This window comes from Pseudonocardia sp. N23, assembly GCF_002583555.1.
In the GTDB taxonomy this organism is placed as follows: domain Bacteria; phylum Actinomycetota; class Actinomycetes; order Mycobacteriales; family Pseudonocardiaceae; genus Pseudonocardia.
This window is the reverse complement of the sequence record NZ_BEGX01000061.1, coordinates 47,620-104,064: the sequence shown is the minus strand read 5'-3', so window position 1 is coordinate 104,064 and position 56,445 is coordinate 47,620. Positions and strand designations below refer to the sequence as shown.

The following is a 56,445-nucleotide window of genomic DNA, read 5'->3' as shown; positions in this document are numbered from 1 at the left end:
CCGCGGGGTCATCAGGTCCTCGGCGACGCGGTCGGTGAACCGCAGCGACCGGTCCATCAGGGTGGCGGTGCCCTCGTCGAGGGTGCCGTGCGCGGCGGAGGCGCGGACCAGCGAGCTGAGCTCGTTGGGGGCGCGCGCCGAGCGGAGCTCCTCCGCGGGCTCCACGCCGAGCTTGCGGACGACGCCGTTCGCGGCCCGGTTGAGCCCGACGATGAGCCAGCGGAACGCGCCGGAGAACCCGGCCAGCAGCCACACCACGGCGCGGGCGGTGGCCAGCGGGCGGGCGATCGCGATGTTCTTGGGCACCAGCTCCCCGAACACCATCGACAGCGTCGTGGCCAGGACCAGTGACAACGCCGTCGCGCCGCCCGCGGCCCAGCCCTCGGACATGCCGGTGGCCGCCAGGCCAGGGCGGATCAGCTCGGCGATCGCGGGTTCGGCGATGTACCCGGTGGCCAGTGTCGTCACGGTGATGAGCAGCTGGGCGCCCGACAGCTGGAACGACAGGCCGCGGTGCGCGCTCTGCAGGACGGTGGCGCGACGGTCCCCGGTCGCGGCGACGTGCCCCTCGACCTGGCTGCGTTCGAGCGCGGTGAGGGAGAACTCCGACGCGACCGCCACGGCGGTGCCGAAGGTCAGGGCGAGCACGGCGACGAGGCCGAGCACCGACAACAGGACGGTCACCACGGCCCGCCGGGGCGGCGTGCGGGGGAGGGGAGCCGGTCGGCGGGCACTGCAGCTCCTGGGCGTTCGTTCGTCGGGCGCCCCGAGAGCGGAGCCGGACCGGTGCGGGCTGACCGAGTGTAGGGCGTCGGAGCAGGTCCGGCCCGGCCCGGCGAGCACCGTGACGTGCGGCGGTCAGCCGACGGTCACGACCGCCTCGGCGGTGCCGCGGACCGTGGCCAGCCGGGCCGAGAGGGCCGCGCGCAGCGCGCCCGGTGGAGTGTCCTGCACCCCGAGGCCGCACACCGAGAGGTCGGCGACGCCGCCGGCGCGCGGTCGGGGAGGCCGTGCGCGGCGACGCGGTGGGCGAGGACGGCCCGGGGGTCGAGCTCGGCGACGGTCATCGGGCCATCGTGCCGGGCACCACCGAGATCCGCCCGCCTCCCGGGCGGTGCGACCGATCTCACGACGCCCATCGCAGGTCTCGGCGTCTAGGTTTGACCACCATGTCGAGCTGTACGAGCCGACGGCAGCCGATGGTGGCGCCGCGGTGACCCGCTCAGCGGGGGTCCGCGACGGACTCGCGTCGTCGCCGTTCGTCGACTTCGACCGGGATGCGTGGGCGCGCCTGGGTACCGCCACACCGCTGCCGTTGACGGCGCACGAGCTGGAACAGGTCCGGAGCCTCGGCGACTTCGTCGACCTCGACGAGGTCCGCCAGGTGTACCTGCCGCTGTCGCGGCTGCTGACCCTGCACGTGCAGGAGGGTGGGCGGCTCTACCGGGCCTACCGCAACTTCCTCGGCGGCACGACGGAGCGCACCCCGTTCGTGATCGGGATCGCCGGGTCGGTGTCGGTGGGCAAGTCGACGACGGCGCGGCTGCTGCGCCTGCTGCTCGCGCGCTGGCCCCAGCACCCCCGCGTCGAGCTCATCACCACCGACGGCTTCCTGTACCCCAACGCCGAGCTCGAACGCCGCGACCTGATGCAGCGCAAGGGGTTTCCCGAGTCCTACGACCGGCGGGCGCTGCTGCGGTTCATCACCGAGATCAAGGCGGGCCGCCCGGAGGTCCATGCCCCGGTCTACTCGCACCTCGTCTACGACATCGTCGAGGGCGAGCGGACGGTGGTGCACAAGCCCGACATCCTCATCGTCGAGGGTCTCAACGTGCTGCAGCCCGCGCAGCCGAGCCTGACGATGGGCGGGGCGCTCGCGGTCAGCGACTTCATCGACTTCTCCGTCTACGTCGACGCCGCGACCGAGGACATCCGGCAGTGGTACGTCAACCGCTTCCTGCGCCTGCGGGAGACGGCGTTCCGCGATCCCGCGTCGTACTTCCGCCGCTACGCCGCCCTGGACGAGCCCGCCGCCATCGAGCGGGCGCAGTCGATCTGGGCGGAGATCAACGGCCCGAACCTGGAGGAGAACATCCTGCCGACGCGGGGCCGGGCCAGCCTGGTGCTGCGCAAGGGCCGCAACCACGCCGTCACCGGGATCCGGCTCCGCAAGGTCTGACCCGGTGCCGGCCGCCGGGCCGCGGTCGTCTCCCCGAGCCCGGTCCTCGCACGTCCACGCGGTGCGGCAGCGAGCCGCCGTCGTCGGATGTGGACGGTGCTGGCACCATGAACGCCATGCGAGGCGGTGCCGACGTGGCGAGCCCGGAGGTGGCGGGCGGCATGGACGAGACGAGACCGGCGGACGGCGACCCGGCCGACGAGGACCCGACGCCCCTGGCCGCCCGGCTCGGGCTGGTCGTGGGACGGCTGAACCGGCGCATCCGCATCGACGGGCGGCAGTCCGTTCCCCCGCTGCAGCTCTCGACGCTCGTCACCGTCGAGCAGAAAGGGCCGCTGCGGCTCTCCGACCTCGCGCGCCGCGAGGCCGTCACCGCGCCGACGATGAGCCGGGTGCTCACCGCGCTCGACGAGCAGGGTCTCGTGGTGCGCACGGTCGACCCCGACGATGCCCGCGGCGTACTGATCACGCTGTCCGACAAGGGCGCCGAGGTGCTCTCCGAGGTGCGCAACCACCGCACCGCGCTGCTCGCGCGCCGGTTGCGCCGGCTCGACCCGGCACAGGTCGCCGCGCTGACCGAGGCGCTGCCGGCCCTCGAGGCGCTGCTCGTCGACGACTCGGACGGCAACGCGACGGGCTGACCCCGCCGCCCGACCGGCATCGGGACCGCCTACGGGTCGACGACGACCGTGAGCTCGTCGTGGGCGAACGACAGCAGGCCCGCGATCCGCGCCGACTCCGGCAGCGGGTCCGGGTAGGTCCAGGCCGCGTCGGCGAGCAGACGGCCGTCGGGCAGCCGCACCCCGCGGTAGCCGGCCTCGCCCTTGTAGGGACAGCGGGTACGGGTCACGCTCGGCTCCAGCGGTGCCACGACGTCCTGCTCACGCAGGTACCAGCGCCACGGCAGGCCGGTCTCGCACAGCAGCGTCGCGCTGCGGGACTCGGCCACGACGACGTCGCCGTGGCGGACCTGCACGTGCCGGCTCGTCGGGCGGATGTCGACGCGTGTGTACGGGTCGGTGAGGTGGGCGTGGACCTGCTCGTCCTCGTCGAACCAGGCGTCGGCCGCCGTCCAGTACACGGCGGCGCGCCCGGCCAGCCACGGGGTCGCGGGCCGCGGCTGAGGGTAGGACCACACCGCGTTCTCGACGACGCGGTCACCGGCGCGCAGCGAGTGGTATGCGGCGTCGCCCTTGAACGGGCAGTGCGTCGTGTGTTCCGACTCGACGAGAAGGTCGCCGTCGATGTCGGCGAACGGCACGTACAGCACCGGCAGCAGCGCGGTCTCGTGCAGGAGCAGCCCGTCGCGGGTGTCGAGCAGGGTGCGCCCGGCGAACTCGGCCCGCACGCGCCGCTCGAACGGGTGAGCGAGCAGCTTGTGCGGCGGACCGTCGATCGCGTAGTTCACCGTGTCCGGCGCGGTCGGCGACAGTGGTCCGCAGGTGCGGGTCAGGCCCACGGGAGGCTCCTTCGGAGGTGGTTCGCAGGTGGGGGTGGACCCAGCCTGCACCTCCTGGGGGCGCATGGCGCGGGGAGGCCGGACGGCGAGGACCCGCCTCCCGCTTCGACGCCGACCTCGACCCGCACGGCCGGAGCGGTCCCCGCAGCTCACAGGACTACTGACGGGTGCGTGGGCCCCCGCGTCGGCGTGCGGTGCGCCGCGCCCCACCCCGCGCCTGACATAGTGGACGGGACGGACCGGGGGAGGGCGGGGAGCCGTGGACACGCTGGCCGCGCTTCTGGCCGGGTTGCTCGACAACCTGCGCAGCATCGGTCCCGACGTCTGCCCAGGCCCCTGGGCGTGGGCCACCACCGTCCTCGGCATCGCCGTCGGCCTGCTGCCGACCGTCGGAACCGTCGGCGTCGCTCTGTGGCGCAAGCGCATCGGCTCCCGCTACAACGCCGCGCAGGGCACCGCCCTCGCCGCCATCGGCGTCGTCACCTGCGGGCTGCTGCCGCTGCTCGCGTTCTCCGCGGTCGGGCAGGTGTTCTCCGCCGCCGCGGCGGGCGGAGCCGTCCCCGGCCTCAGCACCGCCGCCGTCCGCAACCTCGGCACCCAGGTGTGCGTGGCCGGCGCCCAGTCGCAGTACCTCGGCGCCGGATCGGTCGGCGACGCGTTCGACCCGTCCGAGCCCGTCGGGCTGGGCCTCGCGGTGCTGCTGCTCGTCGTCGTCCCCATCGTGTCGACTCTGTTCGTGCTCATCCAGATACGCACCGCCCTGCGCCGAGGACCGGCCTGGCCGTCCCGCTTCTTCTGGCTCCCCGTCCTCGCCCTCGCCCTGGTGACCGTCGGCAGCCCCGCCGGCTCGTCGGAGCACCTGTGGATCGGAGTCGGCGTCGGCACGTTCCTCGGCATCGTGCTCACAGCGATGGTCGGCGCCCCGCGCCACGAGGTCGTGGCCCGCTCGCTCAACCCCGGGACCGCCGCCGACCGCGGCAGCCGGTGGCGCCAGGACCCGCCCGCCCCGTCGTCGCCGGTCCCCGCGCAGCGCTACGACGCCCCGCCGCCCCGGCCCGTGCCACCGCCGGTCCGGCCGCCGTCGACGCAGACCAGGGTCCCGCCACCGCGCACCCTCGTCGCGCCCACCGCCGCCGCAGGCGCGCCCGTACCGCCCCCGGCGTTCCCCGCGGCCGCCGTGCACCGTCCCGTCCGTGGCAACCGGTTCGCCCCGATCCGGCGCATCGGCGCCGGCGGGTTCGGCCGGGTCGTCCTCGCGCACGACGCGAAGCTCGGCACGACCGTCGCGCTCAAGGCCGCGCACGCCCCCGACGACGAGACGGAGGAGCGCATCCGCCGCGAGGCCGCGGCGCTCGCGGCCGTGCGCCACCCCAACTGCGTGCGCATCCTCGACCTCGTCCACGCCCGCAGCGACCCCGGCCTGGCCGGGCTCGACGGCATGGTCATCGTCATGGAGTACGTGCAGGGCATGTCGCTGGGCGAGCTCGTGCAGCAGCGCGGCCCCCTCGACGACGTCGCCGCCGCCCGCGTCTGGGCCGGCGTCGCCGGGGCCCTGCATGCCGCCCACACTCGCGGCGTCCTGCACCGCGACGTCAAGCCCGGCAACGTCATCGTCGACCCGGCGGGCGTCGCCCATCTCATCGACTTCGGCATCGCCCGCCGCACCGGCGACGCCACCCTCACGATGGCCGGCTACGTCCTCGGCACCCCCGACTACCTCGCACCCGAGGTCGCGGGCGGGAAGAAGGCCAGCCCGTCGTCGGACTGCTGGCAGCTGGCCGCGACGGTGTCCTACGCCCTCGCCGGGTTCCCGCCCCGCGGCGGGCACCCCGACGTCGTGTCCGGCCTGCGCGCGGCCGCCGCGGGTGCCAAGCTCAGCCACCTGCCCCGGCGCAGCGCCCACCTGTCGCTGCTCAAGTCGGCGATGCGCAACGAACCCACCAAGCGCCCCGACCTGCCGACGATCCAGCGCGGCCTCGACGACTGGCTGCGCCGCCACGGCGGCGCCACCACCGGCGCACTCACCGCGGGTACGGGCCGGCGCTGAGCCGCACCCGGACGGGTCAGAACGCGTCGAGCCCCAGCTTCACCGCCAGCCCGATGCCGGCCAGCGCGATCACGACCCGCAGCAGCGTCCCCGGCAGGCGCCGGGCGATCGCCGGGCCCAGCCACGCCCCCACCAGGACACCGGCGGCCAGCGGCGCCACCGCGGCCCACCGCACGTCACCGAGGAACGCGAACGCGATCGCCGCCGTACCGTTCGCGAGGCCCAGCAGGACGTTCTTCAGGCCGTTGGCCTGCAGCAGCGACACCGGCAGCCCGATCAGCAGCAACGCGAGGATCAGCACACCTGCCGCGGCCCCGAAGTAGCCTCCGTAGACACCGACGAGGCCGATCCCCGCGAGCACCAGGAACCGCGAACGTCGCGACGGTCCGTCCTCGGACCTCGTCGCCGCGGCCCTGATGCGCGGCTGCAGCAGCAACACCACCGACGCCCCGCCGACCAGGAACGGCACCACCTTCTCGAACCCGCCCGCCGGGGTGAGGAACAGCAGCGCCGCCCCGAGCGCGCCCCCGCCGACGGCGAGGGGTGCCATCGTCCGCACCCGGTGACCCTGACCGGCGAGCTCGGGACGCGACCCGGCGACCGATCCCACCGTGCTCGCGATGAGCGCCACCGTGTTCGTCATGTTCGCGGTCGTCGGTGGCAGCCCGACGGCGAGCAGCGCCGGGTAGGAGAACAGCGACGCCAGCCCCGCCATCGACCCCGAGAGCCCCGCCCCGAACCCGGCGACGAGCAACAGCAGCAGGTCGCCGACGCTCAAGGAGCGACCGCACGACATCGGGGGAGCGGCATCCGCCGACACTACGACGCCGGCCGCGCCGGGGACCCGCGCCGCGGCCGACACCACATCGGGTACTCGTGCGGTGCCGGGGCCGGTCGGACGATCATGTACTGCGATGATCGGCGCAACCGTTCGACGTTCCGGAGCAACCTTTCGTCGCTTCAGACGTCGTTGTCGGTGAAGGACGATCAGACGGGGGTGATCGACATGGGTGTGCGCACCACACGCATGCGGATCGGGGCGGTCGTGGCGGCGTGTGCGGCCGCGGCCGTGCTGGCGGGCTGCTCCGGCGGTACCGACGAGGTCAACGGCGGCACGCCTGCGGCCACCACGACACCGGCGACGACGCCGGCCGCAACGGCCGGCACGACACCGGCGGCCGACTCCGGCGCCGGGACCGGCAGCCGGACGAACGGTGGCGGCGGCTCCGGGGTGCCGCGCTGCACGTCGGCGGAGCTCACGCTCACGCTCGGACAGGGCGACGCGGGCGCAGGCTCGGTCCACCGGCCGCTCGTGTTCACCAACAAGGGCACCCGCACCTGCGAGCTGACGGGGTTCCCCGGCGTCTCCTACGTCGCGGGCGCCGACGGGCACCAGGTCGGCCCGGCCGCGGTGATGTCGGGGGCGCACGGGCCCGAGATCTCGATGGCGCCCGGCCGGTCGTCGCAGGCACAGGTGCAGTTCGTGCAGGTCGCGAACTTCGATGCGGCGGTCTGTCAGCCGACACCGGTGCGGGGGCTGCGCGTCTACCCGCCGGGGGAGACCGCGTCGATGTTCGTGGCGGTCGACGGCGCCACCGGCTGTGCGGGCACACCGCCCGGACCGCAGCTGTCGGTGCAGACGATGACGGCCGCCTGACCACACCACGAACCACGCCGCCCTCGGCGGGGGACCGCGTCGACGACGACCCGGCCTCCGTCGAACCCGGGTCGTCGTCGGCGGCCCACCGATGAGTTCGGGCCCCGCCCGTCGTCCTACCCGATGACACCGGCGACGAGGGAGCTTCGACCATGAGCGACGACCACGGCACGGGCGCGACGTTCGTGCTGGTACCCGGGGCGGGCGGCGAATCGTGGTTCTGGCACCTGCTGGTGCCGGAGCTGCGCAGGCTGGGGCACGACACCGTCACCATGGACCTCCCCACCGGTGACGAGCAGGCAGGCCTCGACGCGTACGCCGACGTCGTGCTCGCCGCGATGGCTGATCACCGTGGGCGCACCGGGGACGGCGGGCGGACGGTCGTCGTCGGACAGTCGATGGGGTCGCTCACGGCGACGCTCGTCTGCTCGCGGGTGCCCGTCGACCTGCTGGTCCTGCTCAACGCGATGGTGCCGCGGCCGGGGGAGACCCCCGGGCAGTGGTGGGAGAACACCGGGTTCGGGCCGGCCCGGGAGCAGGAGGCCCGGCGCCACGGCGACGACCCCGAGGACGTCATGGTCGCGTTCTTCCACGACGTCCCCGCCGACGTGCGCACCGCGGCGGAGGAGCGTGGTGAGCCCCGGCAGACGGACACCCCGTTCGCGCTGCCATGGCCGTTGGACGCGTGGCCGGACGTGCCGACGCGCTTCCTGCAGGGCCGTGACGACCGTTTCTTCCCGCTGGCGTTCCAGCAGGCCCAGGTCGCCGACCGGCTCGGCATCCCGGTCGACGAGATGGCGGGGGGTCATCTCGTCGCGCTCAGCCGTCCGGCCGAGCTCGCCGCCCGGCTCGACGCGTACGAGAGGTACCTCACAGGGCCGCGGCCGGCCGCTGTGACACGGCCCTGACCTGGGACGTCGACACCGGCGGCGGCCGCTGTCACGGTGCTAGCGTAGGAAGCGACATGGCCGACCAACCGGGCACCGCCGCCGCGCAGGCTGCAGCGGCCGTCGCCGAACCCGTCGCACACGCGGCCTGCGTGCGCGCCGACGCCGCGCTCGGCCGGGCGTTCGCGTTCCTGGGCAAGCGCTGGAACGCGGTCCTGCTACGGGCCCTGCACGGCGGGCCCGCGGGGTTCCGCGAGCTCGCGCGCGAGGTGTACGGGATCAGCGACTCGGTGCTCTCCGACCGGCTCGGCGACCTCGTCGGCGCCGGGCTGATCGCCCGCACGGTGAGCGAGGGACCGCCGGTGTCGGTGTCCTACGCCCTCACCGCGCGCGGTGAGGCCTTGATGCCCGCTCTCGCCGAGATCTCGCGGTGGGCGGCGGAGCACCTGCCCGCGGACCCCGACTCGCCCTGCTGAGCGGGCTGTGCTGGGACCGGGCCGGATCAGGCCCAGCTGACGACGTCGCTGTGCGGGAGCCGCGGCAGCCGGTCGAACCACGGGTTCTCCCCGGGCAGGCCCAGATTCACCACGAGCAGCGTGCGGTGGCGCTCACCGGGGAAGAACTCGGCGGTGACGGCGTCGGCGTCGAAGCCCGCCATCGGGCCGGTGGCCAGGCCGTGGGCGCGGGCGGCGAGCAGGAAGTACGCGGCCTGCAGGGCACCGTTGAAGCGGGCCATCGACTCGCGGCCCGCGGTGCCGGCAGCCTCCATGTTGTCCTTGAGCTCCGGGCGGATCGGGAAGGTCTGTTCGGTGAACTCGTGGAAGTCGACGTCGGTGGCGAGCAGGGCGACGACGGGCGCGGCTTCGGTCTTGGCGCGGTTGCCCTCGTTCATCAGCGGCAGCAGGCGGGCCTTGCCCTCCGGGCTGCGGACGAACGTCACGCGCAGCGGCTGGGTGTTGGCCGCGGTCGGCGGCCACTTCGCGAGCTCCCAGACCGCGGCGAGGGTCTCGTCGGGGACCGGGTCGGGCGCGAACGAGTTGGCCGTGCGGGCCTCGGTGAACAGCAGCGCGCGGGCGTCGTCGTCGAGGACGGGGAGCGCGCCGGGCAGGGCGGAGTCCTGAAGAGCGGTCATGACCGCTGCAAGCTCAATCACCGCTTCGAAATTCCTAGTGACTAGTGTGCTGTGAGCCACGCCTGCCCGGAGACGGGCGTCAGCCCGCGACGGCGTCGAGGTCCGTCAGACCGGCGGGCCGGCCGTCGACGAGCGGCACCACCGGAGGACCCTGCGAGGTCCTGGGCCTCGGGTTCGTCCTCCTGGTCAACGGGCCGTTGCGGCTGGCGGTCGGGCCCGATGTGCGGTAGTCCGGACGCCTGCACGTTCACCGGGAGGCGCCCGTGGGCAACGAGATCATCGACCACATCCGCCGTTCCGTGGCGGTCGGCGTCGACGGCTCACCGGCCGCGCTGCGCGCCACGCGATGGGCGGCCGCGGAGGCGGTGCGGCGCGGGGGAGCGCTGCGCCTCGTCGCCGCGGCGATCTCGCCCGTCCTGCAGCCCATCGGCGTCGAACAGGCTTCGTCGGCCCGTTGCCGCGACGCGATCACGGGTGCCGCCCACGAGGCGCTCGCCGACGCCGCTGAGGCCGCCGCGGAGGCCGCACCCGGACTCGAGATCCTCACCGAGATCCGCGGCGGGCCGGCACCGCTCGTGCTGATGGCCGAGTCCGAATGGGCCGGTGTGCTCGTCATCGGGACCCGGGGGAGGAGCCGCCTCTGCTCCACGCTGGCCGGGTCCGTCGCGGCCGTGACCGCAGCCATCGCGCTGTCCCCGGTCGTCGTCGTCCGCGGTGACCCCGACACCGCCGGACGGCCCGGCGCGCCCGTGGTCGTCGCCGCCGACGGATCGGCGGCCGGCAGCGCCGCCCGCAGGTTCGCCGCCGCCGCTGCCGCGACCCGCGAGGCGCCGCTGGTCGTCGTCCACTCCGGGACGGCGCAGGTGCCGCCCGACGAGACCCTCGGCCGCGACGACCCGCCCGTCGAGCGCCCCGTCCAGCACGTCGCCCGGGCCGGGGACGCCCGCGACGTGCTGCGGGAGCTCTCGTCCGGTCCCGCGCTGGTCGTCGTCGGGGTCGGCACCCGTGGCCGCCGCTTCGACGGGCCCGCCGCCCCCGTGGTTCGCGACCTGCTGCGCACCGCCGCCTGCCCGGTCGCCGTCGTCCGGGACCTCCCCGGCCGCTGAGCCGGGCCGGCAGCGAGGGACACCGCACCCGGCCCGTGGGAGTGGATCGACGAACAGCAGCCGTTCAGGACGGGCTCGTCGTCAGCCGGTCGAGCACGACCCGCAGCGGCTTCGGATCGCCGTCGTTCGCCGCGCGTGAGGCGGCGGTGTTCTCGTCGGCGTCGAGCAGCGCCCAGTCGAGCTTGTACCCGGCGTCCCGGGCCAGCTGTCCGAGCAGCGCCCGCTGGGCGCGGCCGTTGCCCTCCCGGAACGGGTGGAGGTGGGTCAGCGCGGCAAGGAGCTCGGTGAGCTCGTCGAGGAACGACTCCCGGCCGAGTCCTCGCAGGTGGTCGCGGGCGGAGAGGGCGAGGAACACCCGCCCGGCCCGCGGAGTGATGTCACCGGGCGCGCAGAACATCTGCCCGTTCCTGCCCAACGTGACGGTGCGCAGCTCACCGGCCCAGGGATAGATGTCTCCGAAGACGAACCGGTGGACGGCCTGCAGGTGCGCGAGGTCGTAGCGTCCGGGCAGGGGAGTGCGCGAGAGCTCGGCCAACGCGTTGGTCGCGAGGTCGGCCTCCGCCTGGCTCAGCAAGGCCGGATCGGTGATCCCGAGCCGGTTGCGCAGGACCCCGGACCCGAGATCCAGACACGGGTCCCACGCGGCCACGACCGTCGACGATCAGCGCTGGTAGTGGGCGAGCAGGCGGGTTCGGGCCTCGGTGTAGGTGAGGTTGCCGTCGGCGACGTCGCGCATGACGGCGTCGCCGAGCTCGCTCAGGCCGAGCCCCTCGGCACGGGTCGACCCGATCGCACCGGCGACCGCGGAACGCCGCTCGTCGGCCAACAGCTGGGCGTAGCGGTCGGCCGAGAGGAGGACGACCTCGGCGCGGCGGTGCCGCCCGGCGTACACGGGCGACCCGGAAGGGCCGCGTACCTGGGTCATCGCGTCAGCCAGGTGCTCGCGCAGCTCGCTGATCGAGAGGACCTCGGGGATGCTCACGCCCGGAAGCGTACTGGAACCTGTACATCTTTGCGTACATCCGCGGACGTCGTGGCCGAAGGCGAGTGGGCAGGTCTGACATAATGTCATAACGTCGATTATCGGATCGTGGGGAACGTGCTGCGAGAGGGGTTGTGCAAGCCCCGGTCGAGTTCGATCCAGAACCACCTCTCCGGCCTCCGCGCCGGTCCGGTGTCGCGCTCGGCGGACCAGAGTTCTCCGCCACGTGCGTCGGACGGCGCTGTGTGCGCCCGATCGAGCCCTCAGCCCCTGTGGGGCAACGACAACCACCCTCTTCCGGGGCCGCGGTCCACCCACCCGGACTGTCATAACATCTACCGACCATGGGGGACGTCACGCCTTCAACGCGGGTTGAAGTCGGATTGGCCGAGGACTGACGACATGCGGCAGAAGCTCCGGAGGTGAGCCGATGCCGTCCCCTCGGTAGGACCGGACCGGTGTCGAGCGCGGCGAAGGCGGAGTCAGGCGCCGACGTAGTCCGCGAGGTGCTCGCCGGTGAGCGTCGACCGTGCCGCCACCAGGTCGGCCGGGGTGCCCTCGAAGACGATCCTGCCGCCGTCGTGCCCGGCGCCCGGGCCGAGGTCGACGATCCAGTCGGCGTGAGCCATCACGGCCTGGTGGTGCTCGATGACGATGACCGTCTTGCCGTCGTCGACGAGCCGGTCGAGCAGGCCGAGCAGCTGCTCGACGTCGGCGAGGTGCAGGCCCGTCGTGGGCTCGTCGAGGACGTAGACGCCGCCCTTCTCCCCCATGTGCGTCGCGAGCTTGAGCCGCTGGCGCTCGCCTCCGGACAGCGTGGTGAGGGGCTGGCCGATGGTGAGATAGCCGAGACCGACGTCGACCAGGCGCTCGAGAATCTTGTGGGCGGCGGGAACCTTGCCCTCACCCGCGGCGAAGAACTCGGCCGCCTCGGCGACGGGCATCGTCAGGACCTCGCTGATGTCCTTGCCCCCCAGGTGGTAGTCCAGCACCGCCGAGTCGAACCGCTTGCCCTCGCACACCTCGCAGGTGGTGGCGACGCCGGCCATCATGGCGAGGTCGGTGTAGATGACGCCGTTGCCGTTGCAGTTGGGGCAGGCGCCTTCGGAGTTGGCGCTGAACAGGGCGGGCTTGACGCCGTTGGCCTTGGCGAACGCCTTGCGGATCGGTTCCAGCAGTCCGGTGTAGGTGGCGGGGTTGCTGCGCCGGGAGCCGCGGATGGCGCCCTGGTCGATGGCGACGACACCGTCGCGGCCTGCGACCGAGCCGTGGATCAGGGAGCTCTTGCCCGAGCCCGCCACCCCGGTGACGACGACGAGCACCCCGGTCGGGATGTCGACGTCGACACCCTGCAGGTTGTGCGTGGCCGCGCCGCGGATCTCGATCGCGCCGGTGGACTCGCGGACGGTCTCCTTGAGGGTGGAGCGGTCGTCGAGGTGGCGGCCGGTGAGGGTCCCGCTGGCGCGCAGTCCCTCGACGGTGCCCTCGAAGACGATCTCGCCACCGGCGCTGCCTGCCCGCGGGCCGATGTCGACGACGTGGTCGGCGATCGCGATGGCCTCGGGCTTGTGCTCGACGACGAGGACGGTGTTGCCCTTGTCGCGCAGCTGCCGCAGCAGGGCGTTCATGCGCGCGATGTCGTGCGGGTGCAGGCCGATCGTGGGCTCGTCGAAGACGTAGGTGACGTCGGTGAGCGACGACCCGAGGTGGCGGATCATCTTGGTGCGCTGGGCCTCGCCGCCGGACAGGGTGCCGGACGGGCGCTCCAGCGACAGGTAGCCGAGCCCGATGTCGACGAACGAGTCGAGGGTGTGGCGCAGCGTGGTGAGCAACGGGGCGACCGACGGCTCGTCGAGGTCGCGGGCCCACTGCGCGAGGTCGCTGATCTGCATGCGGCAGGCGTCGGCGATCGAGATGCCCTTGATCTTCGATGACCGCGCGGCCTCCGACAACCGGGTGCCGTCGCACTCCGGGCACGTCGTGAAGGTGGCGACGCGCTCGACGAACGCGCGGATGTGCGGCTGCAGCGCGTCGATGTCCTTGGACAGGTAGGACTTCTGGATCGACGGGATCAGCCCGGAGAAGGTGAGGTTGATGCCCTCGACCTTGATCTTGGTGGGCTCCTTGTACAGCAGGTCGTTCAGCTCACGCTTGGTGTACTTCGCGATCGGCTTGTCGGGGTCGAAGAAGCCGCAGCCCCGGAAGATGCGCCCGTACCAGCCGTCCATGCTGTAGCCGGGGATCATGACGGCGCTCTCGTTGAGCGACTTCGTCTCGTCGTAGAGGGCGGCAAGGTTGATGTCGTTGACCGAGCCGCGGCCCTCGCAGCGCGGGCACATGCCGCCGGTGATGCTGAACTCGCGGCGCTCCTTGACCTTCTGGCCGGCCTTCTCGATGGTGACGGCGCCGGCGCCGCTGATCGAGGCCACGTTGAAGGAGAAGGCCTGCGCCGAACCGACGTGCGGGTGCCCGAGGCGGCTGAACAGGATGCGCAGCATGGCGTTGGCGTCGGTGGCGGTGCCGACGGTGGAGCGCGGGTCGGTGCCCATCCGCTGCTGGTCGACGATGATCGCGGTGGTGAGGCCGTCGAGCACGTCGACGTCGGGGCGGCCGAGGTTGGGCATGAAGCCCTGGACGAACGCGCTGTAGGTCTCGTTGATCAGGCGCTGGGACTCGGCGGCGATGGTGTGGAAGACGAGCGAGCTCTTGCCGGAGCCGGACACGCCGGTGAACACGGTGAGCCGACGCTTCGGGAGGTCGACGCTGACATCCTTGAGGTTGTTGACGCGCGCGCCGTGTACGCGGATGAGGTCGTGGTTGTCCGCGGGGTGCTCGGCACCCGCCGCGGGCGGGGCTTCGGTCCTCGTGGCCGTGCTCATCGTCTCTCCTCGTCTCGGGGTGGAGCGGTCGACACCGTTCGGGGTGGGTGACGACGTGGGCGGCCGGGCTCCGACGTCACGGAGGCCGGCCGCCGCACCGCAACGGTCGGCGTGTCAGCGCAGTTCCTGGATTCTGACCATGTTGCCAGCGGGGTCGCGGAACGCGCAGTCGCGCACGCCGTAGGGCTGCTCGGTGGGCTCCTGCACGACCTCGGCGTCGGTGGCCTGGACCTTGTCGAACGTCCCGTCGAGGTCCTTGGTGGCGAGCAGGACGCTGGCGTAGGTGCCCTTGGCCATCATCTCCTCGATGGCGCGCTTCTCCTCGTCGGTCAGGCCCGGGCTGGCCTGCGGCGGGTAGAGCACGATCGAGGTCGACTGGCCGACGGGCCCGACGGTGATCCAGCGCATGCCTTCGTAGCCGACGTCGAGGCGCACCTCGAAGCCGAGGGCGTCGCGGTAGAACGCGAGCGCGGCCTCCGGGTCGTTCTGCGGGAGGAAGCTGGAGTGGATGCTGATGTCCATGGCGGTCACGCTAGGGCCGCCCCGGCCGCCGGTGCTTCTCGATTCCTGACCGGTCTGGTGACCTGCTTGGACACGCACGGCACCATCCCGGCCGTCGCGTCGCCCTGTTCACGGCGGTAGACGCTCGGCGGCATGCCGACCAGCTCGGTGAACCGGGTGCTGAACGTGCCCAGCGAGGCGCAGCCGACGGCGAAGCACACCTCGGTGACGGTCATGTCGTCGCGGCGCAGCAACGACATGGCGCGCTCGATGCGCCGCGTCATGAGATAGCTGTACGGCGACTCGCCGTAGGCGCGGCGGAACTCGCGGCTGAGATGGCCCGCCGACATGTGCACGCCGCGGGCGAGGGCCTCTACGTCGAGCGGCTGGGCGTAGTCACGGTCGATCCGGTCGCGGACGCGACGCAGCCGTGCGAGGTCTCGAAGGCGGTCCGGGGACGATCCGGTATGCACCGTTGGTTCGGCCACGCGCCGATCGTGCCACGTCACGACGGTGGGTGTCGCCGCCTCGAACACTTCTTCGAACAGTGGGGCCCGCCCGCTGAGGCGACCCAGCGGGCGGGCCCGGTGTGGTGGAACCGCGCGGTCGCGGATCAGCCCGGGTTCGGCGGCTGGTCGACGAGCTGGGCGAGGTAGAGCTGCTCGCCGAGCTTGTCGATGAGCTCGAGGTTGGTCTCGATGTAGTCGATGTGGTGCTCCTCGTCGGCGAGGATCTCCTCGAAGAGGTTCGCCGTCGTGTGGTCGCCCTTGGAGCGGCACATGATTACGCCGGGGCGCAGCCGCTCGACGACCTCCAGCTCGACGGCCAGGTCGGACTGCAGCTGCTCGCGGACGGTCTGACCGATCCGCAGCTGGAAGATCCGCTGGTAGTTGGGCAGGCCTTCGAGGAAGAGGATACGGTCGGTGATCTTCTCCGCGTGCCGCATCTCGTCGATCGACTCCGCGCGCGTGTACGCCGCGAGCTTCGTGAGGCCCCAGTTCTGCTGCATCTTGGCGTGCAGGAAGTACTGGTTGATGGCCGTGAGTTCGCTGGTGAGCTGCTCGTTGAGCAGTGAGATGATCTCGGGGTCGCCTCGCATGTGGAGCAGGCTAGTCACCCGGAAATCGCACGGTCCGTGAAGGACCGACTACCCCGAACCTAGGCTGACCTTGCTGCCCGGGTGGCAACACCTAGGCAGTCATGGGTAGCTGCGACAGTTCCGACGGGCAGACCGCCGCCGCCAGGAACACGTCGACCGTCTCGACGCAGCCGCCGCAGCCGGTGCCGGCGCCGCACGCGTCGCCGACGTCGTCGACCGTGCGCGCGCCACCGTCGATGCAGTCGAGCAGCTCCGTCTCGGTGACGGCTGCACAGATACACACGTACATGAGGTGACCCTTCGCGACGGTCAGGTAAGGCTATGTTCTCACCTGGACGGGCCGCGGGCAATACCCCTGACACACCCCGACACCGGACGCCACCACCACCACTCCCCTGCCCCGGCGTGTCACCGGCCTGCGCCTCTAGCCTGGCCACGTGCCCCTCGACGAGTACCGGCGCAAGCGCGACCGGGCGAAGACGCCCGAACCCGTCCCGCACGACGACCCGGTCGTCGACGGCTCCGACCACGACGGCGGCCGCTTCGTCGTCCAGGAGCACCACGCGAGCGCGCTGCACTGGGACGTCCGCCTCGAACGCGACGGTGTCCTCGTCTCCTGGGCGGTCCCCAAGGGCCTCCCCGTCGACACCGGGACGGTGCGGCTCGCGGTCCGCACCGAGGACCATCCGATGGAGTACCTGGACTTCTCCGGGGAGATCCCGGCCGGCGAGTACGGCGCCGGGACCATGACGATCTGGGACACCGGGACCTACGAGACGGAGAAGTGGTCGTCCCGCGAGGTCGCCGTCGTGCTGCGCGGCGAGCGGGCGCGGGGGCGGTTCGTGTTCGTGCGCAGCGACCGCGAGCGTCGCGACGGCTGGATCCTGCGGCGCTCGTCGAGCCCGGAGGACGACGGGCGCGATCCGCTCCCCCGCGAGGCCCTTCCGATGCTCGCCACTCCCGGCCCGCTGCCCGACGGCGACGGCTGGTGGCTGCAGATCGGGTTCGGCGGCCGGCGGGTGGTCGTGCGCGTCGACGGCGGCCGGGCCCGGTTCACCGACGCCGACGGTGCCGAGCTGGAGGCGCCCGCGCTGCGCGCCTTCGGGCCGTCGGTGGGAGCCACTCCCCTGCTCCTCGACGCCGAGCTCGTCGGCAACCCGCGCCGCGACGCCCGGCTCTGGATCGGGGACCTGCTGCACCTCGACGGCCGCGACACCCTCGACGTGCCGTTCGCCCGGCGCCGCGAGCTGCTCGAGGACCTCGACCTCACCGGCCCGGCCTGGCGCCTCGCCCCGGCCTACCCCGGGGCCGGGCAGGAGGTCGTCGACGCTGCCGCAGGACAGGGGCTCCCGGTGGTCGTCGCGAAGCGGGCTGACTCTCCGTACCGGCCCGGGAAGCACAGCGAGGACTGGGTGGAGGTCGCGACGACCGCCGCTCCCCCGGCATCCCCTCCTGCGCCTGCCCTTCGTGAGGGCGTCGGCAGAGCCCGGCTGACCAATCCCGACAAGGTCCTCTACCCGCTCACCGGGACGACGAAGGCGCAGGTCATGGGCCACTACGTCGCGGTGGCCGACGTGATGCTGCCGCACCTGCGTGACCGGCCCGTCACCATGGTCCGCTGGCCCGACGGGGTGGAGAAGCCGTCGTTCTTCGAGAAGGACGTGTCGCGGCACGCACCGTCGTGGGTGCGCACCGCGCGGGTCGGGACGCCGGGCGGCCGGTCGGAGTCGGCCGACTTCCCGCTGCTCGACGACGTCGAGGGCCTGGCCTGGGCGGCGAACCTCGCGGCGCTGGAGCTGCACGTGCGACAGTGGACGGTCGGGCCCCGCGGAGGGCGCAACGTGCCGGATCTCGTCGTGTTCGACCTCGACCCCGGCGAGGGGACGACGATCGTCGACTGCTGCCGGGTCGCCGAGCGCATCCTCGACCTGCTGGCCGACGACGGGCTCACCGCGTACCCGCGGACCAGCGGCAGCAAGGGCATGCAGCTCTACGTGCCGGTCACGGTGTCCGACGCCGAACGCACCGGTGAGTACGCGCGCGACGTCGCCGAGGCGCTGGCCGCCGACATGCCGCGGCGGGTCACCGCCGTGATGGCCAAGGTGCGCAGGCGGGGCAAGGTGTTCGTCGACTGGAGCCAGAACAGCCCCGCGAAGACGACGATCGCCAGCTACTCGCTGCGCGGGCGCGCCCGCCCGACCGTCGCGACGCCGGTGACGTGGGACGAGGTCCGCGCCTGCCGCGTGGCCGACGACCTCGTCTTCACCCTCGACGACCTCCCCGCCCGGCTCGCCGAGCACGGAGACCTGATGGCGCCGCTGCTGGCCGACGACCGTCCGAACCTGCCGCGGCGGCGAGGACACCCCTGACCCGAGTTCACCGGACGTCCACCGTGGCCTCGTCGCGGTCGACGGGTCCCGGCTGGCAGGCTGGCGGTGTGTCCCGCCACCCCTATCTCGACGGGCCCTACCCGCGCGCCTACGCCCACCGCGGCTGGCACGTCGGTGAGCTGGCCGGCTGCGAGAACACGCTCGCGGCGTTCCACCGCGCCGCCGACGAGGGCTTCGGCTACCTGGAGATGGACGTCCACGCGAGCGTCGACGGGGTCGTGATGGTCCACCACGACCGTTCCCTCGACCGCACCACCGACGGCCAGGGCCTGCTCGCCGCACTGCCGGCCGTGGAGATCGAGCGCGCGAACGTCGGCGGCAAGGAGCCGGTGCCGCGCCTGGAGCGGGTCCTCGCCGAGCTGCCCGACACCCGGATGACGATCGAGATCAAGTCCGCGGCCGCGGTGCTCCCGACACTCGCCGCCCTGGACCGGGCCGACGCCTGGCACCGGGTCTGCCTCGGCTCGTTCGACGAACGCTGGCTGCGGCAGGCCCGCGCCGCGGCGGGCGACCGGCTGATGACGTCGATGGCGCAGCTCTCGGCGTTCGGCCTGCGCGGCCGGGCGTGGCTGGACGCGCTGCCCGGGCCGCTGTCGTTGCTGGCCAGGGTGCCGCTGCTGCCACCCGTCCTCGGCGGGCTCGCACAGCTGCCACGCCGGTTCGGGGCGCTCACCGTCGTCGACGCGGCGCTGCTCGCCATCGCCCACGCCACCGAGCGTGAGGTCCACGTCTGGACCGTCGACACCGCCGACGAGATGGGCGAGCTGCTCGACATGGGCGTCGACGGCCTGCTCAGCGACCGCCCCGACCTGCTCCGCGACGTGCTGCAGAGCCGCGACGCGTGGGCCGGATGACCACCCGCGCGCCGTCTCCCAGGACGGCGCCGGAGGGGTCGCACGCCGCTACGCTGCGCGCGTGACCGCAGCCGTCCCGCTCGAGCCGTCCGCCCCGGCGCGGGTCCCCCGCCGCCAGGTGGTCGCATGGGGGCTGTGGGACTCGGGATCGTCGGCGTTCAACGCGGTCATCCTCACCTTCGTCTTCTCGGTGTACCTCACCGACTCCGTCGGCAAGGACCTGCCGGGGTCGGTCAGCGCGAACAGCTGGCTGGGCTGGTCGCTGGGCGTCTCCGGGCTGTTCATCGCCCTGCTCGCGCCGATCATCGGGCAGCGCGCCGACGGCGGCCGGCGCAAGCTGTCGGTCGGGATCTGGACCGCGGTGACGGTCGCGGCGATGGCGGCGATGGTCGCGGTCAGGAACGACTACCACTACCTGTGGCTCGGCCTGGTCCTGCTCGCGATCGGGTCGGTCTGCTTCGAGCTCGCGTCCGTGTCCTACAACGCGCTGCTCCGCCAGGTGTCGACTCCCGCGACGATCGGCCGCGTCTCCGGTTTCGGCTGGTCGATGGGCTACTTCGGCGGCATCGTCCTGCTGCTGGTCGTCTACGTCGGGCTCATCGCGGGCGACGGCGGCGCGCTCGGGGTCAGCACCGAGGGCGGCCTGAACATCCGGCTCGTAGGGCTCGTGGCCGCGGTGTGGTTCGCGGCGTTCGCCATCCCGTTGTTCCTGACCGTGCCCGAGCCACCTGCCCGCGCCCGCGAGGTGCGCCTGGGCGTCCTCGCGTCGTACAGGCGGTTGTTCGCAGACCTGCGCGACCTCTACCGGCACGCGCCGCACACCGTCTACTTCCTGGGCGCGAGCGCGCTGTTCCGCGACGGTCTCGCCGCGATCTTCACCTTCGGCGCCGTCCTCGCGGTGACGGTCTACGGCATCGACCCGGGCGACGTGCTGATCTTCGGTGTCGCGGCCAACGTCGTGTCGGCCCTGGGCGCACTGACGGCGGGCTGGGTCGACGACCGGATCGGCCCCAAGGGCGTGGTGATGGGGTCGCTGGTCGGGCTGCTGCTGTTCGGAACGACCCTGGGCCTGCTGTCGGGGCCGACCGCGTTCTGGGTCTTCGGGCTGGGCCTGTGCCTGTTCGTGGGTCCGGCGCAGGCGTCGGCCCGGACCTACATGGCCTGGCTGGCCCCGCCCGGGCGGGAGGCCCAGCTGTTCGGTCTCTACGCGACGACCGGCCGGGCGGTCTCGTTCCTCGCGCCGACGCTCGTCGGGGCCTTCACGTTCTGGTTCGGCTCCGACCGCGCGGGCATCGTCGGCATCCTCGCGGTGCTCCTGCTGGGGCTGATCGCGATGTGGAAGGTGCGTCCGCCGGTGCGGGACCGGGACGGTGCTCCGGCCCCCGATGTCACGGCCTCGTGACCGCCGGATCAGCCTCGGTAACCGCACATTTCGGCAACGTGAACAAGTGACCGAACGAGGGTGAGCTAAGTCACATCTGGCTGACGCGTCACAACTGCGTGTGTCAGTGCGTCGGATAGTGGACACTCTGCTGTCGGGGCGTCCGGAATCAGGCGACGGTCAACAGTGACCGACACCTGTACGGGCGCCCGTCGATTGGGAATGAACGCCTGTGGCGGTGACGTTACACCGCGTGGCAGGAACGCAACGTCGAGGGATTCCGTTCCCTCGGCTTGAGGACGGGAGGGTGACGCATGGCCGACCGCGTGCTCCGTGGCAGCCGGCTCGGGGCTGTCAGCTACGAGACCGACCGCAACCACGATCTCGCACCGCGGCAGATCGTCCGCTATGTGTCCCCGAACGGCCACGAGTTCGAGGTGCCGTTCGCGAATGACGCTGAGGCTCCCGCGACCTGGGAGTCTCCTCAGGGTGGCCTCGGTAAGCGGGTCGACGGGTCCGAGCCGGAGCAGAAGAAGACCAAGCCGCCGCGCACCCATTGGGACATGCTCCTCGAGCGTCGTTCGCTGGGTGAGCTCGAGGAGCTGCTCTCCGAGCGCCTCGAGCTGCTGCGCGAGCGGCGCGCAGAGATCGCCTGACATCGCGCTCGCCCGTCAGGGCGAGCCGGTGCGGCGACCGCAGCGGAACGAAGCCGGAGCCGGGCCACCTCCCGTGGGGCCCGGCTCCGGCTTTTCCGTGTCCGCCGTGGATCGCGTGCTCGCGAGACGACGCAGCGCTCAGGCGGGTGTCGAGGAGCGGCGGAACCGTCGGAACCGGTGCTGCAGTCCCCACGACGCGATCCGGTGCAGCGCCTCGAACATCACCGCGGTGCTCATCTTCGACGCGCCCAACTCACGCTCGGTGAACGTGATCGGTACCTCGCGCACCCGGAACCCGGCCTGCAACGCGCGCCACGCCATGTCGACCTGGAAGCAGTAGCCCGTCGACGCGACCGTCGCGATGTCGAGTTCCTCCAGCACCTGACGGCGGAACGCCCGGTAGCCGCCGGTGATGTCCTTGACCGGTGCGCCCAGCGCCAGCCGCGCGTAGACGTTCGCTCCGCGCGAGAGCACCTGGCGGTGCGCCGGCCAGTTCACGACGCGCCCGCCCGGCACGTAGCGCGACCCCAGCACGAGGTCAGCTCCCCCGCCGGAGTCCAGGGCCGCGAGCAGCTCCGGCAGGTCCTCCGGAGCGTGCGAACCGTCGGCGTCCATCTCGACGATCACCTGGTACGGCCCGGCGAGGGCGAGCCCGAACCCGGCGACGTAGGCCGCGCCCAGCCCGGCCTTCTCGGTGCGGTGCAGGACCTTCACGCGCTCGTCGGCGGCCGCCATCTCGTCGGCGATCTCACCGGTGCCGTCCGGGCTGCCGTCGTCGACGACCAGGACGTCCGCGTCGGGTACCGCGGCGTGGACCCGCTTCACGATCAGGGCGATGTTCTCGCGCTCCTGATACGTGGGGATCACCACGAGCACCGGCCCGGCGGGCTCAGCCATGTCCGTCCTCTCGTGCGGCGGGGGCCACGTCGTGCGGTCCTCCCGTTGCGGTCCGGGCGCGCCGCGAGCGGATGACCGCGGCGGCGATGGCCAGGACGCCGACAGCGGTCAGCACCCACTCGGGAGCCGACCGCAGTCGGGTGGCAAGCGTAGTCGTGTGCTCCAGCACGGTTCGATCGACCAGGACTCCCGGCACGAACTGCCCGGTACGTGCGGTCACCGTGCCGTCCGGGCTGATGGTGGCCGAGACCCCCGACGTCGTCGCCACGATCACCGAGCGGTCGTGCTCGACGGCCCGCACCCGCGACATCGCCATCTGCTGGTAGGTCATCTCCGACAGCCCGAACGTCGCGTTGTTGCTGGGCACCGCGAGCATCGTCGCGCCGGCGTCGACACTGTCGTCGACGAGGTCGTCGAACGCGATCTCCCAGCAGATCGCGACGCCCACCTGCACCCCGGCCATGTCGACGACGCCCGCGCCCGGGCCGGGCACGAAGTTGCCCGCCCGGTCGACGTAGGAGGAGAACAGCCGGAAGAACGACCGCCAGGGCATGTACTCGCCGAACGGCATGACGCGGCGCTTGTCGGTGCGTTCCACGACGCCCGCGCCCGCCTCCCAGACCAGCGCCGAGTTCGACGTCGTCGTGCCGTCGGGGTTGACCAGGACGGCGCCGACGAGGATCGGGGCCTTGATCGCGGTGGCGGCCTGGTCGATCCGGTCGGCGGCGTCGGGGTTGCGCAGCGGGTCGATGTCGGAGGAGTTCTCCGGCCAGATGACGATGTCGGGCTGCGGCTGACGGCCCGTGGCGACGTCGGCGGCCAGCTGCTCGGTCACGCTGACGTGGTTGTCGAGGACAGCGCGGCGCTGGGAGTTGAAGTCCAGTCCCAGGCGCGGCACGTTGCCCTGGATCGCGGCGACGACCGTCGTCGACGACGGTCCGGAGCTGGAGACGGGGACCAGCATTGACAGTGGGCCGGACGCGATCGCCACGACCAGCAGCACCGCGGACCACACCGCGGAACGCCGGTGCTCCGCGAGCAGGCGCGCCGTCTCCGCGATCGCGAGGCCGGCGAGCACCGTCACGAAGCCGAGGATCTCCACCCCGCCGACCGATGCGACGGGCAGCAGTGGGCTGTCGGCCTGGCCGAACCCGATGCGTCCCCACGGGAACCCGCCGAACGGGACCCGGCTGCGGACGGCCTCCCCCGCGATCCACACCGCCGCCGCCCACAACGGGCCGGCCGGCAGCGTCGACACCCGGGCCATACCTGCGGCGGCGGCGCCCATGAACAGCGCCTCGGCCACCGACAGCGCGATCCACGGCAGCGCGCCGACGTAACCGCCCGTCCAGTGCAGCAGCGGCAGCAGGAAACCGAGGCCGAACACGAACCCCAGCAGGAAACCCGCCCAGGCCCGGCGACCCCGCAGCACCGCGCCCAGCAGCACGAACGCGAGCGGGGCGAGCCACCACAGCGTCCGGGGCGGGAAGCTCGCGTAGAGCAGGACGCCCGCGCTCGCGGCGACGACCAGGCGTGCCAGCGAGTCGAGGCGGGTCCGGCGGCGTGACGGGGCGGGCGGGTCGGACGCCGGCCCGGCGGTCACGGTGGGTGCGGCCACGCGGTGAGCCTACGGCCCGGCCACGTGGGGCGAGGATGAGGTCGGCGCCGGGTTCACGCCGCCGCGGACAGACCGGCGAGCAGGTGCGCGTTGCCGAGGGCGTCGAGCACGCCCGGGGCGCCGTTGCGGACGAACCACTCGTAGCCGTAGGCGGGCGCGAGGTCGGCGGGCAGGTGCTCCGGACCGATCTGCGACGAGTGCGCGGCGATCGCGTCGCGCTTGATCTGCAGGTGCCGCTCGTCGCCGGCGACGGCGAGGGTGATCTCGGCGGTGGTGCGGCCGAACGCGACCTGCGCGGAGCGGGCGGCGCCGTGGACGAGGTGGCCGTCCGGGGCGGCGAGGTGCAGGTGCTCGCGGTCGACGGTCATGCGGTAGCTGGTGGCCCCGACCAGGTCGGCGGCGATGGCGCCGATGGTGTGGGACATGCGGTGGTCCGGGTGGCCGTAGATGCCGGCCTCGTCGTCGTAGATCAGGGTGTCGGCGCCCTCGGCGTCGGCGATCTCGGCGATGCGGCCGGCGAGCGCGAGCGGCTCGGCTCCGGCAAGGGCCAGCGGGTGCCGGGTGCTGGCCCAGCCCGGGAGGCCGGAGTCGCGGCGGCCCAGGAGCACGAGCCGGTCGACACCCAGCAGCTCGGCGGAGCGCTCGAGCTCGGTGGTGCGGCGGTGGGCGATGGTCTCGCCGGTGCCGAGGCCGACGCGGGACTCGCCCATGTCGCCGTTGGTGGCCATGACGAGGACGACGCGGGCGCCGGCGTCGGCGAGGCGGCGGAGCGTGATGCCCGTGAAGATCGACTCGTCGTCGGGGTGGGCGTGAAGGGCGAGGACTGTGTGACCGGTGAGGTCGGGGGTGCGGATCATCGGAGGCTCGCAGGGTGTGAGGTACCGCGTCGGCGGCAGGGTGGACTGGTCCGGGAGGTCAGCTGCAACTACAGACAGCGACAACAGCCCGGACAGCAGGCGCCCTGGGGGCGAGTGCTCGTCCACGTGTTCACGAGGAAGATTCTGGCACAGCGCCAGGCACCGACGGAGTGGGGTTCACCCCACGAAACCGCAGGTGGGGTCAGCCCCCGGCGAGCGGCACGCGACCGTCGCCGGCGAGCGCGTCGAACACCGTGCGGCCACGCTGGACGGTCCGCAGACAGCGACCGACGGCACCGTCGGCCGCGTCGCCGGCGGTCGGGTCGCCGTCCCACAGCGCGAGCCCCGCCGGTGCGCCTGCGACGATCCGTCCCGCCGACGGGTCGGTGCTGCGTGCCGCGTGGTGCCCGCCGGTGACGTGCGCGGCGAACGCCACGCCGGCGTCGACACCGCTGCCCGGGGTGCGGTGCGCCGCGGCGGCGCGCACCGCACCCCACGGGTCGAGCGCGGTCACCGGGGAGTCCGACCCGAACGCCAGTACCACTCCGGCGGCGTGCAGGGCCGCGTACGGGTTCATCCCCGCCGCCCGCTCGGCGCCCAGCCGCGCCGCGTACAGGCGGTCGGTGCCGCCCCAGGCCGCGTCGAAGGCCGGTTGGACGCTGGCGACGACGCCGAGGTCGGCCAGCAGCGCCATCCTGTCGGGGTCGGGCATCTCGAGGTGCTCGATGCGGTGGCGGGCGTCGCGGACCATCTGCACGGGAACGGCGTCGGCCGAGGCGACGAGTCCGTCGAGGACGCGGTCGATCGCGGCGTCGCCGATGGCGTGGAACCCGGCCTGCACCCCGGCCGCCGAGCAGGCCACCAGGTGTGCGGCCACGGCGTCCGCGGAGACGAACGTCCGCCCGCAGTGGTCGGCGTCGACGTACGGGGAACGCAGCGCCGCGGTGCGCGAGCCCAGCGAGCCGTCGACGAACAGGTCCCCGGCCAGCCCGTGGGCACCCGTCGCGGCCAGCAGTGCCCGCGCGTCACGTGCACTGTCCACGGCCTCACCCCAGTAGCCGACGACGTCGACCCCGGCGTCGGCCATCAGCAGCGCGGCGAGGTCCTCGCGCCCGGACACCAGCGGGCCCGCGCACTCGTGGACGGTGCCGATCCCCGCGCGGGCCGCCGCGGCGAGGAACGAGCGCTGTGCCCGGTCGCGCTGGTCGCGCTGGTCGCGCCCGACAGTCGCGAGGGCGGCGCGGCGGACGTGGTGGTGCGCGTCGGCCGACAACGGCCCCGATCCCGACCAGCCCGCGGCGTCGACGGCGTCGCGGGCCCGGTCGACCAGCGCCGAGGACACCAGCGCGGAGTGCACGTCGACCCGCGTGAGGTAGGTGGGGCGCCCGCCGGCGGCGCGGTCGATCGCGGCGCGCGAGGGCAGGGTGGGGTCGGCCCAGTCGTCCTCGGCCCAGCCGTGCCCCCACACGACGTCACCGGCCTGGACCGAGGCGTGCGCGGCGAGTGCGTCGAGGAGCTGGGCGGCGCTGCGACACGACCCGAGGTCCAGCCCGTCGAGCAGCAGGCCCGACGACGTGGCGTGGACGTGGGCGTCGACGAACGTCGGCGTCAGGGTCGTCCCCGGCACGTCGAGGACCTGCGCCCCCGCGGCCCGACCGGCCGCGCCGGCCGCCGGACCCACCCAGGTGATGGTGTCGCCGTCGGTCTCGACGGCGGCCGGCCCGTCGACGGACGGGCCTGCCGGATCAAGGATCCGGACACCGACGAGCAGGCTGCGCACGGACCCAGGTCTACCCGACGGGTCGTGCGGCGCCGCCGACCGCCCCCCGCGGACGGCGGCGCCGGGGTAGTCACCAGCCGCGACGCGGCATGAGCACCCACAGCACGAGGTAGATGACGAACTGGGGGCCGGGCAGCAGGCAGGACAGCAGGAACAGCAGGCGGACCGTGCCCACGCTCCAGCCGAAGCGGTCGGCGAGCCCTGCACACACGCCCGCGATCATCCGGCCGTGCTCCGGGCGGGTCAGGGTGGCGGTGGTGGTCACTGGTGCTCCTTCCGGTGCGGCGTGTCTCGCCGTCTGACATCCACTCTCGCGTCGCGGAGGGCCACTTCCCTCGGGGAAGGCCCGGAGACCGACCCGGACTTCACCCCGAGCTGTCCACATGCGTGCGACCGGTCCACAGGTCGTCGCGACGCAGCCGCTCCGGGCCGTCCCCGGCCGTAGCGTCCGCCGGGTGATCGACTTCCGCTCCGGCCTGCGGGTCTGCGTCGTGTTCATCGTGTCGGGGGTCGTCGCGGCGGCCGTCGGGGGCGCACCCGCCGCGGCCGACCCGCCCGCGGCCGTCGTCGCCCTCGGGGACAGCACCGCGTCCGGCGAGGGTGCGGGCGACTACGAGGCCGGCACCCGCGGTGAGGGCGGCAACTTCTGTCACCGCTCCCCCGCCGCCTACGTGCACCGCAGCGGCCTCGCGCCTGTGTCGGTCAACCTCGCCTGCTCCGGCGCCGACACCGCAGCGGTCCGGTCCGGCCCCGGTTCACAGACGGCCCGGCTCGGGGACCTCGCCCGCGAACACCGGGTGACGACGGTGACCCTGCAGGTCGGCTCCAACGACGACGTCGCCCTCACCGCCGTCCTGGCCGGCTGCATCCAGGCGTTCGTCGACCCGCGGCAGGGCCCGTGCCGCGACGCGGTCGTCGCCGGCTGGCCCGCCCGGCTGGCGGCGACCGTGCCGAAGGTGGAGGCCGCCGTCGCCGACGTCCGCTCGGTCTTGCGCGACGCCGGGTACTCCGACGACGGCTACGTCCTCGTCCTGCTCTCCTACGCCTCACCGGTCACCGAGCGGATGGGCCGTCTCCACGGTGCCCGCGGCTGCCCCTACCACCGGGCCGACGCCGGCTGGGCCCGCACCGTCGCGCTGCCGGACCTGTCGGCCGCTCTGGCCGGCGTCGCCGCCCGCAGCGGCGCCCGGTTCCTCGACCTCTCCCGCGCCACCGAGGGCCGGGAGGCCTGCAGCCGCGACGACCCGTCGGTGGAGTGGCAGCGCCGGCTCACCGTCGAGCCCGGGGCCCTGCGGCACGGGCACCTGGGTGCCCTCGGGATGCCGCTGGTGCAGGAGTCGTTCCACCCGAACGCCGCCGGACACGCAGCCATCGGCCGGTGCCTCGGCGAGTTCGTGCGCAGCGGCGCCGCGGCGGCGTCGTGCCTGCCGACCGCCGACGGAACGCTCAGTCCAGGACGACCAGATCCCGCGGCCGCGAGTTGAGCCGCTCGCAGCCCGTCCCCGTGACGACGACGATGTCCTCGATCCGGGCACCCCAGGACCCGTCGAGGTAGATTCCCGGCTCCACGCTGAACGCCATGCCGGGCTCCAGCGCCAACGCGTTCCCGCCGACGATGTAGGGATCCTCGTGCACGTCCAGGCCGATGCCGTGGCCGGTGCGGTGCACGAACCGCTCCCCGAACCCGGCGGCGGTGATGGGCTCGCGCGCTGCGGCGTCGACCTGCTCGGCCGTCACCCCAGGCTTCACCGAGGCCACCGAGCGCTCCTGGGCGTCCTGCAGCACCGCGTAGGTCTCGGCCACCTCCGCCGACGGGGCGGCGCCGCAGGCATACGTGCGCGTCGAGTCGGAGTAGTACCCGCCGGGCAGCGGACCGCCGATGTCGATCACGACGACGTCGCCGCGCTCGACGACGCGGTCGGACACGTCGTGGTGCGGGCTCGCGCCGTTGGGGCCGGACCCGACGATGACGAACGCCGCGCTGGTGTGGCCCTCCTCGACGATCGCGGTCGTGATGTCGGCCCCGATCTCGGCCTCGGTGCGGCCCGGGCGCAGGAACTGCCCCATGCGGGCGTGCACCCTGTCGATCGCCGCACCGGCCTCGCGCAGCTGCGCGACCTCGGCGGCGTCCTTGCGCATCCGCAGCTCACGGATCACCGGACCGGCGAGGCGCTGGGTGACGTCGGGCAGCGCGTCGCGCACCCCGAACACGTGCACCGCGGGCATGGTGTCGGCCACCGCGACCCGCGTCGGTCCGCCCGCGAGGTCGCTGACCAGCAGGTACGGGTCCTCACCGTCGGTCCAGGTGACGACGTCGATGCCCAGCTCCTCCAGCGGCAGCCCGGCGTACCCGGGCGCCTCGAGCTTGGGCACGACGATCGCGGGCGGCGCCCGGTGCCCGGCCGCGGGCACGACCAGACAGGTCAGCCGCTCGTGGGACTCGCCGTCGGCACCGACGAGGTACCGCAGGTCGGTGCCAGGGGTGATCAGCAGCAGGTCGACGCCCTGGTCGGCGGCGACCTCGCCCGCGCGGCGGAGCCGGTCGGCGAGCAGCTCGGTGGGGACGGCCGGAGTCATGGGCCCAGCCTATTCCGCTACGCGACGTGGTCGGTGCGGGCCGGTCCGGGCAGCGTGCCGCCGGATGGAGGCGCGGGGCCGGGGAGTCGCCGGACCTGGCAAGCTGCCCCCCGTGACGCCGCCGCCCCCGACGCTGATGCTCCTCGACGCCGCGAGCATGTACTTCCGCGCCTACTACGGGGTGCCGGAGTCGATCACCGCTCCGGACGGCACACCGGTCAACGCGATCCGCGGGTTCACCGACATGGTCGCCAGGCTGGTGTCCGAGCGGAAGCCGACCCGGCTCGTCGCCTGCCTCGACCTCGACTGGCGGCCCCGGTTCCGGGTGGAGGCACTGCCGTCGTACAAGGCCCACCGGATCGCGGGCGGCGAGCCCGACACCGCGCCCTACGGCGTCCCCGAGGAGGTGCCCGACACGCTCGCCCCGCAGGTCCCGATCCTGCTGGAGGTGCTGGCGGCGGCGGGGATCGCCGTCGCCGGGGCGAAGGGGTACGAGGCCGACGACGTCATCGGCACGCTGGCGGCGCGGGAGCGCACGGACGCGGTGTCGGTGGTCAGCGGCGACCGGGACCTCATGCAGGTCGTACGCGAGGAGCCGACCCCGGTCCGGCTCATCTACGTGGGTCGCGGGCTGGCGAAGGCCGAGACGATGGGCCCGGCCGAGGTCGCGGCGAAGTACGGCGTGCCCGTCGATCGGGCCGGCGAGGCGTACGCGGAGATGGCGATGCTGCGCGGCGACCCCTCCGACGGCCTGCCCGGCGTTCCCGGGGTGGGCGCGAAGACGGCGGCGACGCTCGTCAGCAGGTTCTCCTCGTGGCACGAGCTGCGCGACGCGGTGATCGACACCGACGACAAGCGGCTCACGCCACCGGTTCGGGCCAAGCTGGCGGCCGCCGCGCCGTACCTGGCGGTCGTCGAGCCCGTGGTGCGGGTGGCGCGGGACGCACAGGTCGACTTCTTCGGCGACGACGACGTGCTGCCCGCGGAGCCGGTCGACCCGGACCGGCTCACAGAGCTGGCATCGACGTGGGGGCTCGCGGGTTCGGTCGACCGGCTGGTGGCCGCGCTGAAGCGCTGAGCAGCGGCGGCCTCGCCGGATCGGTGGACCGAGCTCGGCCGGCCGGACGGTGTGACCGTCAGACCCTGCCGACCTCGAAGTTGCCGCTGCTGCTGGTGACCCGGACCGGGATCTGGGTGTTCGGCTCGCCGTCGACGGTCGCGGAGCAGGTGAAGGTGTCGCCCTCCTTGACCGCGCGGTCGGCGGGGCAGGTCACGGCGGAGACCTGATGGCCGTAGTCGGTGGTGAGGACGCGTTCGACACCGGTCTGCAGCCCGGCCTGGTCGAACACCCGCGTCACGACGAAACCCGGCTTCCAGAACAGCAGGACCGCCGCGACGCCGAGCAGTACGACGACCACTCCGACGATGATCCACGGCATGGCGCTGCGCTTGCGGGGCGTGCCGGCCGTCGGGCCACCCTGCTGCTGCCAAGGCTGTTGCTGTTGCTGCTGGGCCCAGCCCGCGGTGGAGCCTGCGACCTGTGAGCCCCAGGGCGCCTGCTGGCCCTCCGGCTGCGGCGTCCAGGGCTGCTGCTGGGCCTGCTGGTCGCCCTGGCCCCAGGCTCCGGTGCCGGCGGCGCCCCACGCGGGCTGCTGCTGACCGCCCCACTGCTGCTCGGCGCCGGGCAGCTGAGCCGTCGACTGCTGTGCCTGCTGGCCCGTCTGGCCGCTCTGCCCCCACGCCGGCGCGGCCTCGTCGGTCTGCTTCTGCGTGCCGCCCGAGAGGTGCTGGGTCGCGCCGGCGTCGAAGCCCGACGCCGTGTCACCGGTGCCGGCCTGGCTCTGTGCCGCACCGGCTGCGGGGTCGGCCGATGCCGCCCACGGGGAGCCGGTACCGGCGTACTGGGTGCCGGCGTCGGCGGCCGCCCCCCACTGGGGTGCCGTCTGGGGCGGAGCCTGGGGTGCCGTCGCGGGTTCGCCCTGCGTTTGGTCCGGTGTCCCCGGCTGGGCCCAGGCTCCGGTGCCGGCGGGCTGCGCCCACTGTTGCGGGGCGCCTTGCGGCGGCTGCTGCGGCCACTGACCGGGCGGTGCCTGTGGCGGGACCTGGCCCGGCTGCTGCCAGCCCGGCTGCACCCACTGGCCGCGCTGCGCGTCCCACACCGGCTGGGCCTGCCCGGCCCACTGCTGCTGTCCCTGCTGGGCGTACTGCCCCGGCGCGCCGTACGGGGCCTGCTGCGCGCCGTACTGGGCTGCCTGCGGGTCGTACTGCTGCTGGCCGTACTGCTGCTGGCCGTACTGGGCCTGCTGCTGCGGCGCCTGCTGCTGGCCCCAGCCCCCGGTCGCTCCGCCCTCGGCGGTCTCTCCCCGCACCTCGCCCTGCGCGACCTCACCCTGCGCAGGCTGCCCCCACTGGGGAGCGGCCTGCTGGTCGGCAGGCGGCTGGTCGGCCGGGGACTGGTCGGCCGGCGGTGGGGCCGGCGTCTGCTGCGCAGGGGTCTCCCGCTCCGCGGCCTGTGCCTGCGCGGGGTCCTGCTTCCGCAACGAGGGGGTCTGCGCGTGCAGGACGTTCGTCGACTCGGTCCCGGACACGGCCTGCTCCCCCGCCGCGGGGTCGGCCGGTGCGGACGGGTCACGGGTTCCGGCGGTGGCGTCCGAGGCCGACGCGGGCGGCTGCGCCGAGGAGGACTGCTCGGCCGGCGCGTCGGCGCCGCCCCGCTCCGCGTCGTCGCCGCTGTGCGGGGGATTGCTCATGGGGAACCTTCCTCGTCGCGACCGTGCCTCGTGCCCGTACCGCCGGGGCGTGACCCGGCGATCAAAGCACAGTGGCCTGTGACCCGGCAGGACCGGGCGAACCGGCCGACCCGGACCACCTGTCCGGGCCTGCCGCGCCACCGCACCGGGTGCGCCACCACCGCTCCTACACCACCCCGGCCGCCACGACACCGCGCCGGACCGAGGCCGCCGCCTCCTTGGCGACCTTCCCGAACGGCGTGGACCGGCCGACGACGCCGGCGATCTGGTCGAGGAGGTCGAGCACCTGGCGGCACCAGCGGACGAAGTCGCCCGCCGAGAGCTCGTGGCCGTTCTGCTCCGCGGCGGCGAGGACCTGCGCCAGCGACTCCCCGCGCGCCCACCGGTGCACCGGCCAGGCGAACCCCAGGTCGGGCTCGCGGGTGCGGTCGATGTGGTGGCGACGCTCGTCGGCCTCCAGGTCGGCCCACAGCCGGACCGTGTCGGCCAGTGCGTCCGACACCGGACCGGTGGGCACCCGCGGGACGGGGCCGTTGTCGCGGCGCGACTCGTACACCAGCGCGGACACGACCGCAGCCAGCTCGGGCGGGGCGAGGTTCTCCCACACCCCGTGGCGCAGGCACTCGGCGGCCAGCAGGTCCGACTCGCCCCACAGCCGGGCGAGCCGCTCGCCGTGCTCGGTGACCGCCGACTCGCCGTCGGCGTCCGGCACGATGTAGTCGCGCTCCGCCAGCAGCGACCGGATGCGGTCGAACGAGCGGGCCAGCGAGTGCGTGGTGGCCCGCACCTTCTGGCGCAGCTGCTCGGTGTCGCGGGCCAGCCGGTGGTGGCGCTCGCCCCAGCGGGCGTGGGCCTCGCGGTCGTCGCAGCCGTGGCAGGGGTGGGCGCGCAGAGCGCGGCGCAGCGTGGCGAGCTCTGGATCGTCGTGGGCGTTGCCGCTGCGCCGCCGCGACGGGGCCGGGGCCTGGATGCCGGTGTTGCGCAGCGTCGACGCCAGGTCGCGGCGACCGCGCGGTGAGCGGAAGTCGATGTTGCGGGGCAGCCGGATGTGGCCGAGTGCCGCGACGGGCGTCGGGAAGTCGGCCGTCGAGAGCCGCCCCGCCCACCGGTCCTCCGACAGCACCAGCGGGCGCGGGTCGTCGTCGCCGTCGGCACCGGGGTCGATGACGAGCGCCAGGCCGGACCGCTTGCCGGAGGGGACGGCGATCACGTCGCCGGGGCGCAGTGCGCGCAGCGCTGCGGCGGAGGCGTCGCGCCGGTCGGCAGCACCCTGGCGCGACAGGGACTTCTCCCGGTCGGCCACCTTGCGGCGCAGCTCGGCGTACCCGGCGAAGTCGCCCAGGTGGCACTGCATCGACGCCGCGTACCCGGCGAGGGCCTCGTCGTTGCGTTCGATGCGCCGGGCCAGCCCGACGACGGACCGGTCGGCCTGGAACTGGCCGAACGACATCTCCAGCAGCTCGCGGGCGCGCTGCACGCCGAGCCGGGCGACGAGGTTGACGGCCATGTTGTAACCGGGCCGGAAGGAGCTGCGCAGCGGATAGGTGCGGGTCGAGGCGAGGCCTCCGACCCGTTCGGGATCGACCCCCGGCTGCCAGACGACGACGGCATGGCCCTCGACGTCGATCCCTCGGCGCCCGGCGCGTCCCGTGAGCTGGGTGTACTCCCCCGGCGTCAGCTCGACGTGGGCCTCGCCGTTGTACTTGACGAGGCGTTCGAGGACGACGGTGCGGGCCGGCATGTTGATGCCCAGCGCGAGGGTCTCGGTGGCGAACACGCACCGGACGAGGCCCTTGACGAACAGTTCCTCGACGGTCTCCTTGAACGCCGGGAGCATGCCGGCGTGGTGGGCGGCGATGCCGCGTTCGAGGGCCTCGCGCCACTCCCAGTAGCCGAGGACGCCCAGGTCGGCCTGCGGGAGGTCGCCGGTGTGCCGCTCGATGATGCTGCGGATCTCGGGGACCTCGTCCTCGGTGGTGAGCCGCAGACCGGACCGCACGCACTGGCCGACGGCGGCGTCGCAGCCGTTGCGGGAGAACACGAACGTGATGGCGGGCAGCAGACCGTTGCGGTCGAGCCGGTCGATGACGGTGGTGCGCGACGGCGGCCGGAACCCGACGCGGCGGGGCGGCGGCGCCCCGCGGCTGCGCCGGCCCCGGTCCCATACCGCGGTGGAGGACTGCCGGTCGAGCTCGCGGGTCTGGCGCAGGAGGTCGGGGTCGACGCGGAGCTCCGCGCCCGGCGTCTCGGTGCCGCCGGTCTGGGTGAACAGGTCGAGCATCCGGTTGCCGACCATCATGTGCTGCCAGAGCGGGACGGGCCGGTGCTCGTCGACGACGACGGTGGTGTCACCGCGGACGGTGACCAGCCAGTCGCCGAACTCCTCGGCGTTGGACACCGTGGCCGACAGGCTGACCAGGGCGACGTGCTCGGGGAGCTGGAGGATGACCTCCTCCCAGACGGCGCCGCGGAAGCGGTCGGCCAGGTAGTGCACCTCGTCCATGACGACGTAGCCGAGCTGTTCGAGGTTGCGCGACCCGGCATAGATCATGTTGCGCAGGACCTCGGTGGTCATGACGACGACCTGCGCGTCGCCGTTGACCGAGGTGTCACCGGTGAGCAGCCCGACGGCGGACTCGCCGTGCCGGGCGACCAGGTCGGCGTACTTCTGGTTGGAAAGGGCCTTGATCGGCGTGGTGTAGAAGCACTTGAGGCCCTGGGCGAGCGCCAGGTGGACGGCGAACTCGCCGACGACGGTCTTGCCGGCGCCGGTGGGGGCGCAGACGAGGACGCCGTGCCCCCCTTCCAACGCATCGCACGCGGCGCGCTGGAAACCGTCGAGCTCGAAGGGCAGGCTGTCGGCGAACTCGGTCAGCCGAGGACGGGCGACGCGGGACTTCGCTGCGGCATACGCCTCAGCCGGACTGCTGGACACGTCCCCAGGCTGTCACATCTCACCGACGATCTCCGCCGGGACGCTCAGGTGACGTCGTCGAGGCTCTGCGGGCGCGGCTCCGGGGTGGCGGCCGGGTCCGCGCTGGGGGTGACGGGCGCCGGGGCGTCGATCCGGCTGGGCGAGGTGTCGATGGGCGACGGTTCGTCGGGATCCCAGCTGTCCCAGCCCTCGGCGGCGCGTTTGCGGGCCTTGCCGCGGTCGTGGATCCGGGCGAGCTGGATGGCGAACTCGAACAGGATCGTCAGCGCGGCGGCGAGTGCCGTCATCGAGATGGGGTCCTGGCCGGGCGTGGCGATCGCGGCGAACACGAACAGGCCGAAGATCAGCCCGCGCCGCCACCTGCGCAGCTTGTCGTAGGTGAGGATGCCGACCCGGTTGAGCATGACGACCAGCAGCGGCAGCTCGAAGCTCACCCCGAAGATGAGCAGCAGGGAGATGACGAACCCGAAGTAGGAGTCGCCCGTCAGCGCGGTCGTCTGCACCTCGCTGCCGATGGTGAGCAGGAACGCCAGGCCCTGCGACACGACGAGGTAGGCGAGGACGGCGCCGGCGGCGAAGAGCACCGCGGCGACGGAGACGAAGGTCAGCGCGAACTTGCGCTCCTTCGCGTAGAGGCCGGGGGTGATGAACGACCACAGCTGGTAGAGCCACACCGGGCAGGCCAGGACGATCCCGGCCGTGGTGCCGACCTTGAGCCGCAGCATGAACTGGTCGAACGGGCCGGTGCCGAGCAGCGTGCAGGAGCCGTTGGCGGTGAACACGGCGCGCGAGGAGTCCGGCAGCGAGCAGTAGGGCTCCTTGAGGAGCTCACCGAGGCTCGGGATGCCGAACATGGCGACCTCGAACCAGATGTAGCCGAAGACCGTGGTCACGAGGATCGCGAGGATGGAGATCGCGAGGCGTCGACGCAGCTCGTAGAGGTGCTCGATGAGCGTCATCGTGCCGTCGGGGTTGACCGTCCGACGGCGACGCGGGAGGAACCTGGCCACCTGCGGGGTCAGCCGGTGGTGTCGGTGCGCCCCTGGGTGCCGGGCGCCGGCGTGGCGTCGCCCGCCGGGGGTGTCGACGGCGGGGGCAGCTGCGCGGGCGGCGGGGTCACGGTCGTGCCCTTCGCCTTCGCCTCGGCCTCGTCGTCGTTCTTCATGCCCTTCATCTCACCCTTGAACACCCGGGCGGACTGGCCGACGGAGCGGGCCATGTCCGGGAGCTTCTTCGCGCCGAAGAGCAGCACCAGGACACCGATGATGATGACGATCTCCCAGCCGCCGAGGCTGCCCATGGGTGTGGTCCTTCCGGTGTGGTGCAGAGAGCGTTACCGGGGCCGACGGTACCCGACGTCGCCGGTCAGCGGTTCGGCGTCCCCGGGCGCGACCGGGTGGCCTGCACTGCGGCGATGATCGGCCCGGTGGCCGCGGCGATGCCGGTGCGCAGGGACCCGGCGTCGCGGGCGAGGCGGCGCAGCCGGGCGCCGAGGGAGAGTGCGAGCACGACCATCGTCAACAGGCCGACGCCGGCAAGCGCGACGGCGACCCAGTAGGCGGGGTTCATGGAGTCCTTCCGGCGGAGCGGTGTGCGGGAGCCACGGGGACATCGGCGGTGGCGAGGGCAGCGGCGGCCCGGGCGGCGACGGCGTCGCCGAGCTCGGGCGGTTCCACGACCCGGGCTCCGCCGCCGAGGCCGAGGACGAGCCGCACCAGCCAGCCCGGGTCGGCGTAGCGCAGGCTGACGGTGGCCCGGCCGTCGCCCGAGGGGTCCTCGACGACCTCCTCGACCGGGTAGTACTCGGCGAGCCAGCGGGCCTCGGGCTGCAGCTCGAGCACGGCGGTGCGGTGGTCGTCGCGGGCGGTGAACACCCCGTCGGAGACGTCGGTGGGTTCGGCGCCGGGTGGTGGGGCGGCGGGTACGTCGAGCTCCTCGACGTCCTCGACGCGGTCGAGCCGGAACATCCGCACACCCTCGGCGCTGCGACACCACGCCTCGAGGTAGCCACGACCCTCGACGAGCAGCAGCCGCATCGGGTCGATCGTCCGGCGTGACACCGCGTCGCGTCCCGCCGTGTAGTAGGTGATCCGCAGGGCGTGGCCGCGTTCGAGGGCGCCGCGCACCGCGGCGCTGGTGGCCTGCTCCTCCGGGGAGAGCTCGACGGCGACGCCGGTGAGGCCGGCGTCGCCGACCGCCTTCTCGATCTTGAGGGTGGCGCGCCGGACCGCGGCGGTGTCGACGATCCCGGGCACGTCGCCCAACGACCGCAGCGCGACGAGCAGGGCGGTGGCCTCCGCCGTGGTGAGCCGCACCGGGCGGCGCATCCCGGCGTCCTCGGTGACGGTGACGGTGTCGCCTGCGAACGAGAGGTCGACCAGGTCGCCCGGGCCGTACCCGGGCAGCCCGCACATCCAGAGCAGTTCGAGGTCGCGGCGCAGCTGGCGCTCGGTGGTGCCGAAGTCGGCGGCGGCCTCGGCGATCCGCACCCCCGGCCGGGCCAGCAGGTACGGGACCAGCGACAACAGCCGTGGCAGGCGTTCGGCGATCCCGCTCATGTCCGCGCCGACTCGGGCGTCTCGTGCACGGCGGCGGCGGCCTTCCACCGGTCGCGGACCGCGGCGGCCAGCTCGGGCGGGTCGAGGACGACGACGTCGGGGCCGTGCCCGGCGAGCCAGCGGGCGACGATGTCGACGCTGCGCAGCTCCAGCTCGAGCTCCTCCCCCGCCCGTCCGTCGTGCTCGCGGGTGGCCACGACGTGGCCGAGGCGGCGCAGGCCGTGCGCGTGCCCGGACGGGATCCAGATGCGGGCGGTCCCGGTGGCGGGGCCGTGGTCGAACCCGGCCTTGACCCGGGCCAGCAGGTCGACACCGTCGGGGACGGTGACCGCGCCGGCCGGGCCGATCGGGGTGACGGGCTCGAGGATGCGGGAGATGCGGAAGGAGCGGACGGCGTCGCGGCTGCGGTCGTGCCCGACGAGGTACCAGCGGCCGCGCCAGGACACGATCCCCCAGGGTTCGACGGTGCGGCGCACGACCTCACCGGTGGGGCCGCCGCGGCGGTGGTCGAACGTGACGGCGCGCCCTGCCTGGACGGCGGCCATGAGCGGGGCGAACGCGGGGTCGGTGGCGCGCACCCTCGGCTGCACAGGACCGCCGGACTCGTCGACGTCGATCCCCGCGGCCCGCAGCTTGACCAGGGCCCCGTGCGCGGCGCCGGAGAGCTCCGGGGAGTCCCAGAGCCGGGCGGCCAGCGCGACGGCGGCGGCTTCCTCGGTGTCGAGGTCGATCTCGCCGAGCTCGTAGTCCTGGCGGGCGATCCGGTAGCCGTCGGCGGTGTCGAACGTGGAACGCCGCCCGGTCTCCAGTGGGATGCCGAGCTCGCGCAGCTCCGTCTTGTCGCGCTCGAACATCCGGAAGAACGCCTCGTCGCTGGGGGCGTCGGCGTAGCCGGGCACGGTGTCGCGGATGCGTTCGGCCGACAGGTACTGCCGGGTCGAGAGCAGGCAGAGGACCAGGTTGACCAGTCGCTCTGCACGTGCGGCGGACACGTCGGCATCGTACGGCCGCCGGTCCGGGCCGGTGCCGCGACGTGCGGGAACGGTCACATCCGCATCCACGAACCGCCCCGGCGGGTATGCGGCACAGGGAAGTCGTCGCTCCCTGGCATGACCTCGCAGCTGTCCGACGGCCCCGTGACGGGGTGCCGTGGCGACCGTGAGGGTGCACTCGGCGACGTCCGACCGGGCGACGTCGGACCGGTGGCGGGCCCGGGTGTCTCATGTTGCGACGCCCGGGTGCCTTGACGGCCGCCGTCCGCGGGGAAAGGGTCCGTGTGACCCGCGGCACGGCACGACTTCCGCCACGGCACGACTTCACGGAGGCACGAACATGAGCGAGGCGGACGACCAGGAGACCTTCAACCCGTGGAGCGTCGTGAACCTGGTGTTCCACCACCTCGCCGACCTGGGCCTGCACCCGGTCCTGGGCGAGCACGGTGACCCGGCGAAGGCGGCGTCGGAGCTGCTGACGTCGATGGGTATCGGATCGGCGCCCGACAGCGCGGGGCCGGCGGCGGCGCCGGTGCAGGACATGCTGGCCGACCTGCGGAAGAGGATGATGCCCGGCGTCGAGTAGCCGCGCCCACCGCGGCGGTCAGGCCGGCAGCAGCAGCACGATCCCGACCGCCGCGGGTGCGGCCTGCACGAACAGGATGCGCCGCGACGCGGTCAGCCCGCCGTAGATCCCGGCGGCGAGCACGCATGCCATGAAGAACAGCGCGACGGCGTGCCCGAGGTCGCCGCCCGCGATGAGCGACCAGATCAGCCCGGCCGCGAGGAACCCGTTGTAGAGCCCCTGGTTGGCCGCGAGCGTCGCGGTGGCCTCGGCGAACTCGGGCGTGGTGCCGAACGCGGCCCGGGCGCGCGGGGTGCGCCACAGGAACATCTCCAGCACCAGGATGTACAGGTGCAGGAGCGCGACCAGCGCGACGACGACAACGGCGAGGACCTCGACGACCATCGGCAGATCATGCCGGTGACCGTCGGGGTGCCCGCCGTCGGTGCGCCGAAGCCCCTACAGGGACGCGATCAGCCGGTCGACGCGTTCGTCGACGGCCCGGAACGGGTCCTTGCACAGCACGGTGCGCTGCGCCTGGTCGTTGAGCTTGAGGTGCACCCAGTCGACGGTGAAGTCGCGCCCGGCGGCCTGGGCGGCGGCGATGAAGTCACCCCGGAGCTTGGCCCGCGTCGTCTGCGGTGGGGTGTCCTTGGCGGCCTCGATCTCGCCGTCGTCGGTGACCCGGTCGACCATCCCCTTGCGCTGCAACAGGTCGAACAGGCCGCGGCCGCGCCGGATGTCGTGGTAGGCGAGGTCGAGCTGGGCGATGCGGGCGTGGGCGAGGTCGAGGCTGTTGCGCTCCTGGTAGCGCTCGACGAGCCGGTGCTTGATGGCCCAGTCGATCTCGCGGTCGATGAGCGAGAGGTTCTGGGACTCGACGGCGTCGAGCACCCTCCCCCACAGCTCGACGACCCGCTCCATCGCCTTGTCGTCGCCCTCGCGGGTGCGCATGTGCTCGACGGCGCGGGAGTGGTACTCACGCTGGATGTCCAGCGCGCTGGCCTCGCGGCCGCCGGCGAGGCGGACGGTGCGCCGCCCGGTGAGGTCGTGGCTGATCTCGCGGATGGCACGGATCGGGTTGTCGAGGGTGAAGTCGCGGAACTGGACGCCCGCCTCGATCATCTCCAGCACCAGCGTCGCCGAGCCCACCTTGAGCAGGGTGGTGACCTCGGACATGTTCGAGTCGCCGACGATGACGTGCAGGCGGCGATAGCGCTCGGCGTCGGCGTGCGGCTCGTCGCGGGTGTTGATGATGGGCCGCGAGCGGGTGGTGGCGCTGGAGACGCCCTCCCAGATGTGCTCGGCGCGCTGCGAGAGGCAGTACACCGCCCCGCGCGGGGTCTGCAGCACCTTGCCCGCGCCGCAGATGAGCTGGCGCGTCACCAGGAACGGCAGGAGCACGTCGGCGATGCGGGAGAACTCGCCCTGCCGCGCGACGAGGTAGTTCTCGTGGCAGCCGTAGGAGTTGCCCGCGGAGTCGGTGTTGTTCTTGAACAGGTAGATGTCCCCGCCGATGCCCTCGTCGACGAGCCGGCGTTCGGCGTCGACGAGGAGGTCCTCGAGGATGCGTTCACCTGCCTTGTCGTGGGCGACGAGCTGGGTGAGCGAGTCGCACTCGGCGGTGGCGTACTCGGGGTGGGATCCGACGTCGAGGTAGAGGCGCGCCCCGTTCCGGAGGAAGACGTTCGACGATCTTCCCCATGACACGACACGCCGGAACAGGTAGCGGGCCACCTCGTCCGGGGACAGCCGCCGCTGGCCGTGGAAGGTGCACGTGACCCCGAACTCGGTCTCGACACCGTAGATCCGACGCTGCATGCCCTTCAGCGTAAGCGGAGAAGCGCCTCTAGGGTCACGTCTGTGTGGGACAGGTTGCGGCGCGTCGACCCGCGGGTGAAGGTCGCCGGTACTCGGCCGCTGCGGCGGGTCGACGTGTGGGACCGTGAGATATCGCGCCGGATCGCCGCGCGGCCGCCGGGTGCGCTGGACACCGCGATGAAGACGCTGTCGCCCGCGGCGAACCACGGGCTGCTGTGGTTCGCGGTGGCCGCGGTCCTCGGGGCGCGCAAGGGCGCCGGACGCAAGGCGTCCTCCCGCGGGGTGCTGGCGATCGGGCTGGCCAGCGCGACCGCGAACGGTCTGCTCAAGCCGTTGCTGCCGCGGCGTCGGCCCGCGGCGAGTGAGTTGCCCGCCTACCAGACCATCGACGACCCGCCCACGTCGTCGTCGTTCCCGTCGGGGCATGCGGCGTCGGCGCTGGCGTTCGCCACGGCGGTGGCGATGGAGAGCCCCAGGCGCGGCCTCGTCGTGGCCCCGCTGGCCGCGGCCGTGGCCTACTCGCGGATCCACGTGGGCGTGCACTGGACGTCCGACGTCCTGGCCGGTGCGGCCGTCGGGTCGGGAGTCGCGCTGCTCACGCGGCGCTGGTGGCCGGTGCGGGGCACCGACGAGGCACGGGCCCGACCGGTCGACAGCGTCGACCCGCTGCCCGGCGGCGAGGGCCTGGTGATGATCGTCAACCCGACCTCCGGGGAGCAGGGTGTCGACCCGGGCGACGACATCGAGGCCGCCCTGCCGCAGGCCCAGGTGCTGCGCACGGAGAAGGGCGTCGACGTCGGAGAGCAGCTGGAGGCGGCGCTCGCACAGGCCGACGGCTGGGTCCGCGCGGTCGGTGTCGCGGGTGGCGACGGGACCGTCGGCGCGGTCGCGGCCGTTGCGAACCGGCGCGGGCTGCCCCTCGTCCTCGTCCCGGCGGGGACGCTCAACCACTTCGCCCGTGACGTCGGCGTCTACGACCTGCAGGAGGCCGTCGACGCCTCGCAGGCGGGCGAGGCCGTCGCGGTCGACCTCGCGCTGGTCGAGGCCCATCCCGGTGTCGGCGACGACCCGGTCGACGACGACGTCACCCGGACCTGGTACTTCCTCAACACCTCCAGCATCGGCTCGTACCCGGACCTGGTGCGGCTGCGGGAGAAGTGGCAGCCCCGGTGGGGCAAGTGGCCGGCGTTCGTCGCGGCGCTGGTGACCGTGCTGCACCGCTCCGAGCGGGTCGAGGTGAAGATCGGGGACCGCTGGTACACGGTCTGGTTCCTGTTCGTCGGCAACGGTCCCTACCATCCGCGCGGCATGGTGCCGGCGTGGCGGCCGACCCTGGACTCCGGTCTGCTCGACGTCCGCTGGATCCGGGCCGACATCCGGTTCTCCCGGGTGCGGGCGTTCGTGGCGCTGATGCTGGGGGCGTTGGGGCACAGTAAGGTCTACGAGCAGCGCGAGGTCGACCATCTCGACGTCGAGCTGCGCGAGCCCGGGTCGCTGGCCACCGACGGCGAGGTCGTCGAGGAGGCCGGGCGGTACACGTTCCGCGTCGCCGAGAAGCCGATCCCGGTCTACCGCCGTGACGAGGAACGCTGGTCGGGCCGGGACCGGCCGTTCCTGGGCTAGCTCACAGGTTCTGCACGTGCTGGAACCCGAAGCGCCCCTTCACACACAGGTGCCCGTGGGTGACGGAGTGGTCGGCGGGTGAGGTGACGTTGACGATGGAGCCCTGCTGCACGTGCAGCTCGAGGTTGCAGCCGACGCCGCAGAACGAGCACACCGTCGTCGTGACGGTCTCCTCCTCGGGGTGCCAGTCGTCGCCGGCGCGCAGGTCGTGCTCGCGGACCGACTTCAGCGCGCCCGTCGGGCACACCCCGATGCAGTTGCCGCAGTAGACACAGGCCGAGTCGGGCAGCTCCGCGTCGAACTCGGTGGCGATGCGGGCGTCGAACCCACGGCCGGCCGCGGCGATGGCGAAGGTGAACTGGGCGTCGGTCCCACAGGCGTTCACGCACTTGTAGCAGAGGATGCAGCGGGAGTAGTCGCGCACGTAGAGATCGTTGTCGATCTTCACGGGCTGGGCGACGGTCTCGGCGTGCGACCCGTCCGGGGCGTGGTGGTGCCCGGCGTGGCGACGGTCGCGCTCCCCCGCCTGCGCGGGCGGCGCGGGCGGGCCGTAGCGGTCGGCGTCGACGCCGTACTCCGACATCCAGCGGGCGACGTCGGCACTGGCCTGGCTCATGTCGACCGACGACGCCAGCAGCTCCAGCACCATCCGCCGGGAGTGCCGCACCTTGTCGGTGTCGGTGCGCACCTCCATGTCGTCCTCGACCTTGCGGGCGCACGACGGCACGAGCACCCGGGAGCCCTCGACCTCGACGACGCAGGCCCGGCACGCGTTGATCGGGTCCAGGTTGGGCGCCCAGCACAGGGTCGGGGTGTCGGCCTGCTGCGGTGTCCCCTCCGCGTGCAGAGCCTGCAGGATCGTCGAGCCCTCGGGGACGCGGACCTCGCGGCCGTCGACGGTCACCGTCACGACCCGCTTGATGTCCCCGAGCATCACCGGCGTGGTCGTCATGTGGTGGTGACCTTCCTGTGGCCGTTGGTGGACGGGTCCGGCGGCGTGGACAGCAGGTTCAGCGACAGCGCCGACTGCAGCGCGGCGGGCGCGGTCTGCCCGAGACCGCAGATCGACGCGTCGCGCATGACGCGGGCGAGGTCGTCGAGCAGGGCCAGCTCGGTGTCCCGCGACCCGAGCGGGGCGCCTCGCTCCAGCCGGGCCAGCGCCTCCTCCTGGCGGACGGTCCCGACCCGGCACGGGACGCACTGCCCGCACGACTCGTCGCGGAAGAACGCGGCGATGCGGCGCAGGATCGCGGTGAGGTCGGCGTCGGTGTCGAAGGCGAGGACTACGCCGGAGCCGAGCGTTGCGCCGATCTCGCGGGCGCCCTCCAGGGTGAGGACGACGTCGAGCTGGTCGGGCATGACGAACCCGCCCGCCGCGCCGCCGAGCAGGATCGTGCGCAGCTCGCCGCGCAGGCCGCCCGCGAGGGTGAGCAGCTCGCGCAGGGTGGTGCCGAAGTCGACCTCGTAGACGCCGGGGACGGCGACCGCGCCGGAGACGCAGAACAGCTTGGTGCCGGTGGACCGCTCACCGCCGATGGAGGCGAACGCGGGCCCGCCGACGTCGAGGACCTGCAGCACGTTGTAGAGCGTCTCGACGTTGTTGATGACGGTGGGCTTGCCGAACAGGCCCGAGACGCTCGGGAAGGGGGGCTTGTTGCGCGGCTCGCCGCGGAACCCCTCGATGGAGTTGAGCAGCGCGGTCTCCTCGCCGCAGATGTAGGCACCCGCGCCGCGGCGCAGCTCGATGTCGAACGTGAAGCCCTCGCCCATCACGTCGTCGCCGAGGTAGCCGCGGCGCCGCGCCTCCTCGATCGCGCCGGCGAGACGCCGGGTGGCGAGGGGGTACTCGCCGCGGACGTAGAGGTAGCCGCGTTCGCAGCCGGTGACCCAGCCGGCGATCGTCATGGCCTCGACCAGCCCGAACGGGTCGTGTTCCATGAGCACCCGGTCCTTGAAGGTGCCGGGCTCGGACTCGTCGGCGTTGCACACGAGGTAGTGCGGCCGGGCCGGGGCGGCGGCGACGCCGTCCCATTTCACGCCGGTGGGGAACGCGGCGCCGCCGCGTCCGGTGAGGGAGGAGTCCTTGAGCTCGGCGATGACCCGGGTCGCGCCGAGGTCGACGGCGCGCCGCAGGGCGTCGTAGCCGCCGTGGGCGCGGTAGTCGTCGAGGCTCTCGGGGTCGACGGTCCCGATGCGCCGCAGCAGTCGCAGCCGTTCCCCGCGTGGGGCGCGTGTCTGGGGGACGCTGACGCCGGGATCGGCGAAGGCGGCGTCGGCCTCGACCGCGGTCGCTGCCCCGGCCACGACGCTGCTCGCCCGGGCCGCGGCCACGACGTCGTCGGGAACGGCCGGGGCGTGGCTGAAGTCGGGCTCCCCCGCCAGCTGGAACATCACCGCCGGCGCCCGCTCGCACAGTCCCAGGCACGGGCTGCGGACCCAGCAGGCGTCCGCTCCCGTTCCCTCGGGGCCCAGCTCGGCGGTGAGCCGCCCGGCCAGCGCCTCCCCACCGGCGGCACCGCAGGCGACGTCGTCGCACACGTGCACGACCCGCGGCGCCCGCGGCTCGACGGTGAACATCGCGTAGAAGGTCGCGACGCCGTAGGCGTCGGCAGGCGGCACCGACAGCCGGGTGGCGACGTGGTTGAGCGCGCCCTCGGTCAGTGTCCCGACCGCGTCGGACACCGCATGCAGGGCGGGCAGCAGCAGGTGCCGGTGGCCGCGGGCCTCGTGGCCCGAGTCGGGCCCGGCGCGGTCGTCGGCTTCGCGTGGACCCAGCAGCGGGTCCAGCAGGGCGTCGACGGCAGCCCGTTCCTCAGCGGTCGCCTCGGCGCCCGACAGTCGCAGGTCCACGTGCCTCCTCTAGTGCCCGGCCGCCGGCAGCCGGGACACGTCGTCGGCGAGCTTCTCGATCCGGATCGCGGTCGCCTTGAACTCCGAGGTGCCCGACTTCGGGTCCCAGGCGTCGTTGGTCAGCACGTTCGTGTCGACCTCCTCGGAGAAGTGCGGGGTGAACGACGCCAGCCCGGGCCGCAGCGACGGGTCCAGCGCGACGGGGGCCACGACGGAACCACGACGCGACACCACGCGCACCTTCTCGCCGTCGGTGATGCCGAGTCGCTGTGCGTCGTCGCGGTCCATCCGCAGTGCCTCCCGGCGGCGCATCGGCGAGGAGTACCCGCCGGTCTGCACGCCGGAGTTGTAGGCGTCGAGGAGGCGGACCGTCGTGAGCCGGATCGGGTAGTCCTCGGTCAGCACGTCGACCGGTGGCACGTGCTCGACCGGTGTGAACGGCGCGGGGGTGCCGATCTCGGCGGGGTCGTCGGCCCACAGCCGGGCGTGCATCAGCGGTGTGCCCGGATGGTCGAGTGTCGGGCACGGCCACTGGATGCCACCGTGCTCCTCCAGCCGGGCGTAGGTCATGCCCTGGTGCCAGTTCAGCGACAGCGACCGCAGCTCGTCCCACACCTGCTCGGCGGTCGGGCTGCCCCAGTCATGCCCGAGCCGGTCGGCAACGGCGCAGATGATGTGGGTGTCGGGCCGGGCCTGGCCGGGCGGGTCGATGGCCTTGCGGACCCGCTGGACCCGCCGCTCGCTGTTGGTGACGGTCCCCTCGTACTCGCACCAGTCCGCCGCCGCGGGCAGGACGACGTCGGCGAGGTCGGCGGTCGCGGTGCGGAAGATGTCCTGCACCACCAGGTGGTCGAGGCCTTCGAGCAGGTGCCGGGCGTGGGTGGCGTTGGCCTCGGACTCCGCCGGGTTCTCCCCGATGCAGTACAGCGTCTTCAGCGTGCCGGCCTCCATCGCCTCGAACATCTGCGACAGGTGCATGCCCGGCTCCGGTGTGATCGGCGCGCCCCACACCGTCTCGAACCGGGCGCGGGCCTCGTCGTCGCCGAGGTCGTAGCCGCCGGGCAGCTTGGCGGGGATGGAGCCCATGTCGCCGCCGCCCTGCACGTTGTTCTGCCCGCGCAGCGGCACCAGGCCCGACCCGTAGCGGCCGACGTGTCCGGTCAGCAGCGCCAGGTTGATCAGCGCGAACACGTAGTCGGCGGCGTTGTGGTGCTCGGTGATGCCCAGCGTCCAGCAGATCTGGGCGCGGTCGGCGCGGGCGTAGGCGTGCGCCAGGTCGCGGATCAGGACGGCGTCGACACCGGTGATCTGTGACGCCCGCTCCAGCGTGTACGGCTCGACCGAGCGGGCGTAGTCGTCGAAACCCGTTGTGGCCCGGTCGACGAACGCGTGGTTGACGAGGTCGGCGTGGATGATCTCGCGGGCGATGGCGTTGGCCAGCGCGATGTCGGTGCCGACGTCGAGGCCGAGCCAGCCGTCGGCCCAGCGGGCGGTGGAGGTGCGCCGCGGGTCGACGGAGTACATGCGGGTGCCCTTACGGAGCCCCTGCAGGACGTGGTGGAAGAAGATCGGGTGGGTCTCCCGCGCGTTGGAGCCCCACAGGATCAACAGGTCGGCGTCTTCCGCCTCGACATAGGCGGAGGTGCCGCCGCCGGCACCGAACACTGCCGTCAGACCGACGACGCTGGGAGCGTGTCAAGTCCTGTTGCAGGAGTCGACGTTGTTGCTCCCCATCACCACCCGGGCGAACTTCTGCGCGGTGTAGTTCATCTCGTTCGTGGCCTTGGAGCAGCTGAACATGCCGAACTCGTCGGGCGTGCGGCCGCGGAACCCGGCGGCCGCCCGGTCGAGGGCCTCGTCCCACGAGGCGGGCCGGAGCACGCCGTTGTCGCGGACGAGGGGCTCGGTGATCCTCACGTGCCGGGGACGGCGGGGCATGTGTCCTCCACGAGTCGTCTGCGCTGACGACGTCCACGATAGGCCGGTCGAGGCGCCCCGTCAGGTCCGGCGCGACGCGGAGTGCCCGGCGACCACCCCGGCGGGGCCCGCGGTGACCCGCACCGCGAGGACGTCGCCGGGCACGAGCGGGGTGGTGGGGTCGGTGACGTCGACGGCCCCGGCGAGCACGACGCGGGCCGCCGGGCCGTGCCGGGCGGCGAGCAGCGCGGTGGCCTCGCCGAGGGTGCGGGCGTGCACGGGCGGGCCCTCCGCCACGGTGATGCGCGGTGCGGGGCGGGCGAGCACCGCGGCCAGTTCGTCGGGGGTGTTGACGTTGAGCAGCGAGTCCAGCGCGGGGTCGACCCGGGCGAGCGTCCCGGTCAGCAGCGTCGCCTCGTCGGGCCGCACGACGCGGACCTGCGCGAACAGGTCCGGCGGGCGCCGCACACCGCCGCCGACCAGGCGCGTGACCAGCGGCGCGAGGGAGGTCCGGTAGGCGGCCGCGAGCGGCTGCGGGTGTCCGTGGACCTGTGGGACCACGACGTCGGCCCGGCCCTCGTCGTCCGCGGAGTCCAGCAGCTGCAGGACGCGGCGGACGTACGCGGGGTGCAGCAGCGGCAGGTCGGTGGCCGTGACGAACGCGGTGTCGGCCCGGTCGGCGACGGCGGCGAGCCCGATCGCGACGGCCTGCAGCGGTCCCCGCCCTTCGACGGGGTCGTCGACGACCTCGACCCGCGCCGGCAGCGGCGGCAGCAGCTGCCCCGGGGCGCGCACGACGACGACGGGCCCGTCCACACCCCGGCCCACCAACGCGGCCACCCGGGCCAGCAACGGTGTCCCGAACCAGTCCAGTGCTGCCTTCGACGTCCCCATCCGCGACGACCGGCCCCCGGCCGCGACGATCCCCGCGGTCCGCGCGGTCCCCGACACCCCGCTCCTCATGGGGCGCGATGCTAGCGAGCCGTGGCGCGGTGCCCGAGGCGCGCCGCGACGTCGACGACACCGGTGGCAGCCGCGGCGGCCGACGAGGAGCCGCCACGCGGCCGCCCGCCCCGGTGGTCGGCCTACCCTGGAGCTCGCCGCCCGTGCGGGCGGCGGACGGGGGTGGTCATGGGCCGGGTCACGGTGCGGCGACCGGTGTTGCGGCTGGGTCCCGACGGTCAGGAGCGCCGCCGCCCCGACGCGCTCGCGGCCGAGGAGCCCCTGGAGATCCGTGTCGACGGCAAGCCGCTGTCGGTCACGATGCGCACACCGGGCAACGACGTCGAGCTCGCACACGGCTTCCTGCTCACCGAGGGCGTGATCGGCTCGTCCGAGGACCTGCTCGCCGCCCGCTACTGCGACTCCCTCGACGACCAGGGCCGCAACACCTACAACGTCCTCGACGTCACGCTCGCGCCCGGCGTGCAGCCGCCCGACACCTCGCTGGAGCGAAACTTCTACACGACGTCGTCGTGCGGGGTGTGCGGCAAGGCGTCCCTGGACGCGGTCAGGCTCAAGTCCCGCTTCACCCCGGCCACCGATGCGGTCCGTGTGCACTACCGCACGATCATCACGCTGCCCGACGCGCTGCGGGAGGCGCAGCAGGTCTTCTCCTCCACCGGCGGCCTGCACGGCGCGGCACTGTTCACCGCGGACGGGGAGCTGATCGTCGCCCGCGAGGACGTGGGCCGGCACAACGCCGTCGACAAGGTGTTGGGGCGCTGCCTGCTCGACGGGCGCATCCCGGCCGTGGGCACCGTGCTGATGGTGTCGGGGCGGGCGTCGTTCGAGCTGGTGCAGAAGGCCGTCATGGCGGGTGTGCCGATGATGACGGCGGTGTCGGCGCCGTCATCGCTGGCCGTGGAGCTGGCCGCGGAGGCCGGGATGACGCTCGTCGGGTTCCTGCGTGGGGAGACGATGAACGTCTACGCCCACTCCGAGCGGATCGACCGGTGACGCCGGTGAGGGTGACGGCGCTCGACCACGTCGTCCTCGTCTCCGCCGACCCGGAGCGGCTGGTCGCCTGGTACCGCGACACCCTCGGGCTTCAGCCGCTGCGGCTGGAGCAGTGGCGGCGCGGCGAGGTGCCGTTCGTGTCGCTGCGGGTCTCCGCCGACACGATCGTCGACGTCCAGCAGGGTGAGCGGGACGGGGTGAACATGGGGCACATGGCGCTCGTCGTCGAGGACACCGACCTGGCGGCGCTCGCCGCCGAGCAGGGAGCCGACCCGCCGCGGTCGCTGTTCGGTGCCCGCGGCCAGGGCGAGGGCATCTACCTGCGCGACCCCGACGGCAACGGTGTGGAGCTGCGCCGCTACCCCCGGCTCTCGTGAGTGTCTCAGGAGTACGGCGTCGTCAGGACCTCGAGGTTGTGCCCGCTCGGTGAGTCGAAGTACAGGCCGCGCCCGCCGTTGTGGGTGTTGTGCCCGGGCGTGCGGTGGCTCGGGTCGGCCCAGGTGTCGCGGCCCGCGAGCCGCGCCGCGACCTCGTCGAACTCGGGCTCGCTGATCAGGAACGCGTAGTGCTGCGGCGTCGGCGCGGGGTCACGCATGAAGTCGAGGCTCACCCCGTTGGCGACCTCGACCACGGTGAACGGACCGAACCGCGTCGGCACCGGTAGCCCCAGCACCTCGGCGACGAAACCCGCCTCGGCGTCGGCGTCGACGGAATGGACGATGGTGTGGTTCAGCTCGACGGCCATGACACCACCGTGCGCCCTCGACCCGGGTTCAGGTCAAGGGCGCACGGAGGAACGTCAGTCCTGCGGGTCGGCGCCGCTCGCGGCCGGGTTGTCGTCGCCACCGACCTCGGGCTCGTCGTCCTGGGTCCCGCGGTTGGCGGGTGGCAGCAGCTCGCGCAGCACGTTGCCCGTGATCCGGCGGAACGAGCGGCGCGGCCGGCCACGGTCGAGGACGGCGACCTCCAGCGCACCCACACCGAGGACCCGCTCCTCGGCGGCCGCACCGTTGCCGGGCGTGGCCACGGCCTGCAGGCCCCCGACGGCGACGGCGATCGCGTCGGCCAGCTCCTGGCCCTCCTGGAACGTCTCGCCCAGCTTCGCGCTGATCGGCTCGGTCTGCCCGCCCATCACGACGAACTTCGGCTCGTCGGTGATCGAGCCGTCGTAGGTGATGCGGTAGAGCTGGTCGGCGTCGGCGCTCGCCCCGACCTCGGCGACACACACCTCGACCTCGAACGGCTTCTGCTGGTCGATGAAGATCGAGCCGAGGGTCTGGGCGTAGACGTTGGCGAGCCAGCGGCCGGTGACGTCGCGGCGGTCGTAGGAGTAGCCGCGGACGTCGGCGGCGCGGATGCCGCCGGTGCGGAGGTTCTCGAACTCGTTGTAGCGCCCGACCGCGGCGAACCCGATGCGGTCGTAGATCTCCGAGACCTTGTGCAGGGCCTTCGAGTGGTTCTCCGCCACGAACAGCACGCCGCCGGCGAAGGTGAGCACGACGACGCTGCGCCCACGGGCGATGCCCTTGCGCGCCAGCTCCGAACGGTCCCGCAGGAGCTGGTCGACGGAGGAGTAGAACGGCATCGTCACGGGGAGCGCTCCAGGGTCGTGAGTACGTGCGGGATGGTCGGGGACGACACGTCAGCCTCCCGGCTTCTCCGTGCGGCCCACGATCACCCGGTCGACGACGGCGGCGATCTCGTCCTCGGGGCGGCGCAGCGCACCCTCGGCCGTGATGCTCACGACGACCGGGTAGATCCGGCGGATCGTGTCCGGGCCACCGGTCGCGGTGTCGTCGTCGGCGGCGTCGTAGAGCGCCTCGATGGCGGTGCGGACCGTCGTGGCCAGGTCGTTGGCCGGGTCGTGCAGCTTCTTCATCGACGACTTCGCGAACACCGAGCCGGAGCCGACGGAGTGGTAGCCGAGCCACTCGTCGTAGCGGCCGCCGGTGGGGTCGTAGGTGACGATGCGGCCGGCCTTGGAGGCGTCGGCGGCGTCGGTGTCGTAGCCGACGAACAGGGGGACGACGACGAAGCCCTGCATCGCGGCGCCGAGGTTCTGCCGGACCATGCCGGCGAGCTTGTTGGCCTTGCCGTCGAGGGACAGCGGGACGCCCTCGATCTTCTCGTAGTGCTCGAGGTCGACCGTGAACAGCCGCACCATCTCCAGCGCGATGCCCGCCGAGCCGGCGATGCCGACCGCGGAGTAGCTGTCGGTGACGAACACCTTCTCGATGTCGCGCTGGGCGATGACGTTGCCGGACGTGGCGCGGCGGTCACCGGCGATGACGACGCCGTCTGCGCACACCAGCGCGACGATCGTCGTGCCGTGCGGGACGTCGAGGCCCGCGGCGGAGTGCGCGGCGGCCTGCACGGCCGTCGCCCGGCCCGGCAGCAGGTGGGGCGCGGTGGCGGCGACGTAGTCGGTGAACGACGCGGTCGCGGGAGCCGAGAACGGGTCGAGACCGGACTGTCGTGCGTCGAGCGGCGACCGGTGGTCCATGGTCGGGTGCGTACCTCTCCCTCGTGCGGCCGGTCCGCCCCTGGGCGGCCCGGTCCCTGTCGTGACGTCTCGTGCGCGCCGCGGGTGACGCCACGCGCGACACCCGGTGTCGGCGTCACACCGCCCGGCCGGCCGGTCTCGTGGACCGGCCCACCGGGCGGCACGGTACTGCGGACGACCGGGCCGGCGCACGCCGGCCGCGGCCGTGGCGGACGGCTACTCGCCGCCCTTCTGGACGTAGGCGCGGACGAACTCCTCCGCGTTCTCCTCCAGGACGTCGTCGATCTCGTCGAGGATCGTGTCGACGTCCTCGCCGAGCTTCTCCCGACGTTCCTGTCCCGCCGCCTCGGCGCCGGAGCCGTCCTCGTCGTCTCCCCCGCCACCGCCCTGACGCTTGGTCTGCTCCTGCGACATGGCCGTCTCCTCCTCGATCACCCCGAAGCCGGGGCCTGGGTCCCGCCCGACGCCGCCATCCGGAGGCGCCGGACCGGGGTCCGGTTTCCCCAGTCTATCGACCGGATCCGCGACACGCCCGTGATCGTCACCGCCGTCGTCGGCGCGTCCCATCGTCCGGACAGGTCCTGGCCGGCCGGTCGGCGCCGGTCGGTGTCCGGTCCGGGACGGGTCAGCCCCGGGTGAGCGCCTCGACGAGCTCCTCGGCGGTGCGTGACCCGTCGATCAGCTCGCCGACATGGCGACGGGTACCGCGCAGCGGCTCCAGTGTCGGGATCCGCACCAGCGACTCCCGGCCCAGGTCGAAGATGACGGAGTCCCACGACGCCGCGGCCACCTCGGCCGGGTAGCGCTCGAGGCAGCGGCCCCGGAAGTAGGCACGGGTGTCGTCGGGCGGGGACTGCATCGCCGCCGCGACGTCGTCCTCGCTGATCAGGCGCTTGATCGAGCCGCGGGTGGCGAGCCGGTTGTAGAGGCCCTTGCCCATCCGCACGTCGGAGTACTGCAGGTCGACGAGGGCGAGGCGGCCGGCGTTCCAGTTCAGGCCGTCACGCTCGCGGTAGCCCTCGAGCAGCCGCAGCTTCGCCGTCCAGTCCAGCCGGTCGGCGGTGCTCATCGGGTCGCGGGCCAGGTCGTCGAGGATCTCGCCCCACAGCTGCAGGACCTCGGCGGTGGCCGCGTCGACGTCGGCCCCCTGCGTGTTCTCGACGTGCGCGCGGGCCTTGTCGAAGTAGATGCGCTGCAGGTCGACACCGGTCATCCTGCGGCCGTCGAGCAGCTCGACCGTCGTCGTCAGGCCCGGGTCGTGGCTGATGCGGTGCACCGACTTGACCGGCTCGGCCAGCCGCAGGTCGTCGAAGCGGACGCCGTTCTCGATCATGTCGAGCACGAGCGCGGTGGTGCCGACCTTGAGCAGCGTGGAGTACTCGCTCATGTTGGCGTCGCCGATGATGACGTGCAGCCTGCGGTACTTGTCGGCGTCGGCGTGCGGCTCGTCGCGGGTGTTGATGATGCCGCGCTTGAGCGTCGTCTCCAGGCCGACCTCGACCTCGATGTAGTCGGCGCGCTGGGAGAGCTGGTAACCCGCCTCGTCGCTCGACGGGCCGATGCCGACCCGGCCGGAGCCGGTCACGACCTGGCGCGACACGAAGAACGGCGTGAGGCCGCTGACGATCGACGGGAACGTCGTCTGCCGCGACATCAGGTAGTTCTCGTGGGTGCCGTAGCTGGCTCCCTTGCCGTCGATGTTGTTCTTGTACAGCTGGATCCGCGGCGCCCCGGGGACGGTGGCAGCGCGCATCGCGGCCTCCTCCATGATCCGTTCCCCCGCCTTGTCCCACACGACGATGTCGCGCGGGGTGGTGACCTCGGGGGTGGAGAACTCGGGGTGCGCGTGGTCGACGTAGAGCCGGGCGCCGTTGGTGAGGATGACGTTGGCGGCGCCGAGGTCGTCGAGCTCGGAGTCCGACTGCGGGGCCAGCGTCGGCGCCGACAGGTCGAATCCGCGGGCGTCACGCAGCGGGGACTCCACCTCGTAGTCCCAGCGGGCGCGGCGTGACCGCGGGATCTCCTGCGCGGCGGCGTAGGCGAGGACGACCTGGGTGGAGGTGATCACCGGGTTGGCGGCCGGGTCGCCCGGGACGGAGATCCCGTACTCGACCTCGGTGCCCATGATGCGGCGGGCGGTCACGAACCGGCCCCGGCGGCGACGTGGAAATGCATTGCCCGAGCCTATCCCGGGTCGTGACCGGGGCGGGTGGGGTGAGACGGAACCCCGCCGGTGCGAGACTCACGCGTGTGCCCGACCCTGCCGCCGAGGTGATCGCCCTCTACGACGCCGACGGCCGCCGGATCGGGGGCCGCGCCGCGCGGTGAGGTGTACGCCCGGTCGCTCCGGCACGGCAGCGCCGGCGTCCTAGAAGTTGATCATGTGGCCGGTGAGGCCGTGGATCGCCTCCTGGAGCGCCTCCGACAGCGTCGGGTGCGCGTGCACGTTGCGCGCCAGCTCGTGCGAGGTGAGGTCCCACTTCTGGGCCAGTGTCAGCTCGGGCAGCAGCTCCGTGACCTCCGGGCCGATCAGGTGCCCGCCCAGCAGCTCGCCGTACGTCTCGTCGGCGATCAGCTTGACGAACCCGGACGCGTCGCCCAGGCCCTGCGCCTTGCCGTTCGCGGTGAACGGGAACTTGGCGACGACGACCTTCCAGCCCTTCTCGTCGGCAAGCTCACGCGCCTGCGCCTCCGTGTAGCCGAAGCTCGCGACCTGGGGCTGGCAGAAGGTGGCACGCGGCATCATCACGTACTCGAGCTCGACGGTCTCGGCACCCGCGATGGTCTCGGCGGCGACGACGCCCTGGGCCTCCGCGACGTGGGCCAGCATCAGCTTGGCGGTGACGTCGCCGATCGCGTAGACGTGGGCGACGTTGGTGCGCATGTGGTCGTCGACGGCGATGGCGCCGCGCTCGGTGAGCTCGACACCGAGCGTGTCGAGGCCGTAGCCCTCGGTGCGCGGCGCGAACCCGATGGCCTGCACGACCTTGTCGGCAGTGAGCTCACGCTCCCCCGCGGCGTCGGAGACGCGGACGGTGACCTGGTCGCCGCTGTCGTCGATCGACTCGACCTTCGTCGAGGTCAGGACGGTCACGCCGAGCTTGCGGTAGTGCTTGGCCAGCTCCTTGGACACCTCGGCGTCCTCGAGCGGGAGCAGCCGGTCGAGGTACTCGACGATCGTCACGTCGACGCCGTAGTTGGCCATCACGTAGGCGAACTCGACCCCGATCGCGCCGGCACCGGCGATGATCACGCTGCGCGGCAGGTCGCGCGTCATGATGTGCTCCTCGTAGGTCACGACGCGATCGGAGAGCGACGTGCCCGGGAGCAGGCGGGTCTCGGTGCCGGCGGCGATGATCACGTCGTCGAACGTGACGGTCTGCGTGCCACCGCCGTTCAGCGCGACCTCGACGGTGTGGCCGTCGGTGAACGTGCCCCGGCCGTCGATCTCGGCGATCTTGTTCTTCTTCATCAGGAAGTGCACGCCCTTGACGCGGCCGTCGGCGACGACGCGGGAGCGGTCGAACGCGCTGCCGTAGTCGAACGAGGCGTCGCCGGAGATGCCGAACGTCTTCTTCTCGTGGGCGAAGATGTGGGCCAGCTCCGCGTTGCGCAGCAGCGCCTTCGACGGGATGCAGCCGACGTTGAGACAGACCCCTCCCCAGTACCTGTCCTCCACGACCGCGACGCTGCGCCCCAGCTGGGCGGCGCGGATCGCGGCCACGTAGCCGCCGGGACCGGCTCCGAGGACGAGGACGTCGACGTGGGTGTCTGCCATGACCTCCAGCCTAGGACGGCGCCGGGCCGGGGGTCGTCGTGCGGTGACGAGAGGCGTGCGACATCACGTGTGTGCCGGTTCCGTGCCCGTGTCGGCGCTCGTCGTCGGGCCCGTGCAGGAGTCGGGCGGGGCTCCGACACCGAGCGGGTGGGACCCGTCGGCCAGCGCGGCGACGAGGGTCTCGGCGACGTCACGCAGGGCGGCCTGCTGCGCGGCGGTGAGCGGGTCGAACACGGCGGCGCGCACCGTCTCGACGTGCCCGGGCGCCGCGGCCTCCAGTGCGGCCATGCCCTCGTCGGTGAGCTGGGCGAACGCCCCGCGCCGGTCGGTGAGGCACGCGTTGCGCCGGACCCAGCCCGCTTCCTCCAGCCGGGCGACCGCGTGGGAGAGCCGGCTGCGTGAGGACAGCGCGGTGTCGGCCAGCGCGCTCATCCGCAGGGTCCGGTCCGGCGCCTCGGACAGCCGGACCAGCAGCTCGTAATAGGTCTGCGGGATGCCGGAGTCCTGCGTCATCTGCCGTTCGACCCGGTCGAGCACGAGCCGGGTCGCGGCGAGGAACGCGCGCCACGTCCGTTGCTCGTCGTCGTCCAGCCACCGTGTGTGCTCCACGTCACCCTCCTGATGGTTGAGTCGTCAAGTGAACAGGTCTAGCGTAGCTCTCAACAGATGAGCGCTCAAACAAATCTTCACGGAGGACGAACATGACCGCCGCCACCACACAGATTCCCGGCTACATCGCCGGTGTCTGGGACATCGACGCCGCACACTCGGACGTCTCGTTCAGTGTCCGTCACATGATGGTCAGCAAGGTGAAGGGCCGCTTCGGCACCTTCTCCGGCGACATCACCACCGGCGAGACCCTCGAGGCCTCCAGCGTCAACGTCACCATCGACGCCAACTCGATCGACACCAACCAGGAACAGCGCGACGCGCACATCCGCTCCGCGGACTTCTTCGAGACCGAGGCCCACCCCCAGTGGACCTTCCGCTCCACCGCGGTCCGCGCAGGCGGCGACGGCCTCATCGTCGACGGCGACCTGACCATCAAGGGCGTCACCAAGCCCGTCGCCCTCGACGTCGAGGTCGGCGGCTTCGGCCCCGACGCCTTCGGCGGCACGCGCGCCGGCTTCACCGCCACGATCACCATCAACCGCAACGACTTCGGCGTCGACATCGCCATGCCGCTCGACGGCGGCGGCGTGGTCGTCGGCGAGAAGGTCCAGATCACCCTCGAGATCGAGGCCGTGCTCCGTACC

55 protein-coding genes (1 of these 55 only partly in view) are annotated in these 56,445 nt (G+C 73.0%); 18 read left to right on the top strand and 37 right to left on the bottom strand.

The window, feature by feature from the left end; all coding sequences use genetic code 11:
• Positions 1 to 687: the 5' portion of a hemolysin family protein gene (locus TOK_RS18610; protein WP_098959220.1), read on the bottom strand. It extends 678 nt beyond the left edge of the window; the window shows 687 of its 1,365 coding nt (coding positions 1-687); its start codon is at positions 685 to 687; the stop codon falls past the left edge of the window.
• Between the two features lie 526 nt (positions 688 to 1,213).
• Here TOK_RS18610 and coaA point away from each other — a divergent pair.
• Positions 1,214 to 2,179, top strand: coding sequence for a type I pantothenate kinase (gene coaA / locus TOK_RS18605; RefSeq protein WP_098959219.1), 966 nt, complete (start codon positions 1,214 to 1,216; stop codon positions 2,177 to 2,179).
• 107 nt (positions 2,180 to 2,286) lie between these two features.
• The gene (locus TOK_RS18600; RefSeq protein WP_253258474.1) at positions 2,287 to 2,820 is read left to right on the top strand and encodes a MarR family winged helix-turn-helix transcriptional regulator; all 534 of its coding nucleotides are present in this window, start codon (positions 2,287 to 2,289) and stop codon (positions 2,818 to 2,820) included.
• A gap of 29 nt (positions 2,821 to 2,849) precedes the next feature.
• Here the strand turns inward: TOK_RS18600 and TOK_RS18595 are convergent, their stop codons facing one another.
• Positions 2,850 to 3,638: a DUF427 domain-containing protein gene (locus TOK_RS18595; RefSeq protein ID WP_098959218.1), complete on the bottom strand. Its 789-nt coding sequence runs from the start codon at positions 3,636 to 3,638 to the stop codon at positions 2,850 to 2,852.
• A 259-nt stretch (positions 3,639 to 3,897) separates the two neighbouring features.
• Between TOK_RS18595 and TOK_RS18590 the strand changes: the two genes are divergently transcribed.
• Positions 3,898 to 5,685: a serine/threonine-protein kinase gene (locus tag TOK_RS18590; protein ID WP_253258473.1), complete on the top strand. Its 1,788-nt coding sequence runs from the start codon at positions 3,898 to 3,900 to the stop codon at positions 5,683 to 5,685.
• A 16-nt stretch (positions 5,686 to 5,701) separates the two neighbouring features.
• Here the strand turns inward: TOK_RS18590 and TOK_RS18585 are convergent, their stop codons facing one another.
• Entirely contained in the window at positions 5,702 to 6,463 is a 762-nt protein-coding gene (locus TOK_RS18585) for a sulfite exporter TauE/SafE family protein (protein WP_374754907.1), read from the bottom strand.
• 198 nt (positions 6,464 to 6,661) lie between these two features.
• On the opposite strand from TOK_RS18585, the gene TOK_RS18580 reads away from it, so the two are divergent.
• The 3 genes from TOK_RS18580 (at position 6,662) to TOK_RS18570 (ending at position 8,705) form a co-directional block, all read left to right on the top strand.
• Complete coding sequence (locus tag TOK_RS18580) at positions 6,662 to 7,342, top strand: DUF4232 domain-containing protein (RefSeq protein WP_253258472.1); 681 nt, start codon at positions 6,662 to 6,664, stop codon at positions 7,340 to 7,342.
• A gap of 152 nt (positions 7,343 to 7,494) precedes the next feature.
• A complete protein-coding gene (locus tag TOK_RS18575; RefSeq protein ID WP_098959217.1) occupies positions 7,495 to 8,250 on the top strand; it encodes an alpha/beta fold hydrolase in 756 nt (251 codons plus the stop codon).
• 56 nt (positions 8,251 to 8,306) lie between these two features.
• Entirely contained in the window at positions 8,307 to 8,705 is a 399-nt protein-coding gene (locus TOK_RS18570; RefSeq protein WP_098959216.1) for a helix-turn-helix domain-containing protein, read from the top strand.
• A gap of 26 nt (positions 8,706 to 8,731) precedes the next feature.
• Here the strand turns inward: TOK_RS18570 and TOK_RS18565 are convergent, their stop codons facing one another.
• Positions 8,732 to 9,361, bottom strand: a complete 630-nt coding sequence (locus TOK_RS18565) for a malonic semialdehyde reductase (RefSeq protein ID WP_098959215.1) — start codon at positions 9,359 to 9,361, stop codon at positions 8,732 to 8,734.
• A 263-nt stretch (positions 9,362 to 9,624) separates the two neighbouring features.
• Between TOK_RS18565 and TOK_RS18560 the strand changes: the two genes are divergently transcribed.
• Positions 9,625 to 10,467: a universal stress protein gene (locus TOK_RS18560; RefSeq protein ID WP_098959214.1), complete on the top strand. Its 843-nt coding sequence runs from the start codon at positions 9,625 to 9,627 to the stop codon at positions 10,465 to 10,467.
• A 64-nt stretch (positions 10,468 to 10,531) separates the two neighbouring features.
• Here TOK_RS18560 and TOK_RS18555 read toward each other — a convergent pair whose 3' ends face one another.
• The 7 genes from TOK_RS18555 to TOK_RS18525 all read right to left on the bottom strand — a co-directional run bounded on the left by TOK_RS18555 (position 10,532) and on the right by TOK_RS18525 (position 16,217).
• Entirely contained in the window at positions 10,532 to 11,116 is a 585-nt protein-coding gene (locus TOK_RS18555; RefSeq protein ID WP_098959213.1) for a Fic family protein, read from the bottom strand.
• Between the two features lie 12 nt (positions 11,117 to 11,128).
• Positions 11,129 to 11,449, bottom strand: a complete 321-nt coding sequence (locus tag TOK_RS18550; RefSeq protein ID WP_098959212.1) for a hypothetical protein — start codon at positions 11,447 to 11,449, stop codon at positions 11,129 to 11,131.
• 482 nt (positions 11,450 to 11,931) lie between these two features.
• Positions 11,932 to 14,328 carry an excinuclease ABC subunit UvrA gene (locus TOK_RS18545; protein ID WP_098959211.1) on the bottom strand — a complete coding sequence of 799 codons (2,397 nt, stop codon included), beginning with the start codon at positions 14,326 to 14,328 and terminating at the stop codon, positions 11,932 to 11,934.
• 114 nt (positions 14,329 to 14,442) lie between these two features.
• Positions 14,443 to 14,850 carry a VOC family protein gene (locus TOK_RS18540; protein ID WP_098959331.1) on the bottom strand — a complete coding sequence of 136 codons (408 nt, stop codon included), beginning with the start codon at positions 14,848 to 14,850 and terminating at the stop codon, positions 14,443 to 14,445.
• A 5-nt stretch (positions 14,851 to 14,855) separates the two neighbouring features.
• A complete protein-coding gene (locus tag TOK_RS18535) occupies positions 14,856 to 15,317 on the bottom strand; it encodes a helix-turn-helix transcriptional regulator (RefSeq protein WP_253258471.1) in 462 nt (153 codons plus the stop codon).
• Between the two features lie 125 nt (positions 15,318 to 15,442).
• Positions 15,443 to 15,928: a bacterioferritin gene (gene bfr / locus TOK_RS18530; RefSeq protein WP_098959210.1), complete on the bottom strand. Its 486-nt coding sequence runs from the start codon at positions 15,926 to 15,928 to the stop codon at positions 15,443 to 15,445.
• Between the two features lie 91 nt (positions 15,929 to 16,019).
• Positions 16,020 to 16,217, bottom strand: a complete 198-nt coding sequence (locus TOK_RS18525) for a bacterioferritin-associated ferredoxin (protein ID WP_098959209.1) — start codon at positions 16,215 to 16,217, stop codon at positions 16,020 to 16,022.
• 148 nt (positions 16,218 to 16,365) lie between these two features.
• Between TOK_RS18525 and ligD the strand changes: the two genes are divergently transcribed.
• From ligD to TOK_RS18505, 4 genes are all read left to right on the top strand, one after another.
• Complete coding sequence (gene ligD / locus TOK_RS35065; RefSeq protein WP_216362009.1) at positions 16,366 to 18,297, top strand: non-homologous end-joining DNA ligase; 1,932 nt, start codon at positions 16,366 to 16,368, stop codon at positions 18,295 to 18,297.
• 68 nt (positions 18,298 to 18,365) lie between these two features.
• Positions 18,366 to 19,172, top strand: coding sequence for a glycerophosphodiester phosphodiesterase family protein (locus tag TOK_RS18515; protein ID WP_098959330.1), 807 nt, complete (start codon positions 18,366 to 18,368; stop codon positions 19,170 to 19,172).
• Between the two features lie 61 nt (positions 19,173 to 19,233).
• Positions 19,234 to 20,574 (top strand): MFS transporter, encoded by a 1,341-nt coding sequence (locus TOK_RS18510; protein ID WP_098959208.1) that lies wholly within the window; start codon positions 19,234 to 19,236, stop codon positions 20,572 to 20,574.
• Between the two features lie 293 nt (positions 20,575 to 20,867).
• On the top strand, positions 20,868 to 21,209 hold the full coding sequence (locus TOK_RS18505) for an RNA polymerase-binding protein RbpA (protein ID WP_098959207.1): 342 nt from the start codon (positions 20,868 to 20,870) through the stop codon (positions 21,207 to 21,209).
• Between the two features lie 138 nt (positions 21,210 to 21,347).
• Here TOK_RS18505 and TOK_RS18500 read toward each other — a convergent pair whose 3' ends face one another.
• From TOK_RS18500 to TOK_RS18480, 5 genes are all read right to left on the bottom strand, one after another.
• A complete protein-coding gene (locus TOK_RS18500) occupies positions 21,348 to 22,106 on the bottom strand; it encodes a polyprenol monophosphomannose synthase (protein ID WP_098959206.1) in 759 nt (252 codons plus the stop codon).
• Positions 22,099 to 23,724 (bottom strand): apolipoprotein N-acyltransferase, encoded by a 1,626-nt coding sequence (gene lnt, locus TOK_RS18495; RefSeq protein WP_098959205.1) that lies wholly within the window; start codon positions 23,722 to 23,724, stop codon positions 22,099 to 22,101. Before lnt ends, TOK_RS18500 begins: the two co-directional genes overlap by 8 nt.
• A 53-nt stretch (positions 23,725 to 23,777) precedes the next feature.
• Positions 23,778 to 24,581 carry a PIG-L deacetylase family protein gene (locus tag TOK_RS18490; RefSeq protein ID WP_098959204.1) on the bottom strand — a complete coding sequence of 268 codons (804 nt, stop codon included), beginning with the start codon at positions 24,579 to 24,581 and terminating at the stop codon, positions 23,778 to 23,780.
• Between the two features lie 202 nt (positions 24,582 to 24,783).
• Complete coding sequence (locus tag TOK_RS18485) at positions 24,784 to 26,361, bottom strand: amidohydrolase (protein WP_098959203.1); 1,578 nt, start codon at positions 26,359 to 26,361, stop codon at positions 24,784 to 24,786.
• A gap of 70 nt (positions 26,362 to 26,431) precedes the next feature.
• On the bottom strand, positions 26,432 to 26,626 hold the full coding sequence (locus TOK_RS18480) for a PspC domain-containing protein (protein ID WP_172457634.1): 195 nt from the start codon (positions 26,624 to 26,626) through the stop codon (positions 26,432 to 26,434).
• 190 nt (positions 26,627 to 26,816) lie between these two features.
• On the opposite strand from TOK_RS18480, the gene TOK_RS18475 reads away from it, so the two are divergent.
• Positions 26,817 to 27,845 carry a GDSL-type esterase/lipase family protein gene (locus tag TOK_RS18475; RefSeq protein ID WP_253258470.1) on the top strand — a complete coding sequence of 343 codons (1,029 nt, stop codon included), beginning with the start codon at positions 26,817 to 26,819 and terminating at the stop codon, positions 27,843 to 27,845.
• Here the strand turns inward: TOK_RS18475 and TOK_RS18470 are convergent.
• Positions 27,808 to 28,938: a Xaa-Pro peptidase family protein gene (locus TOK_RS18470; protein WP_098959201.1), complete on the bottom strand. Its 1,131-nt coding sequence runs from the start codon at positions 28,936 to 28,938 to the stop codon at positions 27,808 to 27,810. The genes TOK_RS18475 and TOK_RS18470 overlap by 38 nt on opposite strands.
• 136 nt (positions 28,939 to 29,074) lie before the next feature.
• Here TOK_RS18470 and TOK_RS18465 point away from each other — a divergent pair, with 136 nt between their 5' ends.
• Positions 29,075 to 30,016, top strand: a complete 942-nt coding sequence (locus tag TOK_RS18465) for a 5'-3' exonuclease H3TH domain-containing protein (RefSeq protein ID WP_098959328.1) — start codon at positions 29,075 to 29,077, stop codon at positions 30,014 to 30,016.
• Between the two features lie 58 nt (positions 30,017 to 30,074).
• Here TOK_RS18465 and TOK_RS18460 read toward each other — a convergent pair whose 3' ends face one another.
• The 7 genes from TOK_RS18460 to TOK_RS18430 all read right to left on the bottom strand — a co-directional run bounded on the left by TOK_RS18460 (position 30,075) and on the right by TOK_RS18430 (position 38,173).
• Positions 30,075 to 31,688 (bottom strand): DUF4333 domain-containing protein, encoded by a 1,614-nt coding sequence (locus tag TOK_RS18460; RefSeq protein ID WP_098959200.1) that lies wholly within the window; start codon positions 31,686 to 31,688, stop codon positions 30,075 to 30,077.
• Between the two features lie 166 nt (positions 31,689 to 31,854).
• Positions 31,855 to 34,623, bottom strand: a complete 2,769-nt coding sequence (locus TOK_RS18455) for an RNA helicase (protein ID WP_098959199.1) — start codon at positions 34,621 to 34,623, stop codon at positions 31,855 to 31,857.
• 44 nt (positions 34,624 to 34,667) lie between these two features.
• The gene (tatC, locus tag TOK_RS18450; protein WP_098959327.1) at positions 34,668 to 35,582 is read right to left on the bottom strand and encodes a twin-arginine translocase subunit TatC; all 915 of its coding nucleotides are present in this window, start codon (positions 35,580 to 35,582) and stop codon (positions 34,668 to 34,670) included.
• Between the two features lie 59 nt (positions 35,583 to 35,641).
• A complete protein-coding gene (tatA, locus tag TOK_RS34725; RefSeq protein WP_098959197.1) occupies positions 35,642 to 35,923 on the bottom strand; it encodes a Sec-independent protein translocase subunit TatA in 282 nt (93 codons plus the stop codon).
• 65 nt (positions 35,924 to 35,988) lie between these two features.
• On the bottom strand, positions 35,989 to 36,192 hold the full coding sequence (locus TOK_RS18440; RefSeq protein ID WP_098959195.1) for a hypothetical protein: 204 nt from the start codon (positions 36,190 to 36,192) through the stop codon (positions 35,989 to 35,991).
• Positions 36,189 to 37,181 carry a YafY family protein gene (locus TOK_RS18435; protein ID WP_098959194.1) on the bottom strand — a complete coding sequence of 331 codons (993 nt, stop codon included), beginning with the start codon at positions 37,179 to 37,181 and terminating at the stop codon, positions 36,189 to 36,191. Before TOK_RS18435 ends, TOK_RS18440 begins: the two co-directional genes overlap by 4 nt.
• Entirely contained in the window at positions 37,178 to 38,173 is a 996-nt protein-coding gene (locus tag TOK_RS18430) for a YafY family protein (RefSeq protein WP_098959326.1), read from the bottom strand. The genes TOK_RS18435 and TOK_RS18430 overlap by 4 nt, the downstream gene beginning before the upstream one ends.
• A 340-nt stretch (positions 38,174 to 38,513) precedes the next feature.
• Between TOK_RS18430 and TOK_RS18425 the strand changes: the two genes are divergently transcribed.
• Positions 38,514 to 38,759: a hypothetical protein gene (locus TOK_RS18425; protein WP_098959192.1), complete on the top strand. Its 246-nt coding sequence runs from the start codon at positions 38,514 to 38,516 to the stop codon at positions 38,757 to 38,759.
• Positions 38,760 to 38,777: 18 nt separating this feature from the next.
• Here the strand turns inward: TOK_RS18425 and TOK_RS18420 are convergent, their stop codons facing one another.
• Together TOK_RS18420 and pafA are read right to left on the bottom strand one after the other, a co-directional pair.
• Positions 38,778 to 39,143 carry a DUF1304 domain-containing protein gene (locus TOK_RS18420; RefSeq protein WP_098959191.1) on the bottom strand — a complete coding sequence of 122 codons (366 nt, stop codon included), beginning with the start codon at positions 39,141 to 39,143 and terminating at the stop codon, positions 38,778 to 38,780.
• A 54-nt stretch (positions 39,144 to 39,197) separates the two neighbouring features.
• A complete protein-coding gene (gene pafA / locus TOK_RS18415; protein ID WP_098959190.1) occupies positions 39,198 to 40,559 on the bottom strand; it encodes a Pup--protein ligase in 1,362 nt (453 codons plus the stop codon).
• Between the two features lie 42 nt (positions 40,560 to 40,601).
• Here pafA and TOK_RS18410 point away from each other — a divergent pair, with 42 nt between their 5' ends.
• Positions 40,602 to 42,182 (top strand): bifunctional phosphatase PAP2/diacylglycerol kinase family protein, encoded by a 1,581-nt coding sequence (locus TOK_RS18410; RefSeq protein ID WP_098959189.1) that lies wholly within the window; start codon positions 40,602 to 40,604, stop codon positions 42,180 to 42,182.
• 1 nt (position 42,183) lies between these two features.
• Here the strand turns inward: TOK_RS18410 and TOK_RS18405 are convergent, their stop codons facing one another.
• The 4 genes from TOK_RS18405 to TOK_RS18390 are packed head-to-tail and all read right to left on the bottom strand — an operon-like array spanning position 42,184 to position 47,912.
• Positions 42,184 to 43,134, bottom strand: coding sequence for a 2Fe-2S iron-sulfur cluster-binding protein (locus TOK_RS18405; protein WP_098959187.1), 951 nt, complete (start codon positions 43,132 to 43,134; stop codon positions 42,184 to 42,186).
• Entirely contained in the window at positions 43,131 to 45,032 is a 1,902-nt protein-coding gene (locus TOK_RS18400; RefSeq protein WP_098959186.1) for an NAD(P)H-dependent oxidoreductase subunit E, read from the bottom strand. The genes TOK_RS18405 and TOK_RS18400 overlap by 4 nt, the downstream gene beginning before the upstream one ends.
• A 9-nt stretch (positions 45,033 to 45,041) precedes the next feature.
• Positions 45,042 to 46,970, bottom strand: coding sequence for a molybdopterin oxidoreductase family protein (locus TOK_RS18395; RefSeq protein WP_098959185.1), 1,929 nt, complete (start codon positions 46,968 to 46,970; stop codon positions 45,042 to 45,044).
• A gap of 60 nt (positions 46,971 to 47,030) precedes the next feature.
• Positions 47,031 to 47,912, bottom strand: coding sequence for a molybdenum cofactor guanylyltransferase (locus tag TOK_RS18390; protein ID WP_098959183.1), 882 nt, complete (start codon positions 47,910 to 47,912; stop codon positions 47,031 to 47,033).
• A gap of 168 nt (positions 47,913 to 48,080) precedes the next feature.
• Between TOK_RS18390 and fdhD the strand changes: the two genes are divergently transcribed.
• Both fdhD and TOK_RS18380 read left to right on the top strand, forming a co-directional pair.
• A complete protein-coding gene (gene fdhD, locus TOK_RS18385; RefSeq protein ID WP_098959325.1) occupies positions 48,081 to 48,908 on the top strand; it encodes a formate dehydrogenase accessory sulfurtransferase FdhD in 828 nt (275 codons plus the stop codon).
• Positions 48,905 to 49,285, top strand: coding sequence for a VOC family protein (locus TOK_RS18380; protein WP_216362008.1), 381 nt, complete (start codon positions 48,905 to 48,907; stop codon positions 49,283 to 49,285). Before fdhD ends, TOK_RS18380 begins: the two co-directional genes overlap by 4 nt.
• A gap of 5 nt (positions 49,286 to 49,290) precedes the next feature.
• Here TOK_RS18380 and TOK_RS18375 read toward each other — a convergent pair whose 3' ends face one another.
• From TOK_RS18375 to TOK_RS18345, 7 genes are all read right to left on the bottom strand, one after another.
• Positions 49,291 to 49,653 carry a VOC family protein gene (locus TOK_RS18375; RefSeq protein ID WP_098959181.1) on the bottom strand — a complete coding sequence of 121 codons (363 nt, stop codon included), beginning with the start codon at positions 49,651 to 49,653 and terminating at the stop codon, positions 49,291 to 49,293.
• Positions 49,654 to 49,707: 54 nt separating this feature from the next.
• Positions 49,708 to 50,499, bottom strand: coding sequence for a proteasome subunit alpha (prcA, locus tag TOK_RS18370; RefSeq protein ID WP_098959180.1), 792 nt, complete (start codon positions 50,497 to 50,499; stop codon positions 49,708 to 49,710).
• Positions 50,500 to 50,550: 51 nt separating this feature from the next.
• Positions 50,551 to 51,411, bottom strand: coding sequence for a proteasome subunit beta (gene prcB, locus TOK_RS18365; RefSeq protein WP_098959179.1), 861 nt, complete (start codon positions 51,409 to 51,411; stop codon positions 50,551 to 50,553).
• 216 nt (positions 51,412 to 51,627) lie between these two features.
• Positions 51,628 to 51,825: a ubiquitin-like protein Pup gene (locus TOK_RS18360; protein ID WP_098959323.1), complete on the bottom strand. Its 198-nt coding sequence runs from the start codon at positions 51,823 to 51,825 to the stop codon at positions 51,628 to 51,630.
• Positions 51,826 to 52,036: 211 nt separating this feature from the next.
• Positions 52,037 to 53,536, bottom strand: coding sequence for a depupylase/deamidase Dop (dop, locus tag TOK_RS18355; protein ID WP_098959322.1), 1,500 nt, complete (start codon positions 53,534 to 53,536; stop codon positions 52,037 to 52,039).
• A gap of 243 nt (positions 53,537 to 53,779) precedes the next feature.
• A complete protein-coding gene (gene lpdA, locus TOK_RS18350) occupies positions 53,780 to 55,189 on the bottom strand; it encodes a dihydrolipoyl dehydrogenase (RefSeq protein WP_098959178.1) in 1,410 nt (469 codons plus the stop codon).
• Positions 55,190 to 55,252: 63 nt separating this feature from the next.
• The gene (locus tag TOK_RS18345; RefSeq protein WP_098959177.1) at positions 55,253 to 55,798 is read right to left on the bottom strand and encodes a MarR family winged helix-turn-helix transcriptional regulator; all 546 of its coding nucleotides are present in this window, start codon (positions 55,796 to 55,798) and stop codon (positions 55,253 to 55,255) included.
• 92 nt (positions 55,799 to 55,890) lie between these two features.
• Here TOK_RS18345 and TOK_RS18340 point away from each other — a divergent pair.
• Positions 55,891 to 56,445 (top strand): YceI family protein (locus TOK_RS18340; protein WP_098959175.1); only part of this gene is annotated, 555 nt, incomplete at its 3' end.

Excerpts from the sequence above, each read along its gene's own strand:
- TOK_RS18465 (WP_098959328.1), top strand. The coding sequence starts at position 29,075 with ATGCTCCTCGACGCCGCGAGCATGTACTTCCGCGCCTACTACGGGGTG.
- lpdA (WP_098959178.1), bottom strand. The coding sequence starts at position 55,189 with ATGGCAGACACCCACGTCGACGTCCTCGTCCTCGGAGCCGGTCCCGGC.
- pafA (WP_098959190.1), bottom strand. The coding sequence starts at position 40,559 with ATGCAGCGTCGGATCTACGGTGTCGAGACCGAGTTCGGGGTCACGTGC.
- TOK_RS18360 (WP_098959323.1), bottom strand. The coding sequence starts at position 51,825 with ATGTCGCAGGAGCAGACCAAGCGTCAGGGCGGTGGCGGGGGAGACGAC.
- TOK_RS18600 (WP_253258474.1), top strand. The coding sequence starts at position 2,287 with ATGAACGCCATGCGAGGCGGTGCCGACGTGGCGAGCCCGGAGGTGGCG.
- TOK_RS18570 (WP_098959216.1), top strand. The coding sequence starts at position 8,307 with ATGGCCGACCAACCGGGCACCGCCGCCGCGCAGGCTGCAGCGGCCGTC.
- TOK_RS18565 (WP_098959215.1), bottom strand. The coding sequence starts at position 9,361 with ATGACCGCTCTTCAGGACTCCGCCCTGCCCGGCGCGCTCCCCGTCCTC.
- fdhD (WP_098959325.1), top strand. The coding sequence starts at position 48,081 with ATGGGCCGGGTCACGGTGCGGCGACCGGTGTTGCGGCTGGGTCCCGAC.
- tatA (WP_098959197.1), bottom strand. The coding sequence starts at position 35,923 with ATGGGCAGCCTCGGCGGCTGGGAGATCGTCATCATCATCGGTGTCCTG.
- tatC (WP_098959327.1), bottom strand. The coding sequence starts at position 35,582 with ATGACGCTCATCGAGCACCTCTACGAGCTGCGTCGACGCCTCGCGATC.
- TOK_RS18440 (WP_098959195.1), bottom strand. The coding sequence starts at position 36,192 with ATGAACCCCGCCTACTGGGTCGCCGTCGCGCTTGCCGGCGTCGGCCTG.
- TOK_RS18420 (WP_098959191.1), bottom strand. The coding sequence starts at position 39,143 with ATGGTCGTCGAGGTCCTCGCCGTTGTCGTCGTCGCGCTGGTCGCGCTC.
- TOK_RS18425 (WP_098959192.1), top strand. The coding sequence starts at position 38,514 with ATGAGCGAGGCGGACGACCAGGAGACCTTCAACCCGTGGAGCGTCGTG.
- dop (WP_098959322.1), bottom strand. The coding sequence starts at position 53,536 with ATGGGCACCGAGGTCGAGTACGGGATCTCCGTCCCGGGCGACCCGGCC.
- TOK_RS18545 (WP_098959211.1), bottom strand. The coding sequence starts at position 14,328 with ATGAGCACGGCCACGAGGACCGAAGCCCCGCCCGCGGCGGGTGCCGAG.
- TOK_RS18435 (WP_098959194.1), bottom strand. The coding sequence starts at position 37,181 with ATGAGCGGGATCGCCGAACGCCTGCCACGGCTGTTGTCGCTGGTCCCG.
- TOK_RS18525 (WP_098959209.1), bottom strand. The coding sequence starts at position 16,217 with ATGTACGTGTGTATCTGTGCAGCCGTCACCGAGACGGAGCTGCTCGAC.
- TOK_RS18375 (WP_098959181.1), bottom strand. The coding sequence starts at position 49,653 with ATGGCCGTCGAGCTGAACCACACCATCGTCCATTCCGTCGACGCCGAC.
- prcB (WP_098959179.1), bottom strand. The coding sequence starts at position 51,411 with ATGGACCACCGGTCGCCGCTCGACGCACGACAGTCCGGTCTCGACCCG.
- TOK_RS18490 (WP_098959204.1), bottom strand. The coding sequence starts at position 24,581 with ATGATCCGCACCCCCGACCTCACCGGTCACACAGTCCTCGCCCTTCAC.
- TOK_RS18500 (WP_098959206.1), bottom strand. The coding sequence starts at position 22,106 with ATGGCTGAGCCCGCCGGGCCGGTGCTCGTGGTGATCCCCACGTATCAG.
- TOK_RS18470 (WP_098959201.1), bottom strand. The coding sequence starts at position 28,938 with ATGACTCCGGCCGTCCCCACCGAGCTGCTCGCCGACCGGCTCCGCCGC.
- TOK_RS18460 (WP_098959200.1), bottom strand. The coding sequence starts at position 31,688 with ATGAGCAATCCCCCGCACAGCGGCGACGACGCGGAGCGGGGCGGCGCC.
- TOK_RS18505 (WP_098959207.1), top strand. The coding sequence starts at position 20,868 with ATGGCCGACCGCGTGCTCCGTGGCAGCCGGCTCGGGGCTGTCAGCTAC.
- TOK_RS18390 (WP_098959183.1), bottom strand. The coding sequence starts at position 47,912 with ATGAGGAGCGGGGTGTCGGGGACCGCGCGGACCGCGGGGATCGTCGCG.
- TOK_RS18575 (WP_098959217.1), top strand. The coding sequence starts at position 7,495 with ATGAGCGACGACCACGGCACGGGCGCGACGTTCGTGCTGGTACCCGGG.
- TOK_RS18540 (WP_098959331.1), bottom strand. The coding sequence starts at position 14,850 with ATGGACATCAGCATCCACTCCAGCTTCCTCCCGCAGAACGACCCGGAG.
- TOK_RS18405 (WP_098959187.1), bottom strand. The coding sequence starts at position 43,134 with ATGACGACCACGCCGGTGATGCTCGGGGACATCAAGCGGGTCGTGACG.
- bfr (WP_098959210.1), bottom strand. The coding sequence starts at position 15,928 with ATGCGAGGCGACCCCGAGATCATCTCACTGCTCAACGAGCAGCTCACC.